Below are 44,091 nucleotides of genomic sequence, written 5' to 3' on the forward strand. Positions count from 1 at the left end.
ACTCCCCTAGCACTGATAGTAGCAAAATTCTTATGAGCCGAGGTTCGGCTCATAAGAGATTGTATTGGATTGAGGCCCGTTCGGCTTTCAGCCTCGGGTAAGGAAAATAGCTCCTGATTACTTTGTTTCTAGCAAGGACAACATTATATAATGTATAATCTTGCATATATATTGTATGTGTTTTTGTAATGGTCTATATTTGCATTCTTAAAATAATTAAACAATGATTAAGATTACTTTGCCCGATGGGTCAGTTAAAGAGTTTGTGCCGAATGTAACCCCTATGGATGTTGCTATAAGCATTAGCGAGGGATTTGCTAGAAATGTGATTTCGGCATCTTTTGATGGTGCAATTGTAGAAACCACAACTCCTTTGACAACGGATGGAAGTCTTATATTATATACGTGGAATGACGAAGGTGGCAAAAAAGCGTTCTGGCATTCTAGCTCGCACGTGATGGCCCAGGTCCTTGAAGAAATGTATCCTGGAATAAAACTGACTCTTGGGCCAGCGATCTCGAATGGATTTTACTATGACGTGGATTTTGAAGATCAAAAAATTACGGATGCTGATTTTAAAAAGATTGAGGATCGAGTTTTAGAAATTTCAAGAGAGAAGCACGAATTTAAATTGCGCTCTGTTTCGAAAGCCGAGGCATTAGAGACTTATAAAGATAATGTATACAAAACTGAATTGATTACGAATCTTGAAGATGGAACGATTACTTTTTGTGACCATTCTACTTTTACCGATTTGTGTCGTGGTGGACATATTCCTAATACCGGAATCATCAAAGCAATGAAAATCATGAGTGTTGCCGGTGCATACTGGCGCGGTGATGAAAAGAACAAGCAGCTGACTCGTGTTTATGGAATTTCGTTTCCGAAACAAAAAGATTTGACAGAATACCTGGAATTATTGGAAGAAGCGAAACGTCGTGACCACAGAAAACTTGGAAAAGAATTGGAATTGTTTGCCTTTTCGGCGAAAGTGGGTCAAGGGCTGCCTTTATGGCTGCCTAAAGGAGCTGCACTTCGCGATCGTTTGGAGCAATTTTTGAAAAAAGCACAGAAGAAAGCGGGTTACGAACAAGTGGTTACGCCACACATTGGACAGAAAGAATTATATGTTACTTCGGGTCATTATGCAAAATATGGCGCTGATAGCTTTCAGCCTATAAACACTCCAGCCGAAGGCGAAGAGTTTTTATTGAAACCCATGAACTGTCCACATCACTGTGAAATCTACAATGTAAGACCTTGGTCGTATAAAGATTTACCAAAACGTTATGCAGAATTTGGAACCGTTTATCGTTACGAACAAAGTGGCGAGTTACACGGCTTGACTCGTGTGCGTGGGTTTACTCAAGATGACGCTCATATTTTTTGTACTCCTGACCAACTGGATCAAGAGTTTAAAAATGTTATCGACTTGGTTTTGTATGTTTTTGGTTCTTTAGGATTCGAAAATTTTACGGCACAGATTTCGTTACGTGATCAAGAAAACAGAGAAAAATACATTGGTTCAGATGAGAATTGGGAGAAAGCAGAAAGTGCAATCATCAATGCTGCTGCTGATAAAGGTTTAAAAACAGTCATAGCTTATGGCGAAGCTGCTTTTTATGGTCCAAAGTTGGACTTTATGGTCAAAGATGCCTTGGGAAGACAATGGCAATTGGGAACCATTCAAGTAGATTACAACTTGCCCGAACGTTTCGAATTGACCTACAAAGGTTCTGACGATCAATTGCACACACCAGTAATGATTCACAGAGCTCCTTTTGGATCGATGGAGCGTTTTATTGCTATTCTAATTGAGCATACGGCAGGAAAATTCCCACTTTGGTTGATGCCAGAACAAGCTATTATTTTGTGTTTGAGCGAGAAATATGAAATATATGCGAAAAAAGTTTTAAATCTGCTAGAAAATCACGAAATTCGCGCCCTAATTGACAACAGAAATGAGTCAATTGGCAGAAAAATTAGAGATGCAGAGATGCAAAAAACCCCGTTTATGCTGATTGTAGGCGAGGAAGAAGAGAAAAACGGAACCCTATCTATACGTCGTCACGGACAAGAAGGAAAAGGGAATGTTAGCGTTACAGTTGAGGAATTTGCTGCAATTGTAAACGAAGAAATAGGCAAAACACTAAAAACATTTACAGTTTAACTTAAATTATAAAGCCATAGCAATAAGAAGCAATAGAGGTTATCAGCCTCGAGTAGAAAAAAAAGACGCCCATAGAATAAACAACCTAATACGTGGTGTGCAAGAAGTGAGACTTGTAGGTGAAAATATTGAGCCTGGAGTTTTTAAACTTTCGGAAGCGTTACGATTAGCAGACGAATTTGAACTAGATTTAGTTGAAATTTCTCCTAATGCAGAACCTCCAGTTTGTAAAATAATGGACTATAAAAAGTTCGTTTATATGCAAAAGAAACGGGAGAAAGAGCTTAAAGCAAAATCTACTCAAATTGTAGTAAAAGAAATTCGTTTTGGTCCTCAAACAGATGAGCACGATTATGAATTTAAAAGAAAAAATGCAGAAAAATTTCTAAAAGAAGGTTCAAAATTGAAAGCGTTTGTTTTTTTTAAAGGACGTTCCATTATATATAAAGACCAGGGGCAAATCTTGTTATTAAGATTAGCTACCGATCTTGAAGAATTTGGGAAAGTAGAAGCAATGCCCGTTCTCGAAGGAAAGAGAATGATTATGTTTATTGCTCCAAAGAAAAAGAAATAGTAATTAGGCAAAAGGCAAAAGGCAAAAGTTTTAAAACAATTGACTTATGGCTATGGCTTATCACTTGAAAATAAGTAAGTAAGAATAAATTAAAAAACTAGGAAAAAATGCCTAAAATGAAAACCAAATCTAGCGCCAAGAAACGATTTAAAGTTACTGGTACTGGAAAAATTAAAAGAAAGCATGCTTTCAAAAGTCACATTTTGACTAAAAAATCTAAAAAACGTAAATTAGCTTTGACACACTCAGCGCTAGTTCACAAAACAGATATGAAAAGCATCAAACAACAATTAAGAATTCTATAAGACTTCTTTAGGTTAAAACAATTTAAAATAACCTTGGAGTGGGCCATTAAGTACTTTCGATTCAATTCAAGTCGCCTTACTACAAAAAAACAGAAAAATTATGCCAAGATCAGTAAATTCAGTTGCTAAAAGAGCAAGAAGAAAAAAGATAATGAAGCAAGCCAAAGGTTTCTTTGGTCGTCGTAAAAACGTTTGGACAGTTGCGAAAAATGCGGTGGAGAAAGCAATGTGCTATGCTTACCGTGACAGAAAAGTGAATAAAAGAAATTTCCGTTCATTATGGATTCAACGTATTAACGCTGGAGCCAGATTAGAAGGAATGTCTTATTCAGAACTAATGGGGAAAATCAAAAAAAATAACATCGAATTGAACCGTAAAGTTCTTGCCGATTTAGCAATGAATCACCCAGTAGCTTTCAAAGCCATACTTAATAAAGTAAAATAAACGTTTTATCAACTCAATTTAAGATTACTTACTAAAGAGAAACCCAGTCGAAAGATTGGGTTTTTTGTTTTTAGGAGCACAGCATACCAGTTTACCAAAGCAGTAGTCCCGCTATTCATTTCAATCCACACCCAAAAACTTTGGATTTACATTACTATCGGGGCTAATTTATATCGTTTTGCTTATTTAACAACAAATTTTTATTGCATCAAAAAAATAGCATAAATAGCATAAATAGCATAAATAGTATAAATAACCCGTTGGGTGGAATTAAATTATTTGATTTTTAATATTTATTGGTCTGTCAAATACAAATTTATACTTAGAAAGTTAAAATTAAGTCCACCAAAATATTAAATTGCCAATTAAAAATATTAATTACGGAGTATATATTGTTATAGTCAAAACTTCAAAAGGAGATATTAGTAAAAAAATTGCAGTCAATTAACAAAAAAAAAACTTCCTCTAATGGAAGTTTTTTTGTTACAGACAAAAAATTAAAAATAGTATTTGGTTATTTTAAAGCTTCTTTCAAACCTTCAAAATCAAGTAAAACTTGGTCTCCGGAAATCAGATTTTTCAAGGCAAACTTCCCTTGGCTCATTTCTGCTTCGCCAACGATGACTGCATATGAAATTCCCCGTTTATCAGCATGTTGAAACTGTTTTCCCACTTTTGCATCATCAGGATATAATTCTACTTTTATCCCAAAACTACGCAGTTTTGTTATCGCCTTCATCGCATAAAAAGCTTCGTTTTCGCCATAATTAATAAACAATGCTTTTGAGGCTGAAGTTACTGCTTCTGGGAACAAACTCAGTTCTTCAATAACTAAATAAATTCGGTCCAAACCGAAAGAAATTCCAACACCGCTCACATTTGGCAAGCCGAAAATTCCGGTCAAATCATCATATCTTCCTCCGCCTCCAACGGAACCCATCGCAACTTGTTTTGGCGGAGCTACTTCAAAAATAGCACCCGTATAATAATTCAAACCACGAGCCAAAGTCACATCCAAATCTAAAATGGCGCTATTCAAACCCAGATTTACCACATTATCGCAAATAAAATGCAGTTCTTCCACTCCTTTCATTCCTTCTTCGGAAGCAACTAATAATGTAGAAAGTTGGTTGATTTTCTCCGAAATAGTTCCCGTAAAATTAAATAGCGGCTGCACTTTTTCGATAGCAGATTCCGAGATTCCTTTTTCTATCATTTCCTTTTTCACGCCATCCTCGCCTATTTTATCAAGTTTATCTAAGGCAATCGTAAAATCAATTAATTTATCTTTGGCTCCAATAACTTCGGCAATTCCAGAAAGAATTTTTCGGTTATTGATTTTAATTGTCACGCCTTCTAATCCTAATTCGCTAAAAACCGAATCGTACAATTGAACCAATTCCACTTCCTGCCACAAGGATTTTGAGCCCACAACATCGGCATCACACTGAAAAAACTCTCTAAAACGCCCTTTCTGCGGACGATCAGCGCGCCAAACCGGTTGGATTTGATACCGCTTAAACGGAAACTCAATTTCGTTTTGATGTTGCACCACATAACGCGCAAAAGGAACGGTTAGATCGTAGCGCAAAGCTTTCTCGGAGATACTTGATGTGAGTTTGTTACTTTCTTTATTTTGCAATAAAATAGTATCGGCTTTCGCCAAATAATCTCCCGAATTCAAAATCTTGAAAATCAATCGATCTCCTTCTTCTCCATATTTCCCCATCAGGGTTTCGGAGTTTTCGAACGAAGGAGTTTCTATAGGTTGAAAACCAAATTTTTCGAAATTGCTTTTGATAATCGATATGATATATTGACGTTTTGCCACCTCAGCTGGTGAAAAATCTCTTGTGCCTTTAGGAATACTTGGTTTTTGAGCCATTTTAATTAATTAGAAATTACGAATTAAGAATTTCAAAAAATAAAATCGATTTCTTCAAAATCGAAATTTGGAATTTGAAATTCGTAATTCTTTCTGCAAATATCTTATTTTTAAAATAAATATCCCATCTTCTAAAGCAAACTTGTAACAAAAATTGTAATTTCGTGTCAAATAGGCACTATGTTTAAATTATTCCGAGAAAACGTCCGCATTGCATTAGGCTCTATAAGAACGCAATTGTTGCGCACCATACTTACCGTATTGATAATCGCTATAGGAATAACGGCTTTGGTAGGGATTCTAACCGTAGTTTCGGCTTTGGAAAACACCATTTCGACAAAATTTGCATCAATGGGAGCTAATACATTCAACGTAAATCAGTACGGAAATGTCGTTCGGCGCCGTGGTGGTGAAGAACGGGTAATCATAAATCCTATCATTTCCTATCCCGAAGCAGTTAACTTCAAAAACAAATATAAGTTTCCGTTTACCGAAACTTCTGTTTCTTTTACGGCAACTACAAGGGCTGAAGTGAAATATGAAGCTACAAAAACGGATCCCGAAATCACAGTCTTAGGTGTCGATGAAAATTATATAACTAACTCCGGATTGGAAACAAATTCTGGGCGAAACTTTACTCCTTTTGATATCCAAAACAACACCTATACTTGCATAGTAGGTTCCGATTTTATGAAAGGATTGCTCAAAGACCTGAACCCAATCGACAAAATAATTTCTATTCGTGGAGCAAAATTCAAAGTAATCGGTGTGTTAAAAGAAAAAGGCTCCACCTTTGGTAATAGCCAGGATTTAAGGGTTTTAATTCCAATTCAAGTGGCGCGCTCCTTGTTTACCGCTCCCAATATAAATTATACCATAAGCATAATGGTTGCCCAAAAAGAAATGATAGATCAAGCTATTGATAATACCATTAATACGATGCGAAAAGTTCGCAAATTGAGTCCCGTTAACGATAATAATTTTGCAATTGTACGAAGTGATGACCTAATCAATAGGATTCTCAGTATTACACAATATCTTGGAATCGCTTCATGGATTATTGGCATCATCACTATTCTAGGGTCGTCTATCGCTTTAATGAATATTATGATTGTTTCGGTTACAGAACGGACAAGGGAAATTGGAGTTCGAAAAGCCCTTGGAGCAAAAAAATCAACCATCGCTTTCCAGTTTTTTATAGAAACCCTACTTATCGGCCAAATGGGAGGTTTTATTGGGATTATTTTCGGAATCCTAATAGGTTTTGTTATAGCAAGTGCAATGAGTTTTGCATTTGTAATTCCTTGGGGAGCAATTATGGCAGCGTTTATTACAAGTTTTATTGTTGCGGTAATTTCCGGTTTATATCCTGCAATTAAAGCTGCAAAATTGGATCCAATTGAAGCCCTGCGTTATGAGTAAAAAGGGTGCCGTTTAAAAACTCTTCTTGCTGAATACAGCCTTAATCATTCTGTCATTTCCATAAATATCTTTCCGTAGTTCGATGTCTTTAAAATTCATTTTTTTGAGTAAATCAACCGTTTCATTTCCTAAATACTGATTGATTTCGAAAAACAATTGACCTTCTTGAGATAAGTTTTTTTGTGCCAATGCCGCTATTTTTCTATAAAAAATAAGCGCATCCTCATCTTCAACAAACAGTGCCAAATGGGGCTCATTGTCCAAAACATTTTTTTTAATTTCTTTTTTTTCCAACTCTCGAACGTAAGGTGGATTAGAAACAATAACATCAAATTGCAAGTCTAATTCTTCGGTCTCCAAAATATTTTTTTGAATAAAAGTGACATTTACATCATTGATTATAGCATTTTTTTGGGCTGTAGCCAAAGCTTTTTCAGAAATGTCTATCGCAAAAACTTGAGTGTTTCGAATGTTTTTTGCCAAAGTAATGGCAATGCAACCACTTCCCGTTCCAATGTCAAGAATCCTTAAATTTTTGCCATTTTGTGGGACAACGCAATCGCTAATAATCCATTCTACTAATTCTTCTGTTTCAGGTCTTGGAATCAAAACAGCAGCATTCACCTGGAAATTTAAACCATAAAAACTGGTTTTTCCCAATAGATATTGAATTGGAATTTCTTGCTGCAAGTTTTCCAAAATCGAATCCCAAAGTTGCATTTCTTTATCAGAAAAAGTTAAATCAGGATTCAAAGCCAAGTCAATTCTTTTCAGCTGATGTTTCTCTTGCAGAATCAAATAGAAAAAACTCTCCGCTTCTCCATAACCATTAAGTAGCGAAAGTTTCTGAATAAATTCGGTCCTGTATTGTTTAATTTTCATTGGTTATTCTGGTTTTTATTAATTCACATTAAGAAAGTTAGTGAGCTAAATCCTTCAACATCCAAACCGGGCAAGAAACGTGACCAGTACTACCCATTGGTGAACTTATATATTCGAAACCTACTTTTTTATAGAGTTTTTGGGCATCATGCATAAAAGGCATTGTTTCGAGATAACATTTTTCGAAACCAAGTTCTCTAGCACTTTGCAAACATATTTCCATCATTTGACTTCCAATTCCCAATCCTCGAGTTTCTGGAAGAAAATACATTTTTTGCAATTCACAAATAGTTTCGACTTCGTTTTCGAGTGGCGCAACTCCTGCTCCTCCTATAATTTTGCCGTTGTTTTCGACTACAAAATATACCGATTTTGGCTTATTATATTCTTCAAACATTAAATCTAAATAAGGATCAGCATACGCAGTTCCTACTTTTGGAATATTCAATTCGTCAAAAATTGCTCTAATTAATTGCGCAACTGCATGATTATCTTTTTCCTCTATTTTTCTGATGATTGGATTTTCCATTTTTTGAAACACTTATTTTTTTTACAAAAATAGAAATTGTTTATTGTTATTTTTCAAAGTTTCTAAACTAAATCATAAACTCAAAAATGACTACTTTTGTAATTGTGAAAACATACGAAAAATATATGCTCCGTTGTATTGAATTGGCAAAAAATGGTTTGGGAACAACATATCCCAATCCGTTAGTTGGCAGCGTGATTGTGTATGACGGTAAAATTATTGGAGAGGGTTGGCATATAAAATCCGGCTCCCCACATGCCGAAGTTAACGCCGTAAATTCCGTAAAAGACAAATCCTTGTTAAGGAAATCGACTCTTTATGTGAGCCTGGAACCGTGTAGCCATTTTGGAAAAACACCTCCTTGTTGCGATTTAATTATAGAAAATGAGATTCCAAATGTCGTTATTGGAACCGTCGATCCCAATATAAAAGTGGCAGGAAAAGGCATCAGAAAATTAATTGAAGCCGGCAAAAAAGTAACTGTTGGCATTCTTGAAGACGAGTGTAAAGAATTAAACAAACGGTTTTTTACTTTTCACGAAAAGAAAAGACCCTATGTTATTTTGAAATGGGCTGAAAGTAAAGATGGGTTTATTGCCCCAATAAAAATACCTCGTAAAGAACGAAAACCAGTTTGGATAACAAATGAATTTTCACGACAGTTAGTTCATAAATGGCGAAGCGAAGAACAAGCCATTCTTGTGGGAACCAACACAATTGTTGACGACAATCCAAAATTAGACGTGAGAGATTGGGTAGGAAATAATCCGACAAGAATTGTTTTAGACCCCAATAATCGCATTCTGAAAGACAGTCATGTATTTGATAATCAAATAAAAACAATAATTTTTTCGAAATCAATTTCGTCTAGTACTAAAGAAAACATTATATTTGAGGGAATAAATTTCGAACAGAATGTAGCACAACAAATCCTGAAAATATTGTATAAGCGCCAAATTCAATCGGTAATTATTGAGGGTGGCAACCAAACTTTGCAAACTTTTATAGACGAAAACCTTTGGGATGAAGCCCGATTATTTATTGGAAACAAAAGCTTTGAATCAGGAATCAAAGCGCCAATTATAGCTTTAAAAAACATTGAAAAGCAATCGATTGCCAACGATGAACTTCTAATATCAAGAAACTATGATTAATACCATCATTTTTGATTTTGGCGATATTTTTATCAATTTAGATAAAAAAGCAACTGTTAATGCCTTAAAAAAACTTGGGTTGTCAGAATGGAATGAAGATATAAATCAATTAAATTTAGAATTTGAAACCGGAAAAATCTCCAGAAAAAACTTTCTGCTTGGCATTCAAAAACAGGTTCCTAACGCTTCTATTGACGAAATACTTGATGCTTGGAATGCAATTCTTCTCGACTTTCCTTTATATCGCTTGGAATTTTTACAGAAAATTTCAAAAAAATACCGTTTGTTTTTATTAAGTAACACCGATTCTATTCATATTGACAAATTCGAGCAAGAAAGCGGAATTTCATTTTACCGCGATTTTTACCAATGTTTCGAAAAAGTATATTTTTCATTTGAGATCGGGATGAGGAAACCTGATACGAAAATTTTTAACAGTCTTTTAAAAACGCATGAATTATTTGCCAAACGAACTTTATTTGTTGATGACAAAAAAGAAAATACAGATGCAGCTCATTCAATCGGAATGAATGTATGGAATTTGCAAGTTGGTAAGGAAGACGTCATTGATTTATTTTCCATAAAAGATTTTGAGCTATGAAAAATTCAATGGCAATTTCAAATTTCTATAAAATCTTAAAAAAAATTTGGTAGACACATACAAAACCATAGCATTTTCTTCTCCTGAAGTTCTATTTAAAGACAAAAACAGTAAATTTTTTGGCTATGCATTTCCCATTCAATCCGAAGCAGAAGTAAAACCCATAATCGACACATTACGCAAACAACACCCCAATGCCGGACACTATTGTTATGCGTATCAAATTGGCACAGAAACGATAACCTATAGAGCAAATGATGATGGTGAACCCAGTAATAGCTCAGGGATGCCTATTTATGGGCAAATACAGTCCTTTGCCGTTACTAATATATTAGTCGTGGTTGTGAGAGTTTTTGGTGGCACAAAATTAGGTGTTGGCGGATTGATTTCGGCTTACAAAACTTCGGCACTATTAACACTTGAAGCTTCTGAAATAATTAAAAAAACCATCAATATTCATTATCTTGTATCATTCGATTACAAGAATATTAATAAAATAATGCGAGTTATTAAGAAAAAAAACATGGAAATCGTTAACCAAAAAATGGAAATGAGTTGTGAAATAGAAATTCTTACTCGAAAAAAAAATGCCAAAATGATTTTCGACATTTTTAATTCGATGTTTGAAATTGAAATAAAACTAAAAGAATAAAACAAAAAAAGCTATTTCTATTATCATATCGACAAAGAATATTACATTATTCCACTTTATCTAAAATATCCAAAATATATTTTGGGGGAGCTATTGGTCTCCCAGTTTTCATGTCTACAAACACTAAAATAGAGTTCCCCGTTGTTAACAACTCATTCTTATCGTTGTATAGCTCATAGTCAAATTCAATCTTTATGGACGTCTTATTTTTTAATATCGTTTTTAGTGTCAAAAGCTCATCATAATGAGCGGGCTTTTTATAATTTATGGTTAAAGAAACTACAGGAAGCATAGTTCCATTTTCTTCCATCCATTTATAAGAAATCCCTCTGTTTCTAAGCCATTCGACTCTTCCAACTTCGAAATATTGAGCATAATTTCCATGATAAACTACACGCATTTGATCAGTTTCCGAATAGCGCACACGAATTTTAGTTAGATGATATTCCATTAATTATTGATTATAAAGTTTAAATACAAATTAGTTCCATACAACAATTTTTTATTAAATTTGTATGCATTTTATTTTTTTTTAGACAAATTTATTCACATATTTGTTACCCTGAAAAAGAATTGATAATTCAAGCCTTTTTTAATTTAGAAAATATTACCAACCCAAAAATAATTTAACCAATTTATGAACAAGACTGCTCAATCAGTATGGGAAAACTGTTTGTCTTTTATAAAAGACAACATTCAAGATCAAGCCTACAAAACTTGGTTTGAACCAATCAAATCAGTTGAACTTACCGATAATGCATTGTACATTCAAGTTCCTAGTAAGTTTTTCTACGAATGGCTAGAAGAACATTATGTTAAATTATTAAAAGTAGCATTGACCAAAGAACTCGGGAAAAATGCAAAGTTACTCTATAAAATTAAAATGGAAAACACTTATGGCAATAAACAACCATTTACTGAACAATTGCCTAGTGCTAATCGAGTGCCCATGAAACCACAAGATGTTGACGCCCCTTTTAAAAATTTAAATCCGGAATTAAGAAATCCTTTTGTAATTCCTGGAATTCGAAATTTAAAAATCGAATCCCAATTGAATGCAAATTATAGTTTTGACAATTTTCTCGAAGGCGATTCTAATAGATTAGCACGCTCGGCAGGTATGGCTGTAGCTAATAAACCTGGTGGAACTTCCTTTAATCCATTATTGATTTTTGGAGGTGTAGGTTTAGGAAAAACGCATTTGGCTCATGCAATCGGGGTTGAAATTAAAGATAAACACCCAGAAAAAACTGTTTTATATATTTCAGCAGAAATTTTCACACAACAATATATCGATTCGGTAAAGAAGAACAATCGAAATGATTTCATCCATTTTTACCAACTTATCGATGTATTAATCATTGATGATGTTCAATTTCTTTCTGGGAAATCAGGAACTCAAGACGTGTTTTTCCATATTTTTAACTATTTGCACCAAAATGGGAAACAGGTAATTCTGACTTCAGACAAAGCGCCTGTAGACATGCAAGATATAGAACAAAGATTATTATCTCGTTTTAAATGGGGGTTATCTGCAGAACTACACCAACCTGATTATGAAACCAGAATTTCTATCCTAAAAAATATTTTATATCGTGATGGTGTTGAGATTCCTGATGAAATTATCGAATATGTAGCCAGAAATATCAAATCGAATGTACGAGAACTTGAAGGCGCAATTATTTCCTTGATTGCACAATCTTCTTTTAATAAAAAAGAAATTAATCTAGAACTTGCAAAAAGCGTTGTTGAAAAATTCGTAAAAAATGTAAAAAGAGAAATTTCAATCGATTACATTCAAAAAATTGTTTCTGACTATTTTCAATTAGATTTAGAAACACTTCAATCCAAAACAAGAAAAAGACATATCGTTCAAGCGAGACAATTGGCCATGTTTTTTGCCAAGAAATTCACTAAAGCTTCACTGGCAAATATTGGTTCCCAAATAGGGGATCGGGATCATGCTACCGTACTTCACGCATGTAAAACCGTTGATAATTTGGTTGCAACCGACAAACAATTCAAGAAGTTTGTTGAAGATATCAATAAAAAATTAACGCTATAAACGCATTATGCCCCTAAAGATATTAATGGTTTGCTTGGGCAATATTTGTAGGTCACCATTAGCCGAAGGAATATTGGCATCAAAACTTCCTGCAGATAAATTCAACGTAGATTCTGCCGGAACAGGTTCTTGGCACATTGACCACCAGCCAGATGAACGTTCTATTGCCATTGCCAAAAAAAACAAAGTAGATATTTCTAATCAAAAAGGAAGACAATTCACCACTAGCGATTTTGATGCTTTTGACTACATATACGTTATGGATAATTCCAATTATTGGGATGTTATACAACTAGTGGAAAATCAAGAACAAACGGAAAAAGTGAAACTCATCTTGAATGAATTATTTCCCAATGAAAATATGGATGTACCAGACCCTTATTTTGGCATGCCAAACGGATTCGACTCTGTTTATAAAATGCTCGATAAGGCATGTGACATAATTGCCGAAAAACTTATTGAAAAACACTGTTAAATCATTTGTCTCTTAATATTCAAAATAGAGACTTCCTAATTTGACCTTCCAAGAATAAAAGCAACTTGAATGAAACCAACTAATTTTCCAGGAAAACTATACTTAATACCAACCACTTTAGGAGAAGGAGATCCTATGGATGTTTTACCCCAAACCGTGAAAAGAACAATTGATTTCATTGATGATTACATTGTAGAGAATGAAAAAACGGCTAGAAAATTCATAAAAAGCATTCAACCAGAGAAAATTCAAGCCACACTTAGACTAAGTGCTTTAAATAAATACACTGAAGTTTCTGAACACGACAAGATGCTACAACCTTGTTTAGAAGGAAAAAATATAGGTTTAATGAGTGAAGCGGGTTGCCCCGGAGTTGCTGATCCTGGCGCTGTCATTGTAAAATTGGCTCACGAAAAAGGAATCCAAGTAGTTCCATTAGTTGGTCCATCCTCCATTTTATTGGCGATTATGGCTTCTGGAATGAACGGGCAAAGTTTTGCATTTAATGGATACATTCCAATTGACAAAGCCGAAAAAAAGACAGCCCTAAAAAATTTGGAAAAATTATCCCAAGATAAAAACCAATCGCAACTTTTTATTGAAACCCCTTATAGAAATAATAAAATGCTCGAGGATATTCTTCAAGCCTTGAATCCGTCAACCTATCTTTGTGTTGCAACAGACATCACTCTGCCAACTGAATTCATAAAAACAATGAGAGCATCGGAATGGAAAAAAATAAAAGTTGATTTACACAATCGTCCTACCATTTTTATTATCCATAAAATGTAAAAAAAACCACGCAAAATTGCGTGGCTCTATTTATATCTCAAATATGTCTATTTAACTTTAGCATTAATATTAGCGACTATGAACGAAGTATCATAACCCCCAAATGATCTCATATAACTCCTAATCGAAGTTCCATAAGCATCTCTATAATATCTTTCTCCATTATTTCTGAGGTATTTTTTAACTGATCCAGCTCCTCCTAAATGGGCCGCAGCCAAAATCCCTGATTCAGTAATCAAAATCCCATTCATTATTATTCCTTCATATCTTTCGATTTCATATTTTAGTTTCCATTTATTTTTTGCCAAAAGAGCCACAAAGGCTTTTTCTTGCATTTTAGGGCTATTCAAAAATAATATACTATCGTGGATACCAACAGACTTTAAGGTTTCAATACCAAACTGGTATTTACCCATATAACCCAAAGAATTTGTTTTTTTGTATTTACCCTGAGATTCCTTCAAACCAATTGCTTCTTTGTAACCAACAAAGAATTTCCCTGTAAAAGGAACACTTAAATCAGTATCATCATTTTGTTTTTGGGATGGGAATAAGTAGTTTGCTTCTTCCGTTTCATTGGCAAGAAACCATTGGTTAGTATCTAAATCAAAGGGTTTAAAACCCGAGCTTAAAAAAGCAATAATAATAGTCAAACTTGTATAAAAAGACCATTTCTTTATCATAAATTGTTTTTCTTCAAACGCTGTCCCGTATTGAAATTTCTACGAGGCAAATATACAAAAAAATTAATAATACTGAAAATCAGTACATTAAACTTTTTTAAAAATACAATATAGAAAATTTGAATCCTCCGTGAGGCGAGTACTCAACCGTTGGAGCTGGAATTTTTAAAGTATTTAAAATCGAGAAAATAGTCTTCAAAAAATGGAATTTTTGTCTCAATTTTTGTAAAATCTACGTCCAAACTCAGGTAAAATTGTCTGGATCTTTCTGGTTTTTCGGTTAAAAATGGTGGATTATTCCCACCATTTCCCGAAATCATTCCATCCGCTCCATAACCCAACGCGAGATTGAGCCATATGGGTATTTTGGAATCTTTGTAAAATGAATGTAAATTGGCAGAAAGCCAATACGTTTGCCCGTTATAATCTTTTAGAATTTGTTCCGTAATTGAACTCCCCAACACCCCAGGTCTCAAAGCGGGATATTGAGTTGTATGAAAAGAGAACTTGGGCGTGATGCGTTGTTCGTTCCAAATTAATTCTTGCGAAACATACAAGGCTGTTCCGGTTGCATTCGCGTCAACGTCACCCATTGACGCTCCCCATTGGGATGAATAGCCATCCATAACTTCAACGGCGGTCAAAAACACAAATTTCAAGCCGGCTCCGTATACCAACTGCGTTTTGGTATCGGCTCCACTCCACTGCAACAATGCTGCGCCAGCTCTAGCCAAGGTGATACGATGAATAAAGATGGTCCACTTTATCCATTTGCATCCACTCTGAATTGTTATTTATAAAATGAAAATTGGATCTGGGATAGTCAGCATACCAAAGTTGGTTCATGCAAATCAAAGCGGCAGATCCCAATACTGCCTCGGAAACGAATACGGTATTGGTTCTTTTATTATTTAAAGTATCGGAAAGTGTAAAGAAATTGGCGAATGAACTTTGTGCAATAGCCGTTTGGAAAACTACCAAAAAAAGAAACTAATGGAGCTTTTTGAATTTCAAAATTATCTTTTTACGCCTTGACTGTTAATCCAATCAGAATATTTCTTGGCATTTTTTGTATGTTCTTTGAAAGTGGCGGCAAATTCGTGATAACCAAAACGATCTACGCTTGCGCAAAAATAAATAAAATTATTGTTTTCAGGATTCAAAACTGCTTCCAAAGCTGTAATGTCGGGCATCGCAATTGGACCTGGAGGAAGCCCAATGTTGACATAAGTATTGTATGGCGAAGTCATCGTCAAATCGTTATAAAACACCCTTTTAATCACTTGATTAAAATCATTTGCTTTCTTTTTAATAGCAAAAATAACCGTGGGATCGGCCTGAAGCGGCATTCCTTGTCGCAAGCGATTCAAGTAAACCCCGGCAATTCTTGGTCTTTCGTCCTTTTTAACTGATTCCTTGTGTACGATTGAAGCCAAAATTGTTGCCTCAATCGGAGTTAATCCTTGTTTAACTGCTTTTTCAGTACGCTCTTTGTTCCAGAAATTGCGGTATTCTTTAATCATTTTATCTCGGAATTTTTCAGCAGATGTGTTCCAATAAGTTTCATAGGTATTGGGAATAAACATTGCCAAAACATTCTCATCAGTAAAACCATTGTCTATTAGAAAAATAGAATCTTTAAACGATGTCAGCAATGAAATGCTGTCAGCTTCAATTTGAGAACCAACTCTACCCGCAAGATTCTCTAATCTTTCTTGATTGTTGAAAGCTAATTTTACAGGAATATTACTTCTCATAGCTTTGACCAATTCGTAATTATTCATTCCTTTGAAGAATAAAAAACGCCCCGGTTTTACGTTTTCTGGATAGCTTCTTTTATCTGCAACCATTTCAAAACGACTCCTATTCTCTACAAAAGGTTCTATTATTTTCTTGACATCTTCATAGCTGGAACCTGTTGGCACATAAACATAGACTTCATTTTCAGAAAATTTAGTGTTTATAGAAAAAATTTGTTGTGACAAAATAAATCCGTAAATCAGTAAAACAGCTATTAAAATGACTGATCCAATTGTTATTATTTTCTTTAAGTTCAAAACTATAATTTTTAAAATTGATTAATTATTAATTGAAAAATGGCTTCGTCTTTATAAACTCCATTTACCAAATTCCAATCTTTTTTTGTGCCAATAATTTGAAAGCCAAATTTAGTAAAAAGAGCGATACTGGCTTTGTTTTCTGTGCCAATATTTGCATACAATTGATGCACATTTAAATGATGAAAAGCATACTGAATCAAAAGTTCTAAAGCTTCGGAACCAATGCTCTGGTTTCTGTTTTCGTTTCCTTGAATGACAATGCCAACACCCGCCCTATTGTTCTTTGGATCAAAATCGAATAAATCGATTAATCCAATGGCTGGAAAATCCTGGTCTTGGCAAATCGCCAATCGCAATTGCTTGGCTTCATAGATGTCCTGTTGGGCATTTTCGAGATATTGTTTTACCAAAAAACGGCTGTAAGGCGTTTGTGTATTGCTCACTTCCCAAATGCTTTGGTCATTTTCCATCGCATAAACGAACTCCAAATCATTGGGTTCGAGTGCTCGAATGTAGATGTTATCGCCTTTTAATGTGATCATTTTAATAAATTACGAATTTGAAATTACGAATTACGAATTGACTTCTGTATAGAACCAATTATTTTTAATAGTTCTTCAACATCCTTCAATAAATTATCTGACTGTTCAATTGTTAAATAATCAGAATCTCTCAAAAGTCTAATCCAATATTTTGATTCTCTAGTTTCTTTATACGATATTGTAATCTTGGCGAAAAAGTCTGCTTTTGATTGACCCCCGATAGCCTCTTCAATATTTGCACCAATGGAAGTTCCACACCTTAACAATTGTTTAGATAAAACAAATTCTTTTTTTTCTTGAATCAAATATTTATAAACTTTTATTATCCTCAAAGTGAAATCATAACTTTTAGATTGAACTACATTTTCTGATTTAATAATTCGTAATTGCTAATTCGTAATTATGTTTATCTCTCCTTTAAACACAAATTCCGCTGGTCCTTTCAAGAAAACATTGGTAAACTGCCCGTCCTTTTCATCAAAGGAAACTTCTAATTTTCCACCTTCCACGTTCAAATGTATGGAGGTAGCTTTAGTTTTTCCTGTTGTATTCATGGCGATGGCCGCAGCAGTTGCTCCCGTTCCGCAGGAAAGCGTTTCGCCTTCCACGCCTCTTTCGTAAGTGCGAATTGAAAAAGTATCCGCGTTAATCTGTTTTACAAAATTGATATTACTTCCTTCTTTTCCATATAATTCTCCGTATCTGATTTTTGCTCCATTTTCTTTAATATTATAATTTTCTAAATCTTCTACCAATTGCACATGATGTGGCGAACCTGTATTTAGAAAGACATAATCTTCCGCAATCTTCACTGTAGCAACATCAATCATTTGAAGGGAAACTTGTCCGTTTTCGGAAATTGTGGCGTGATGTAAACCATCGGTTGCAATAAAAGTACAGCTATTTTCAATAATGTTCAGTCTTTTGGCGAAAGCCACTAAACAACGACCGCCATTACCACACATCGAACTTTGATTTCCATCTGAATTATAATAAACCATTTTAAAATCGGTAGTTTCATCATTTTCCAACAAGATAAGACCGTCTCCGCCTATTCCGAAACGCCTGTCGCACAAATGCGCAATAAGTTGGAGGTCATCTTTTGGAAAAAACCCCGAACGATTGTCAATAATTACAAAATCGTTTCCCGTTCCTTGGTATTTGTAAAATTCTATTTGCATTTAATTATATTGTGTTGCACAAAAGTACAACTATTAATGATACGTTAAAGATTGTTAAACGAGCGTTAAAGTATTTTTTTGAAATAGTATAATTTATAATTTTACGTTATAATTTCTTAAATGAGAACATAATTATGAAATGAGCATTCATAAAATGGCGTGTCTAAACCTATTGAAATATGCGAATTACATATTCCATAAAAAACAAATATTAAATACATATGAAACAATTCTCAAACCTATTTTTAGTATCATTACTAAGCGGAGCCACAACACTTGGTGCTTATAAATTGTTATTTGATAACAATGGTTATTTTTCAAAAAACAAAAACGCAATCGTAACTTTAGCTTCCAATTCGTATGGAAAACAAGTGGGATTATCGGCAGATAATGTCGATTTTACCGAAGCTGCCGAAAAAACAATCCACACGGTGGTTCACGTGAAAAATGTTTCGCGTAAAACTATTTCAAATCCAATTTTAGAATATTTTTATGGTTACAAAGGGAATCAACAACAGGAGCAAATCGGGACGGGTTCTGGCGTAATTATTTCGGAAGATGGCTATATCGTGACCAATAATCACGTAATAAAAGACGCGACAGAAATTGAAATTACACTGAACAACAAGAAATCGTACACCGCAAAACTCATTGGAACCGATTCTAAAATGGATATTGCCTTGCTAAAAATTGATGCCGGAGAAAAATTACCTTATACTACTTTTGCCAATTCTGATTCGGTGAAAATTGGCGAATGGGCTCTAGCAGTTGGGAATCCATATAATCTAACTTCGACTGTAACTGCGGGAATTATTTCGGCGAAAGCCAGAAACTTGGACTCAACCGGAATTCAATCCTTCATTCAAACTGATGCTGCCGTAAATCCAGGAAATAGTGGTGGTGCTTTGGTCAATACCCGTGGCGAATTGATAGGCATCAACACCATGATTTCATCTCCAACTGGGAGTTACACAGGTTATTCTTTTGCGATTCCATCAAATAATGCCCGAAAAATAATTGAGGATTTAATGGAATTTGGAAACGTACAAAGAGGCGTTTTAGGCGTTGAGGGAGGCGAACTTAACGCCTTGGCATCCAAAGAATTAGGTGTTTCTGAAACAGAAGGATTTTACATTAAAAAAGTTTCCAAAAATTCAGGTGCCGAAAAAGGAGGATTAGAAAAAGGGGATATTATTATAAAACTAGACGGCCAAAACATTGCCACTTTTGCTGATCTTTCGGGCTATATCAATACCAAAAGACCAAATGATAAAGTGGAAGTTACTTTTATCAGAGACGGGAAAAACAAGATTGCTCCTGTAGTTTTGAGTAAAAACGAGTTTTTTAGCACTGAATTCAAAGGCTTGGAATTAGAAAATATTGATGCTGTCGACAAAAACAAATTCCATTTGGATTATGGTGTAAAAATTAAATCCATCACAAATGAAAACTTAAAACAATATCAGGAAGAACTTTTAGGAAATATTATCATTAGTATTGATAACATGAAAGTAAAAGATCTGGAAACGGTTTCTAAAATTTTTAACAACAAAGAGGAAAACCAAAGTATCCGAATGGAAATGATCAACAAAAAAGGGCAACTCATTCAAATAATAATCTAATATTTAAAACCAAAAAAACTAGAGCCATCTTGCACAATCAAGATGGCTTTTTTTATTATAAAAATAATTACGCAATCGTTTTCGTGAAAGAGTATTAAATGATACTTTTGCACCAAATTTAAAAACTACATTTAATCCTTTTCAAATATGAAGAATACCATTTTATACGAAAAAGAAGTTTCCTCTCAAACCTCAAGACGAAGAGCTGGTGTAGAATTTATCAAAATCATAAGTGATCTGTGGTACGACAAATCGATTGAAATGGTTTTGTTCCGGAACCAATTAATTGATAGAAATGTGAGTGAAATAATCAACTTGCACGAGTATGCCCGAGAATTTGTGGGCAAGCCAATTTCGATTTTTGATTCTGTTGAAATTGCAAAAGCCATTTTTTCAATGAATTTGCCACCTTCAAAATTAGACATTGGCAAACTGACTTATGAATACCATTTGGAAAATGACAATTACCCGAATGCCAAATATTTTGTAATTGATAAATTAAAAAATGCCAAAAAAGCAGAAGAAATTCAGCCCAAGGATGTAGTGCTTTATGGTTTTGGTAGAATTGGACGATTACTAGCCAGAGAATTGGCATCAAAAATGGGGAAAGGAAACCAATTGCGATTGAGAGCTATCGTCACTCGGGATAAAAATGATTCCGTTTCATTGGAAAAAAGAGCTTCTTTGTTGCGTTACGATTCTGTTCACGGCGATTTTCAAGGTTCCGTAATTGCGGATCACAAAAACAATGCATTGATTATCAACGAAACAACCGTTCATATCATTACTGCAAATGGACCCGAAGAAATAGATTACACCAAATACGACATTGATAACGCACTGGTCATTGACAATACGGGAGCATTTACTACCAAAGAAGCATTGGCAAGACATTTTACTTCAAAAGGAGTTGAGAAAGTATTGCTTACCGCTCCTGGAAAAGGAGTTCCCAATATTGTTTATGGCGTAAACCACGATGAATATGATCCTGATGAAATTAATATTTTTTCGGCGGCATCGTGTACCACCAATGCCATAACACCAATTCTAAAAGTCGTAGAAGACACTTTAGAAGTTGTAAAAGGACATTTGGAAACCATTCACGCCTATACCAATGACCAAAACTTAGTCGATAATATGCATAAAAAATACCGTCGAGGAAGAGCTGCAGCCTTGAATATGGTAATCACCGAAACTGGTGCGGGGACAGCCGTGGCTAAAGCATTGCCCTCACTTACAGGTAAATTGACTTCCAATGCGATTCGGGTTCCGGTTCCTAATGGTTCCTTGGTTGTTTTAAGTCTAGAGGTGGCCAATAAAACCTCGGTTGCCGAGGTGAATGCCATTATGAAAAAATATGCGCTAGAAGGAGAATTGGTCGAACAAATTAAATATTCCTTGAATAACGAGTTGGTTTCTTCGGATATCATTGGCACTTCGGCACCAGCAATTTATGACAGTAACGCGACCATTGTTTCCAATGACGGCAAGAATATTGTGTTGTACATTTGGTACGACAACGAATACGGCTACAGTCATCAAGTGATTCGGTTGGCAAAATATATTGCCAAAGTAAGACGTTTTACCTATTACTAGATTGCATACAATATCAAATTCTATTTAAACAGAATATCCGTTTCGCTAATTTGAGACGGATTTTTTCATGCCGTTTAAATAGGTAAAACAGTGGTGCTTTTCACTTCCGAAATAATAAAAAAGCTGCTAATTAAGGAAACTCCTGGTAATACGGATAATTTCTTTTGGTGAAAAGTATGGTAACTTTCCATATCTGGTAAGACGATTTTGAGCATATAATCAAAACTTCCTGAAATAAAATTACATTCGACCACTTCGGGCAAATTCAAAATAGATTGATTAAATCCTTCCGAAACTTCAAAAGTTTGTTTAACGAGAGTGACTTGGCAATACACCATAAGGTTCTTACCTAATTTCTTCTTGTTTAAAATCGAAACATATTTTTCGATAATACCTTCTTTTTCCAAACGTTTCACGCGGTCATGCACCGGCGTGAGCGAAAGATTTATCTTGTTGGCAATATCCTTCAATGTCATGTGGGCATCAACTTGAAGAAGACGTAGAATTTTTTTGTCGGTTTCGTCCAAAATCATAGTTCAAATAGGATTAAATGAGTATTATTCAAAGATAAAAATCAGATTTTTTTTCGTTTCGGAATAAAAAAAGATTATTATTTAGAAAACTTTTATGTAAAAATATAAAATAAAATGAAAATTTTCTTAATTTAACAGTATATAACATAATAATTTCTTTCTATAGTACATTTGTCTATCATTATTTCACTAACAATTAAACTTACTATTATGATAATTGGAATCCCAATAGAAATTAAGAACAATGAAAACCGAGTTGGAATGACTCCCGCTGGTGTTACCGAATTTATAAACCACGGACATCAAGTATTTGTTCAACAAGGCGCAGGAGAAAATAGTGGTTTTAGCGACGAAGCTTATACTGATGCTGGAGCAGGTTTACTACCAACAATTGAAGCCGTTTATGCCATTGCCGAAATGATTATCAAGGTAAAAGAACCAATAGCCTCTGAATATCCTTTGATTAAAAAAGATCAACTCTTATTTACTTATTTCCATTTTGCATCATCAGAGCCTTTAACACATGCAATGATAGAAAGTAAAGCTATTTGTTTGGCATATGAAACCGTAGAAAGAACAGATCGCAGTTTGCCATTATTAATTCCCATGTCAGAAGTGGCCGGAAGAATGTCTATTCAGGAAGGTGCAAAATATTTAGAAAAACCGCTAAAAGGAAAAGGGATTCTTCTAGGAGGTGTTCCTGGAGTTCCTCCAGCAAAAGTGGTAGTATTAGGCGGAGGAATCGTGGGAAGTCAAGCGGCAAAAATGGCAGCTGGACTTGGTGCTCAAGTTACCATTATTGATGTGAGCTTACCTCGTTTACGTTATTTAACAGAGATAATGCCTGCAAATGTTACTACCCTAATGTCTAACCATTATAATATTTGCGAATCCATTTCAAAAGCCGATTTAGTTATTGGAGCAGTTTTAATCCCAGGAGCAAAAGCACCCCATTTAGTTACTCGTGACATGTTGAAATTGATGAGTCCAGGAACTGTAGTGGTTGATGTTGCCGTTGACCAAGGAGGCTGTATTGCAACCTGCGTCCCTACAACTCATGAAAATCCAACTTTTATAATTGATGATATTGTTCATTATTGCGTGGCCAATATGCCAGGTGCAGTTCCTTATACTTCAACTCTTGCTTTGACAAACGCAACTATACCTTATGCATTGCAATTGGCAAATAAAGGATGGAAAAGAGCTTGTTCTGAAAATGAAGAATTGAAAAAAGGACTAAATATCGCCAATGGTAAAATTGTTTATAAAGGGGTTTCCGATGCTTGGGGATTGCCGTTTTATGAAGTAGAAGCCTTTTTATAAGATAAATTTAAAAAAAAAATGCAACTTTAAAGTTGCATTTTTTTTTAATTAGAAAAATTATTTCCTGATTTTTTATGTAATTTGAAACATTTTACACTTTATGTTTTAATAAATGTATTAAATAATCGCCATAACCTGATTTGATCAAAGGAGTAGCCAAAATTTCTAGTTGCGCACTACTGATAAACCCTTGGCGCCAAGCAATTTCTTCAATACAACCCACTTTTAACCCTTGACGTTCTTCAATTACTTGAACAAATTGACCCGCTTGCATGAGACTATTAAAAGTTCCCGTGTCTAACCAGGCCGTCCCCCTATTTAAAATACCCACTTTTAAAATTCCTTTTTCTAGGTAAACCTTGTTCACATCCGTGATTTCATATTCCCCTCTGGCACTTGGCCTGATATTTTTGGCAATTTCCACAACCGAATTATCGTAGAAATACAGTCCTGGAACAGCATAATTAGATTTCGGTTCTACTGGTTTTTCTTCGATAGACAATGCCTTAAAATTTTCGTCAAATTCAACCACGCCATAACGTTCGGGGTCCGAAACGTGATAGGCAAAAACAACCCCTCCGGTTGGATTGGTGTTGGACTGTAACAATTCGTCCATGTTCGCTCCAAAGAAAATATTATCCCCCAAAACCAGGGCAACACTGTCATTGCCTATAAATTCCTCACCAATTACGAAAGCTTGCGCCAATCCATTTGGAACAACTTGTTCGGCATAACTAAATTGGCAACCGATAGCCGATCCATCTCCCAACAACTTTTTGAAATTAGGCAAATCATGGGGAGTCGAAATAATTAATATTTCATTGATTCCAGCCATCATCAAGGTGGACAATGGATAATAAATCATGGGTTTGTCATATACCGGCATCATTTGTTTGCTCATCGCTAATGTCAATGGGTGCAAACGAGTGCCAGATCCACCGGCTAAAATTATTCCTTTCATTTTTTTAGGTGTTTTCGGTTGTCAGTTGTCGGTTGTCGGTTGTCAGCATAAACGGAGAACGGATAACAGATAACAGACAACTCATTTTATAATCTCTTCAACATTCTTTCAAGACTTACTCTATAATCAACCGCTCCTATTCCATAAACCGCTTTAATCTTTGATTTATTCAATAAAGAATAAGCAGGTCTTTCGGCTGGCGTGGGATAACTTGATGCCGGAATTCCTTTTATCTCGCAGGATTTTTGCGCCATTTCCTTGATGTCGGAAGCAAAATCAAACCAACTGATTTCACCGGCATTCGAATAATGATAAATACCCGGTTCCCATTTGCCGCTGTCCAGGATGGTTAAAATAACTTCGGCTAAATCGGCCGCATAAGTCGGTGATCCCACCTGGTCGTTGACCACATTCAAACTCTCTCTTTCCGACATTAAGCGCAACATCGTTTTCACGAAATTGTTTCCAAACTCGGAGTAAACCCATGCCGTACGGATGATAATACTTTCCGGACAATTTGTTAAACAGGCTGTTTCACCGGCTAATTTCGTAACCCCATAAACACTTTTTGGATTCGGGACATCCTCTTCTTTATAAGCTACAGGCGAACTGCCGTCAAAAACATAATCGGTGGAAACATGCACTAGTTTTATCCCTGAATCGTGACACAAGCTGGCCAAAGTGGCGATGGCAAGATGATTGATGGCATCAGCCGTTTCGGGGTCATTTTCTGCTTTATCTACAGCCGTGTAAGCCGCACAATTAATAACAATATCAGGCTGTATAACCTTAAAATTACTTATAATTTCTGTTGCTTTATCCAATGGAAAATCTTCAATATCTGTAAAAATAAAATCGAAATTGGGATAATTTGCCGCAAGTTCTTTTATTTCCGAACCCAATTGCCCGTTGGCTCCTGTTACTAATATTTTTTTCATATTATTCAAATGACCAATCTATTTCGTTAAAACTGGGCAGTATCAAATCTTTTTCGGAAACGATAATCTCCTCTGGATTTAATTGCCAATCAATTGCCAAAGTAGGATCATCATATCGGATGCCTCTTTCACTTCCTTTATGATACAATTGGTCTACTTTATAAAGTACAGAAGCCGTTTCGCTTAATACCGAAAAACCGTGAGCAAATCCAGGAGGCACCATCAATTGTTTTTTGTTCTCCCCACTTAAAACCACACTCACATGTTGTCCATATGTATCTGAATTTTTGCGTAAATCGACCGCTACATCTAAAATTTCTCCTTCTAAAACACGGACTAACTTGGCTTGTGCAAATGGATTAATTTGTAAATGCAAGCCTCGAATAACCCCACGCTTTGAGAATGATTGGTTGTCTTGAATGAATTGATATTCGATTCCGTTTTTATTAAATTTAGCTTGATTATGCCCTTCAAAAAAAAATCCGCGGGAGTCTTTATGAATAATTGGCGTAATAATTACTAAATCTTTAATGGCTGTTTTTTCTATTTTCATAGTGTTTTAAAAAAATATTAACCCTCTTAATTATATTATTTGATCTTTTTAAAAATAGTAAAAATCTCCTTTTGAGTTCTTGTTTAGTTAAAAAAATAATTATTCTCTTGTTTTTTGAATCCAATCTTCCGAACTACAACCCCTCGAACCACCAAATAAAATAGGGACAAAACCAATAAAATTCCTAATGTTGCAAATAACGACAAACTACCTTTTACATCCAAATAGATAATAAGTATGTTTATCAACAACTGTAATGTTGCATAAATAATAGAGATTCCCACTTGAGAATACCCACATTCATTGGCCAAATACTGGTACAAATGAGAACGGTGGGCTTCAAATATATTCTCTCTTTTTCCAATCCTGTAAATAATAGTAAAGATAGCATCAATACCGTAAACGGAAAAGAAAAGAATATAGCCAATTTGCTCCGTTTCAACAATGGTTTTTATCATAAAATAGCCTAAAAACAACCCCATACTGACACTTCCTACATCACCCGCAAAAGTCTTAGCCTTGGTCCTTATATTAAAAAACCCAAAGACCATACAGGAGATTCCCATTACTGTCAATAAGGGTATACTCGATGCATTGACCGGTAAATAGGAGAAACATAGAATCGCCGAAAGGGCGTACAATACAGTTATTCCATTAATACCATCCATAAAATTAAAGGCATTAATCCAGCCAACTGCAACAACTAGCACCAAAGGCAATGCCCAGAATGGGTCATCAAAAAGATTCAATTCATGAGCTATCAATAATACGGCAATAACATGGAAACCAAAACGTGTCTTTCGACTAATCGGTTTTATATCGTCTACAAAACTAATAGTTGCCACTAGTAGTATTGTCCAAGTTACTGTCCCGCTTATATAGCCTAAAAAAAAGGCTAAAAGTATGGCAATTGGAAAAATGATTCCACCTCCTCTGATGGTAATTCTGGAATGGGAGGAACGTTGATTGGGTGAGTCTATAATTTTGTACCGCTTCGCTATTTTGAAATAGAGGAGTTCTAATAAAAACAATACAATAGTAACTATTATAAATTTCATAATAAATTGATTTTATACTATTATAAACTTTGAGTTAAAGCATAAATTGCTTCTTTATAATGCCCGGTAATAATTTTTTCATCAAAGATCTCAATTGCTCTTTTTCTTGCATTGTGCCCCATTTCCATTCTTTCCTTAACAGGCAGCAAGAACATTTTTTCCATCTTATCAGCCAAATCTTTACTATTCCGAACCTCACATAAAAACCCAGTTTCAGTATCTATTACTACATCTCGACACCCAGGAACATTAGTAGTAACAATTGGCAAGCCCATACTTGAAGCTTCAATTAATACTTTTGACAGCCCTTCTCTATAAGAAGGCAAGACTACACAATTTACATCCTTCACAACCTCTTCAACCCGATCCGTTTGTCCCAAATAAATAATTGTTTCACTATTGATCCATTTAGCTAAAGTCTCTTTAGTAATTGCCGTAGCATTATTTTCGTATAAAGGCCCTAAAATATTAAATTTAATTTTTGGGTATTTTATTTTTAATAATTCTGCTGCCTCAAAATATTCCCTTATTCCTTTATCGTAAAGTAATCTCCCAATAAATAAAAAATTAAAATCTATTCTTTCTTCTTTTGCGTCATTAGGAATAAATCTTAACGTATCTACACCTGAACCTTGAATTATTTGCGCTTTTGTTTTTTCTATTAATTTATTTTCCAAAAACAAATTCAAATCATCCTTATTTTGAAAAAATATTTTAGAAGCTTTTCTTTGAGAAAATCGATACAATAATTTCGCGATTTGAGTAGAGAATTTTCTTTTAATAAAAAGCGTACCCAATCCTGATATGTTATTAACGACCGGAATATTTAGCATACCGGCAGCTATTGTACCATATATATTTGGCTTAATGGCATTGTGACAAATGATATCAGGACTTATCTTTTTATAAATCTTATAATAGTGGTAGATAATTTTTAGATCCTCAAACGGATTTGTTGTGTTGTTGTTTAAATTAATTGCTGTAAAATGAAACCCTTGTTCTTTTAGTTTTTCTGAGTATTCATCTGGAAAGGCAACAGTATAAATTTCATGCCCGTCATCTTGTAAAGATTTTAATAGTTTCAATCGGAAATTAAAAATACTCCAGGCTATGTTTGATGAAAAAATAATTTTCATAACCGTTTGTTTTGTTTTTTTAAAATTTTATATAAACTGTCCAACTTACTCGGAATTTTATGTGTTTTTTTCATGGTCAAAATAAACAATTTGATGTAAGGAATAAAAAAGTAATGGTAAGAACATTGCACGCATACGGCTGGCTAAACCCAAATTAAAAATATAGGTGGCAATAATTAACAATATACAACATCCCGACAACAAAGCAAGTTTTACATCTTTCTCAATATTGATTTTCATTTTTTTTGTAAACAAATTAATTAAAATAAAAACAAAAACAAACAATACTATGCAGTTTTCAAAAGAAATAACATATTGGTAATTCGTCTTTGCATCATAAAATAAAGGCCTAAATAAGAGCAGCCAAATTCGTTCCAGATAAGAAGTCTCAATTAAACTAATACCACTTCCACCGTGACTAGCAAAATCATTAACTTCATAGAATTTTTTTGAAATACTATCAAAAGTCAAAGTTTTTATATGAGTGAAAAACATTAATATGGGAACTAAAATAGACATTATTACCAATGACAAAATCGACAACTTTATTTTGATGCTTTTTAGAATATTCTTTTGAGTAAGAAGATAAATAACAAAAGCCCCTATAATCGCTAAAAAAACATGAGGCCTTAGAAGTATGAATGCTATTAAAACAATAAGGTGAGAAAAATGTACTTTAGATTTATTTTTAAATTCAAATAATAAATAAGTCAAAAAAAAGAAAATTAAAGCATCTTTTCCAAGAAAACTAGTCCAATAATGTAATGATGGCATCAAAAAAAGCAATTGTATTATTGGAATTCTTTTAAAGGAAACTATACCTTTTCTATTATATCCTGATATCTGATTAAAATACCACAAAAAGCATTGATAACTCATTGCCGAGAAGAGTAAAAAAAGAACAAACAATGATACCCCAGCGTGAACTAACGGATAAATTAAAAAGGACATAAACGAGGTTCCTAATCCAAATAGTGAAATCCACGAATCAGCATTTAAAGCCCGTTTATAAAAAGAAAAGGCATCATATTCAGGAAAAGCAAGTGTGTTACTATAAGCAAAGCCCATTGCAGAAAAATGGACAATTAAAAGCACTATTAAAAGTAACTTCTGAACCCCTACTTGCCTTACATAATAAGAATTCGTGATATATAAAATATAAATTATTAAAAATAATAACAAGATGGTATTAGTCATTAAATTTTTGGTTTATTTATTTTAAATACATTTTTTTATACCATAATTGAAAACAATAAAATGTCCAAACTCTAAAAGCATTGTCTATTTTACTTTCTAAATGATTGTAGACTAGTTTTGAAATAATTTCATAATTAAATATGTTTTGCTCTTCAATAAATTTTTTGTCAATATAAGTTAGCAATTCTTCTTTAAGAACACCTCGTAACCAGTCTCCAACAGGCACTCCAAAACCTTGTTTCGATTTTCTTAAAAAATCTTTAGGAAAATACTGTTTGAAGGATTCCTTGAGCAAGTGCTTTTTATCCCAGTTGTATATCAAATAACTTTCCGGCAAACTATTGGTAAAACCCCACAACTCTTTGTTAAGAAATGGCGACCTACATTCTAATGAAGTCATCATAGCAGAACGGTCTACTTTTACTAATAGATCTCCTTCCAGACTCAAAATCCGATCTATGTTTCTGAAATCCGTAAGTGATTTATTCTTTAATCCGATTGATTTTTTATAATAGCCCAGTGGGTCAATTATATAATTATTAAAATTAAAAATCTCTTTTCGCTCGTTTTCTAAAAAGGCAAGTGAAATAATATCATAATAAAAATCACCTTCAAAATCTACCGCTTTCATAAATCTTTTCGCTTTAAACAGCAAGCCGCGCTGATCGTCTTTTGAATGCAAGAGATTGTTTAATACATTATAAGAAAAGTTATGAACGGGTTTTGGAATACATTGGGTGTAATAATGATTCAGCCTTCCCATATAATATTTGTTGTAACCACCATAAACTTCATCACCACCATCTCCTGTAAGCGCAACTGAAACAAACTTTTTAGTTTTACTGGCCACTAAATAGGTGGGCAAAGCTGATGAATCTGCATAAGGTTCGTCAAAATTTAATATGATATTGCTTATACTCTGAGCCAAATCATTTTCGGTCAATATAAACTCATGATGATTGCTGTTTATGATTTTGGCAATGGTACGGGATTTATCCGTTTCATCGAATGATTTTTTATCGAATCCCACCGAGAATGTTTCTATTTTTTTATCGGATTGATGGGCTAAACATAAAGAAACTATGGAGGAATCTACACCGCCTGAAAGAAATGTACCAATTGGAACGTCAGATATTGAACGACTTTCAACACTTTTATGCACTAGATCATGATTTATTTTCGCTGCCTCCTTCTTACTTAAATTAGAATAGTCGGAAACTATGTTTTGTTTAATTTCCTGAATTGTGAAATTAAAATTATAGCAATTAAATTCTAAATAATGATTAGCTTCCAGTTTTAAAATAGATTCATAAATCGTGAAGGGTGCCGGAATATAGGTTAACTGAAAATACAAGTTTAATCCTTGCTTGGAAATTTCAGGTTTATAAGGCAAAACCTTCATCAGCGATTTTAGTTCAGAACACCAATAAAAATTATCGTTATTCAAAGTATAGTATAGTGGTTTTTCCCCAAAAAAATCACGGGCAAGAAATACTTTATTTATGATTTTATCATAAATACTAAAAGCAAACATCCCGTCGAGCATAGCAAATGATTGAACTCCATATTTTTCATACAAAGCAATAATTACCTCGGTATCGGAATTGGTTTTAAAATTATAATCGCATAAATGTTCTTGTCTTAATAATTTGTAATTATAAATTTCACCATTAAAAACAATTATTTTCTGATTATCAGCAGAAAAAATAGGTTGTTTCCCTGTTGATAAATCTATAATTGACAGTCGGCGCATTGCCATTCCTATCGAAAAATCTTGGAGACTTTCAGTAAAAAACCCATCTTGGTCAGGACCACGATGGATAATCTCATGATTCATTTTATCTAGAATACCATCAATGATTTTTGCTTCTTTATAGCTTTTTGATACGAATCCGTTTATTCCGCACATACATTATATAAGTTTTTTATAATACCTTCTTTATGACAAACAAAATAATTGAAGGAACTCATAAAACAGAGCAGCCCATTTTATTCCTCTTGAAATTTTATTTAAATCGGTTAAAAACTGCAATATAAGCCTCCCTATTCGCTTCTACAGTATAATATTTTGCATAATCTACATAATTTTCTTTCCCTACTTCTCTAAAATAATCCTGATTATGATACACTTTTTCAAAAGCATTAACCCAATCTTCTATCGTAATGGCATAAAGATTTTTTTGGCTCCTGTTAATTTTAACATTTGCTTCAAGTGGTGTAGCTATGGTGGGCAAAGAACATCCCATATATTGTATTAATTTAAAACCACATTTTCCTTGATTGAAAGGTGTGTTCTCTAAAGGCATTATTCCTAAGTCAAATTTATGTATTTCTTCTATTTCGGTTTTAGAATCCCAATTGATGAAGTTTACGTTCAAATTAGCAAATTTCCTTTGTTCATTTGAATCAAACCCAATTAAGTTTAACTGAAATTTTAGTTTTTTGCTTAGTTCCTCAAATGCGGGTATAAGTTTTATAACATTAAAACTTGTAGCTCTTGAACCTATCCAGCCTATTGTAAAAATAGTATTGGTTTTGGTTTCCGTTTTTTGAGTATACACTTCTTTAGGTATTGATGTAGGTATTTCAATAACATTAGTGTTAAGCCTACTTATATAAGTTGTCAAATAGGGACTCCCACTCACCACAAAGTTGGCGTTTTTTATAACATGATCAATTTTATTAAAGAGAAATAATTTAATAAAAAAATTATTAGAGGTGTTATAATTATGAAAAATGGCGTCATCATAATCAACAATATATTTTATTTTGAATAGTTTGAGTAGATTCTCAAAAACAGCAGGAAAGTAGGTAAACAATTCATATTCTATATAGATTAAATCATATTTATAAATTTGAAATAATTTAAAAGTCCTTCTTAAATAATAATATAGCGTATATACTGTTTTTTGTACTTTATTATAGGTAAAAAAATGGGAGCCAAACAAAGGAGCAACAACAACTTCAATTCCGGCTTTTTCATAAGAATTTAAATATTGATATACTCTATACCTGCTGCTGGGTCCGAGTTCGTTGTACTTGGGCAAAAATAAAATTTTCATAGTTTCATTAAATAAAAAATAAACCCTGCCAGATTCCCTTTGTAATCATCTTAATTTTTTCCCTTTTCAATTTTTCAAAAAAAAGAATACTTGCTATCGTTTTACCAAATGACAAAACATCTCTTAGGACAAAAAGAGGGAAGACAAAAAAATACTTTTTATATATATAAATTTTATTGCGAGCATAATAAAATCTTCGCAAAGGAGAATGATTGGTACAAATTATGGGCATTCCCAGAAAATAATGAATTTTACTTTCTCCTAAATGATGACACAATACACTCTGCTGGGATTGTATGATTTTGAATCCTTTTTTCTGAAGTCGTAGACATAACTCAAAATCGACATAATCAATAAACATTTTAGAATCAAATCCTCCAACTGATGTCAGAATGTTAACATTGCAGAGACATCCTGAAGTTATAGCTGTAAATATTTCGACATATTCTTCAGATACCGTTACAAAATGACGGCTATTCATGTCTTTTAAACTTGGGCAAACTATAGCTGTTTTGCCATTTTTGAAGCCTAAAAGCAACTTTTGTATCGTGGCACTTTCAAAAAAAGAATCCTGATCCATGGTCAAAACATAATTAAAATGATGTTCCTGAGCATAAAAAAGAGCCTGATTTAATGCATCAGCGATACCAAGATTTGAACTATTGCTCAGTACTTTTATAGTATCACTTTCCAAACGAAACAATTCTGAAATTGTTTTAGATCCATTATCAACAATAATAACGGCATCTACAGAATCAATAAAAGAAATTATATTTTTATTTAATAAATTTAAATCTGGATTATAGGTTATAATTACCCCTAGAATTTTCTTCATTTTGAATTAGAGTTTTTATAAGAACTTGATTGCAACAACTGCTAAAAGCTTTATGTGAATCCTTATTTATTAGTTTTATATTAAGTAAATAAAAAACTAACAAAAGGTCAAAAGATTATTTTACCAAGTAGTTAACTGGGAACGTTTTTAAAAAAATATTTAAAAAACAGTACAATCGAAATCAAATAGATCCAAGTGGGCAATAAAGACAAATATTGTTCCTGAAAGAAAGACATAAATAGGGGGTACAACATAATGGAATATAGAAAAGTATAAATAAATTTATGTTCATTAATTGCCTTTAAATAAAAAAAAGTATGTAAAATTGCCATACTAAAAATGATAAATATCATAAATATAAGTCCGAAATCTTGAAAATAAATTTTATAAATAGTATAAACATTAGTGTCAAATGGAATTGAAGCGTATTGATCTACCAAATCACTTGGTTTGTTTTCCACTATACCCATTTTGTATAACATACTATAAAAAAATCGAAAGGAATTTTCTCCATAAGTATTTGAATATTTAGTATGAATAAACGAGTCAAAAGCACTTAGACCACCAATAAAATACTGCATAAAACTTTCAAAAATACCAGAAATATTTTCTTTTAAATTATTTTCAGCTGACCCTCCTTTATTTAGTAAAATACCAATTGTTGAAAATAATAATAAAACACTTGATATACCATAAACCAGATGTTTCTTTTTTAATTTTTTAAAAACAATGAGTACCCCAAAAATCAAACAGAGATAAAGAATAAAAAAAGTTCTGCCTGTTGAGAAAACACAAAAGACTAATAAAATAAAAGCGGAGAGAAATAATTTAAGTTTATTGTTTTTATTGTAAACATATTGATAGCTTTGAAGAAAGAAACTAACATAAGCAAAATTTAAACCATATTTAGAAAAGCCAACATCCTGTTCTTGTACAGAAGAATTTCGTAATCCCGCAAATAAACTATCATATATAATATATTCAATAGCCAATTCGTAACTTTTTATTATAAAAATAGGTAAGAAGATCAATGTTATAATAATGAGGATTATATCTATTTTGTTACTAATTTCAAAATAAAAATTTTCTCCTAAATTAACATTTTCAAAGTTAAATTTCAATATAGTAGCCAAACCACCCAATGTAAATGTCATAACACCTATAGTGTAAATAAGTAAAGACAGAAAGGATAATTCATATACTAGTATCAATTTAAATGTAACACATAAAAAATGAAAAAAAACAACGACAAACCAAACCAGACTATATAAGAATGGCGGATATCCTACTGTTTCATTAATATAATAATTAAACAAGACATTGAGCCAAATAATGAATAAAAAAACTATGTACCACATATTTTCTTTTTATTTCTATAACTAATATAAAACACACTTAACAATAAATAGACTAGTGCACTCACAAATGTAGTGTAAGATGCAAATACTATTCCGTATTTAGGAATAAAAATAATATTCAATAACAAGTTAACCAACAAAGCTATGATGCTAAAAAGAAGCATTGTTTTAGTTCTTAATTCTAATTCTAAAGGCTTATGGACTAAGACAGCCAATTGCCAAATAAATGCTCCAAATATAATTGGCATAATTAGCTCCAATGACTGATCAGTAATAATAATACCAACTATTTTTTCAAGAAAAAAACCTTTCAAAAAGAACGCTGTGAATGCAATTATAATAAAGATAAGAGCTTCTAATAGAATTAATTTTTTTAAAAATTGCATAGCCTCTTTTTTATTCCCAGAATTATATTTTTGTGAAATAATAGGGAATCCAGCCACTAAAATTGGGGCGTAGAGAAGTGACACTCCCTTATATAATAAATCGTAAATAGCAGAATAGGTCCCTAATTCTTTATCCGTCAGGTAATAATCAATAATATATCTATCGGAAACATTCAATATAGAGGATATGGTAAACCAAAAAGCTAAAGGCCAGCCATAGTGTAATAGATAATTGTTTTGTTTAAAAAACGCCTTAAAATAATTTTTGTTAAACCTCTTTATAAATAAATTAACGGAAATTTTAAAAAATTTAAAATCTATCCGAAGCAGAAAAAAAAAGGATATTAAATAGCTAATAAAAAAACTCGAAATTAATTTTAGTAAACTTGATGTTTGATAAAACACATAGTTAAAAAACAACACCATCGATACAAAAATTAAAATCCTAATAAAATCAAAATAAAAGGTTTTTCGAGCATTGAATTTCGATTGATAAAAAACTATTGACAAAGCAACAAAACTACCCAAAAACATGGTTATGGTGCCTAAAATAGGGATTAAAACTCCGTTTTCCATCAGTGATAAAATACTAAAACAAATAAAATTTAATGGAAAAAGAACAATAAAATATAATTGAAAAATGGTAAATTTAAAATTGGTGCTATAATCATTAAATCGCAAAACACACTGATTAAGCCACCCTCCACCAAATGAAATCAATATTAAAATTACATTCTGAACCAATGAAAACCTGCCATAACTTTCAATTCCGTAATATTTAACAATTAGTGGGATTGTAATAAAGCTAATAATACCGCTAGATATTAAACCTAAAAAATAAATCGAAAAATTGTTTAAAAATAATTGGTTTGATTTGAACATTCTATATTTGTAGGTCATCTAACTAAGAAAACTTTATTTAGAAAGAGTAATTGAATTAAAAAAATGTAATAATAGTGATACTAAACTCAAGTCAGGATTAAAACGAAACCCTATATATTATGAATTTACAAAAATGTTTTTTTCACTATCAAAAGTATAACCAATAAAAGGCCGGATAAAAATCCTCCATAAACAATACCTTGTGCCTTTCCAAATTTATCTTTCTTCAAAGGCAAAATAGGCCTGTCAATGACTTGAATTAATGGAGTTTCTCTTCTAAGAGTAATTTTGGCTAATTCTGATTGTTTGACTAATTCTATAAGTATGGCAGTATTCGCCTGGACATCAACCTGTTTTCGAGACGATGGTACTTTTCGAACATTAAGTGAAGGATTCAAACTAAAATTATTATCGTTAGCTAAAGCCACACCCGAGATAGCATTATTTAATTCGCCACGAATAGAATCGGTTTGCCTGGCTAAAATTGCCATATTAATTCTAGCCTTTTTGCTTTTAGTAGTAATATAAAATTGTCCGACTTGGGTAGCTAGAGCTTCACAAAAATACTTCGCAAATAGTTCATCGTTTGAAATCATATCTATGCTAATCACTGGAATTTTCTTGTCCTTTTGTCCAACAGATAATTTATTTTTAAATAAATCCGCATAGATTACTCCTAAAATACTATCGTGAACTCTTGTGAAATGCTTGCGACTAGAGTTAGGTAAAAATTGAATGCTTATTAGTTTTGGTTTTTTTTCCCAACTTTTACGCCATTTTGCATTTTGAATATACATCTCAGCTAAAGAAATCGTTTTATTATCCACTGTAACTGGAGTCAACAACGTTTGTTCTACCATTTTACGAGATTTAAACAACTCGGTCAAATTAGATCCTGAAAAAATAGTGCCTCCACTTCCACCCAAATCAAATCCAAAAGAACTGGCCAAGCCTAAAACGCCGCTCAGTCCTCCTCCTGATTTTTCGTCTTCCACTACAAAAGATAAAGTAGCGGTATAAACAGGTTTATTTATAAGGGAAAAAGTCAAGCCAAATAGGGCGCCTATAAAGCCCGCCAATAGAATAATTTTCCATTTCGATAAAAAATAAAAATACCATTCTTTTGCTTTTTCTATCAATTTTTTTAACGATATTTCGTCTTTCTTTATTGGTTCTTTTGTTAGCATTAGGTAATCCGTTTTTGGTTATACTTTATTTATTACTATCTGAAATCTATAATATGAAACCCGATAATCCCTATTTAAACGCGGTCACAATCAACAAAGCGAGACTTGTCATCACACTGCCTATACTTACCCATTCGCCCGTAGTCATTTTTTTGGTGTCCGGTTTTTCAGGCACCACAATTTGGGAACCAGGTAAAACCTTAGGATAATACCTGATAAACAAAAAACTGTTGGCAACTGCTGCTTTACCATTAGGATAAATAATGTAGGCTTTTTTCTTCCAGCCTTTGGAATCCAGGCCTCCAACAGCATCTATATAATAACCAAATCCTTTGCCTTTATCATAAGGAATCTCTGAGGTCAAGAGCACATTACCCGCAACCTTTACGCTTTCATTGAAGGTAGAAACTTCAATTTCATCTCCTGCCAATAGGGTGACATTATTATTGTCACTAGGGTCCTTGATAATTTTTCTCCACTCCACCGGTATGGTTGCAAATTTTAAATCTTCCTTCAGTTTCTTGGCCAATTTTTTTTGAATAGTGTCATTTTTACCTAGATTCAAGTCAATATTTTCTAGATCCTCTATCTGCTTGGACTTTATCAGACGCTTGATTTTCACCCCGTCCAAATCTGCAATAGAAGTCAGTCCACCCGCTCTTTGGATGATGTCATATATTTTTTCCTGCTTATTGGCCAAAACATATTTTCCAGAATAATTCACAGCCCCAGTTATAGATACCATCTCTGGTTTAATGTATACCGCCATTTTACGGATATTGATCACATCATAAGGCTCCAACTCAAAGTTTTTTATTTGCTCATTACTACCTGCAGCAATCTCCAAATTAAATAATTTTGCTTTTTTAGTACTACTGTCGTCTATTTCTTCCGCCTGGATCATTCGGGCAATTTCTACCCTTTTAGATGCAGAACCTGTTAGTCCTCCAGCTTCAATCAATAAATCATTCAATGTTAAATTCTCATGATAATTATATTCTCCAGGATTTTTGATTTCACCATCAATCGTTATTTTGTATTCCTCTTCAAAATCTAAAATAGAATATATAGTAACAATATCTTCTTTATTCAAAACAACATCAGAATCTAGTTCTCCAGATAAAGCTTTCTTAAGGTTAACTTTAACTATTTCCGTGGTCAAATCTGATTTTAATCGCACAATTCGAGCGCGATTGGTATAAGCATCTTCTTTTAATCCCTCTGCTTGAGCAACTAAATTTGAAATACGCATTCCTTCATAAAAAGAATAAGTGTTGGGTCTAAAAACGGCTCCATTAATCACTATGCGATTTTGAAATCGATTTAAAATTTTGGAAACTCGATACACATCGCCGGCAAGCGGTTTGTAACTAGTGTATTCCGAAGATGGTATGTCTTTTACCTTAAAATCCTTACCTGTTTTTTGTAAAACATTAACCGATGATGTATAGGCAAAATCGTTGAATCCTGAAGCGAATGCCAACAAGTCCTTAAAAGTTTCTGCTTCTTTCATCTCGAAAATACCGGGACGCTTTACTTGTCCTACCACAGTAACTCTCCGTGTATAGGCTGGAATCCGAATTACATCATTGTCCTTCAAACCTATATTATCAGACTGGTTCCCATTGACCAAAAAATTATAAATATCAATATTCCTAAACACTTTATTATTTCTCAACAACTCTATGTTTCTGTAACTTCCGTTTTTTCCGGGACCACCTCCTAAGAATAAAGCATTAAATACGGTGGCCAAGGATGAAACCGAATAATTTCCAGGCTGTTTGCTGCCAATAAGAGTTACCCTAATAGTTCGAATGCGGCTCAAACTTACTCCTACTTGCGATTGTCCTGAATTTACGGTGCTGTACACTCTTGCCATAGCCGCTTTTATTTTTTGGGTGGCGGCTTCAATTGTCATTCCAGAAACCGGAATTTGACCAACATATTGAATGGTTACTTTTCCTTCTACCGTTACTGGAATGCTAGCGGTAAATTCTTGTGTGCCATAAACACTTACTAGTAATTCGTCTCCAGGTCCCAAAATATAGTTCAAGGGAGTGGCTATTTTTAGATTAGGCTCAAAGTTCAAAGTGGGATTATCAAACAAGTCCGATCCAAAAATAAGTGCGTTTATGGTGTCCTTTACCTTCTTGTTAACGATTTTTTCTTGTTTTCGGGTGATTTCTCCATCGTCTGCTTTTACATCCCCTTTTTTCGAAAGTTCTGGAGCAGAAGCAGTTGTAACCCCTAATCGAGTTCGTAGTTTGTCAAACTCGGTGGCCGACATTCCTTTGGCTATTGCCATTGGTTCTACTTGGTCCAGAGTGGTATTGTTGCTTTGCAATTGGGATTTTATTTTAGCAATATCACTGTCCGATAAATAGTCCACTTTCAGCGTGCTCAAATCAGTGCCTTTCAATAAATCTTGTGCTACTAAAGTTCCCGACTGTAAAAGGGCTAGTAAAAGTAACATGGTAGTAATTATTTTTCTCATAATGATAAGGTAATTAAAATTTAAAAAACGCAATATAAGGGTAATTATTGTTAAAAAAAGGCTTTAAGAAACCTAAACCCACAATTTCTCATGGCTTCGCCACAGTGACTCCCATATAGGAACCACCAAAAAATCAACTTGGACAAATTTATAGTAAATAAAAGGGATTTTGGCACAATTATTTATAGAATATAACACTTAAAAAAATCTAAAAATAATCGAATTTTTATCTTCTATTACACTAAAAAAAGCTACTTGAGCGAAAAAAAATTGCATTCCGCTATTTATTTGTATATTTAATATCGAATACGGAAAATCAAACCCTCTTTTTGTCCACTCTAAGCATACAGCCCAAAGATTCTAAAATTAAAACATAATGATTTTGTTTTACTTCTTGAATGGTGGCCAACTGATTTATAAATGGCCCTGATTCCAGCACAATTTCATCGCCTTTTTTCCATGTATCCAAAGAAACTTCAAAATGGTCCGGTGCCGAAAGCCAATTTTGTATTGTTTCAATTTCTGAATGCTTCACCACTGCCGGTTTTCCCAACCAAAACAAATACCGCACAGCTCCAGTAACTTCAAATACGCTATTGCGATCTTTTTCCTCAACTTGGACAAAAATATAGGAATTAAACAAGGGAACGCTTATTGTTTTTTTTCGGTCAGACCACTGACTGGTCTTAGTAATCAAAGGACAATACGTAAGCACTCCAATCTCGTTCAATCGCTCCGCTACTTTTTTTTCCCACTTGGGCTTGGTGTACACTACATACCAATTCATAGTTTCTTCTGTTTTCTGCTTTCTGTTCTCGGTTTTCTGTTTTCTGTTATTGTCTATTTTAAACGATGGAATATCTATTTTAAAATAACTTTTAATTGCCCTTTTTTTATCATTAAATGGTAGGTTAACGTATCGTAACCGACAACCGACAACCGATAACTGTTCTACAAATACTGCTTTTCGTAATACTTCTGATAATTCCCCGAAGTCACGTTGTTAAGCCAATTCTGGTTATTCAAATACCAATCAATCGTAATTTCCAATCCTTGTTCGAAAGTGACGGAGGGTTTCCAACCTAATTCGCTGTTTATTTTTGTGGCATCAATGGCATAGCGCAAATCGTGACCCGGACGATCTTTCACGTAAGTAATCAATTTTGCCGATTCTCCAGCGGTTCTGCCCAATTTGGCATCCATAATTTGGCACAACACCTTAACCAAATCGATATTTTTCCATTCGTTAAAACCACCAATATTATAGGTTTCCTGGTTCTGCCCTTGATGAAAAACCAAATCAATCGCCACGGCATGATCTTTTACGAACAGCCAATCGCGTGTATAATTCCCATCACCATAGACAGGTAACGGTTTGTTGTTGATAATATTATTGATGAATAACGGAATTAGCTTTTCCGGAAAATGGTTAGGCCCATAATTATTGGAACAATTGGTCAGCACATAAGGCAAATCATAGGTTTCGCCATAGGCTCTCACAAAATGGTCGGAACTTGCTTTAGAAGCAGAATAAGGAGAATTCGGGTCATAAGCAGTGGTTTCGGTAAACAAGCCTTCTGCTCCCAAGGAACCATAAACCTCATCCGTACTTACGTGATAAAAACGTTTTCCTTCTGTTTTGTTTGCCCATTGTTTCCTTGCGGCATTAAGCAAATTAACCGTTCCAATAACATTTGTTTTTACGAATGCCATCGGATCTTCGATGGAACGATCCACATGCGATTCCGCAGCCAAATGGATTACCCCGTCAAACTGATGCTCCTGAAACAAAGTGACTATAAAAGCTTCATCGGTAATATCGCCTTTCACGAAAGTATAATTTGATTCTTTTTCAATGTCTATTATATTTTCCAGATTCCCGGCATACGTTAGCGCATCCAAATTAAAGATTTGGTATTCCGGATATTTCTGGACAAAACGTCGTACCACATGAGACCCTATAAATCCAGCGCCACCCGTGATTAATATTTTTTTCATTCAAATAGTATTTATTATTAAAATCAATTTTGATTCGTTGTTCTCATTATTCTATACTCTTTGCAAAACCGATAACAGACAACCGACAACTCTTAAAGCCTCCCGTCAACCCCATCTCCCAAAACCCCTTTCACATCATACAGAATACTGGTTGCACTTCTTAGAGAATCAATATCCAATTCCAAAAATTCCTTGTGCGCCACACCTAAAACAATAGCATCGAAAGTAACAGTCGGCAGCTTATTTGTAGTTGTCAAACCATATTCATGAAAAACCTCGACTGGATTTGCCCAAGGATCATATATCGCTACTTGAATCCCGTAATCTTCCAAAGCGGATATCACATCAACAATTTTTGTGTTTCGAACGTCAGGACAGTTTTCCTTAAAGGTGATGCCCATCATCAAAAGCTTTGCGCCGTTAATGGTCACCTCTTTTTTGATCATTAACTTCACTACTTGCGAAGCTACATATTCTCCCATGCTGTCATTCAAACGACGTCCTGCCAATATTATTTCAGGATGATACCCTTTTTCTTGTGCTTTTTGTGCTAAATAATAAGGATCCACACCAATGCAGTGTCCGCCAACCAATCCAGGTTTGAAAGGAAGAAAGTTCCATTTGGTTCCCGCAGCTTCCAATACGGCGTGGGTATCAATTTCCAATATATTGAATATTTTAGCCAATTCGTTGACAAAGGCAATATTGATGTCGCGTTGTGAATTTTCTATAACCTTGGCGGCTTCGGCCACTTTTATCGAAGGTGCCAAATGCGTTCCCGCAGTGATCACCGATAAGTACAATTGGTTTACTTTCTGTCCAATTTCTGGAGTGGAACCCGAAGTTACTTTCAAAATCTTGTCTACCGTATGTTCCTTGTCACCGGGATTGATTCTTTCAGGGGAGTAGCCCGCAAAAAAATCAACATTGAATTGCAAACCCGAAATTTTTTCCAAAACCGGCACACATTCCTCCTCGGTCACGCCGGGATAAACGGTGGATTCATAGATGACAATGTCTCCCTTTTTTAGCACTTTACCAACGGTTTCACTGGACTTGTACAAGGGAGTTAGATCAGGACGGTTGTTTATATCCACTGGCGTTGGAACCGTAACGATGAAATAATTACAGTCGGCTATTTCCTCAAGAACCGACGTACAATACAAACCAATGTTATTTCCTGGTGTTTCGAGTAATACTTTTTTAAGCGTGTCGGTGCCAATTTCGAGTGTGCTGTCATTCCCTTGTTTTAACGCGTTAATTCTGGATTGATTAATGTCAAATCCTACAACGGGATATTGTGTGGCAAATAATCGTGCCAAAGGTAAACCCACGTATCCCAAGCCAATAACGGCAATTTTTATGTCGGTATTCAATTTCTAAAGTGTTTTGGTTTTCAAAACTGAAAGCCTGGTTATTTATTGTTGTTTTTATAAAATTCTGTCAGTCCGTGTGAAGCCAAATCATGGCGCCGTCAGTTCGAGTATCCCACTTTTTAGCGTGGTGTATCGAGAACCTTGTTACGATCCAATAGCCTGATATACAAATCCAATGGCTTCTAATTCCGACTTGTCTAATATATTCCTGCCATCGAAAATAAAAGCTGGTTTTTGCATTCCGTCATATATTCGTTGCCAGTCATAGTGAATAAATACGTCCCACTCGGTGAGCACGGCGATGGCGTGTGCGTTTTGGCAGGCTTCATAAGGGTCGTCAAAGGAAGTGACTCCATTGGCATTTTTTTCAGATTTTCTGGCCTCCAAATAATCCAAGTCGGCCAATACTTTTTTCCGGGATACTTTAGGATCGTACACCGCAATTTGTGCTTGCTCATTTAATAAATCATTGGCTACATAGATAGCCGCAGATTCTCTGGTGTCGTTAGTGTCTTTTTTGAAAGCCCAACCCAGAAACGCAATCTTCTTGTCGGCAACGGTATTGTAAAGGGTTTGCACAATTTTATTGGAAAACCGTTTTTTTTGATGGTCGTTCATGATAATTACCTGTTCCCAATAATCGGCCACCTCGTTCAATCCGTAGGATTTGGCAATGTAAACCAGATTCAAAATGTCTTTTTGAAAACAAGAACCTCCAAAACCAACAGAGGCTTTTAAAAACTTGGGGCCAATTCGACTGTCCATACCTATGGCTTTCGCCACCTCATTGATGTTGGCGCCCGTTTTTTCACAAAGTTCTGTCAGGGCATTTATCGATGATATTCTTTGGGCTAAGAAAGCATTTGCGGTCAGTTTCGACAATTCGGAAGACCACACATTGGTGGTCAATATTTTTTCAGGAGCAACCCAATTCAAATAGACATCCACCAAGGCTTGGATGGCTTTTTGCCCTTCCGGGGATTCGTCTCCACCAATCAATATGCGGTCAGGATTCCATAAATCCTGCACTGCAGTTCCTTCGGCAAGAAATTCAGGATTCGAAAGAATCTGGAACTGCACATGATTGCCAGTATTATCCAAAATACTCTTGATGGCCTCGGCAGTGCGCACCGGTAAAGTCGATTTCTCTACCACGATTTTGTCGTCTTTGGCAATTTT

At 34.1% G+C, this 44,091-nt stretch carries 43 protein-coding genes; 14 read left to right on the forward strand and 29 right to left on the reverse strand.

Going from position 1 to position 44,091, the window contains the following annotated elements; translation table 11 throughout:
* Positions 1-223 precede the first annotated feature (223 nt).
* The 4 genes from thrS (at position 224) to rplT (ending at position 3,494) form a co-directional block, all read left to right on the forward strand.
* Positions 224-2,170 (forward strand): threonine--tRNA ligase, encoded by a 1,947-nt coding sequence (gene thrS / locus AABM59_RS03370; protein ID WP_338407565.1) that lies wholly within the window; start codon positions 224-226, stop codon positions 2,168-2,170.
* A gap of 22 nt (positions 2,171-2,192) precedes the next feature.
* Positions 2,193-2,744, forward strand: a complete 552-nt coding sequence (gene infC, locus AABM59_RS03375; RefSeq protein ID WP_143392053.1) for a translation initiation factor IF-3 — start codon at positions 2,193-2,195, stop codon at positions 2,742-2,744.
* Between the two features lie 107 nt (positions 2,745-2,851).
* Positions 2,852-3,049: a 50S ribosomal protein L35 gene (gene rpmI, locus AABM59_RS03380; protein WP_338407566.1), complete on the forward strand. Its 198-nt coding sequence runs from the start codon at positions 2,852-2,854 to the stop codon at positions 3,047-3,049.
* Positions 3,050-3,149: 100 nt separating this feature from the next.
* Positions 3,150-3,494, forward strand: a complete 345-nt coding sequence (rplT, locus tag AABM59_RS03385; protein ID WP_132007375.1) for a 50S ribosomal protein L20 — start codon at positions 3,150-3,152, stop codon at positions 3,492-3,494.
* Between the two features lie 514 nt (positions 3,495-4,008).
* On the opposite strand, the gene hisS is transcribed toward rplT, so the two are convergent.
* Positions 4,009-5,379, reverse strand: a complete 1,371-nt coding sequence (gene hisS / locus AABM59_RS03390) for a histidine--tRNA ligase (RefSeq protein WP_338407567.1) — start codon at positions 5,377-5,379, stop codon at positions 4,009-4,011.
* 180 nt (positions 5,380-5,559) lie between these two features.
* On the opposite strand from hisS, the gene AABM59_RS03395 reads away from it, so the two are divergent.
* Positions 5,560-6,801: an ABC transporter permease gene (locus AABM59_RS03395; protein WP_338407568.1), complete on the forward strand. Its 1,242-nt coding sequence runs from the start codon at positions 5,560-5,562 to the stop codon at positions 6,799-6,801.
* Positions 6,802-6,813: 12 nt separating this feature from the next.
* On the opposite strand, the gene prmC is transcribed toward AABM59_RS03395, so the two are convergent.
* Positions 6,814-7,683 carry a peptide chain release factor N(5)-glutamine methyltransferase gene (prmC, locus tag AABM59_RS03400; protein WP_338407569.1) on the reverse strand — a complete coding sequence of 290 codons (870 nt, stop codon included), beginning with the start codon at positions 7,681-7,683 and terminating at the stop codon, positions 6,814-6,816.
* Between the two features lie 37 nt (positions 7,684-7,720).
* A complete protein-coding gene (locus tag AABM59_RS03405) occupies positions 7,721-8,212 on the reverse strand; it encodes a GNAT family N-acetyltransferase (protein WP_338407570.1) in 492 nt (163 codons plus the stop codon).
* A gap of 104 nt (positions 8,213-8,316) precedes the next feature.
* Between AABM59_RS03405 and ribD the strand changes: the two genes are divergently transcribed.
* Genes ribD through AABM59_RS03420 form a run of 3 tightly spaced genes read left to right on the forward strand, consistent with a single transcriptional unit; the run spans position 8,317 to position 10,619 of the window.
* Positions 8,317-9,366 carry a bifunctional diaminohydroxyphosphoribosylaminopyrimidine deaminase/5-amino-6-(5-phosphoribosylamino)uracil reductase RibD gene (gene ribD, locus AABM59_RS03410; protein ID WP_338407604.1) on the forward strand — a complete coding sequence of 350 codons (1,050 nt, stop codon included), beginning with the start codon at positions 8,317-8,319 and terminating at the stop codon, positions 9,364-9,366.
* A complete protein-coding gene (locus AABM59_RS03415) occupies positions 9,359-9,967 on the forward strand; it encodes an HAD family phosphatase (protein ID WP_338407571.1) in 609 nt (202 codons plus the stop codon). Before ribD ends, AABM59_RS03415 begins: the two co-directional genes overlap by 8 nt.
* Before the next feature lie 46 nt (positions 9,968-10,013).
* A complete protein-coding gene (locus AABM59_RS03420; protein WP_338407572.1) occupies positions 10,014-10,619 on the forward strand; it encodes a YigZ family protein in 606 nt (201 codons plus the stop codon).
* 46 nt (positions 10,620-10,665) lie between these two features.
* On the opposite strand, the gene AABM59_RS03425 is transcribed toward AABM59_RS03420, so the two are convergent.
* A complete protein-coding gene (locus tag AABM59_RS03425; RefSeq protein ID WP_338407573.1) occupies positions 10,666-11,070 on the reverse strand; it encodes a thioesterase family protein in 405 nt (134 codons plus the stop codon).
* 186 nt (positions 11,071-11,256) lie between these two features.
* Between AABM59_RS03425 and dnaA the strand changes: the two genes are divergently transcribed.
* The 3 genes from dnaA (at position 11,257) to AABM59_RS03440 (ending at position 13,951) form a co-directional block, all read left to right on the forward strand.
* On the forward strand, positions 11,257-12,684 hold the full coding sequence (dnaA, locus tag AABM59_RS03430) for a chromosomal replication initiator protein DnaA (RefSeq protein WP_338407574.1): 1,428 nt from the start codon (positions 11,257-11,259) through the stop codon (positions 12,682-12,684).
* A 7-nt stretch (positions 12,685-12,691) separates the two neighbouring features.
* Entirely contained in the window at positions 12,692-13,159 is a 468-nt protein-coding gene (locus tag AABM59_RS03435; RefSeq protein WP_338407575.1) for a low molecular weight protein-tyrosine-phosphatase, read from the forward strand.
* A gap of 69 nt (positions 13,160-13,228) precedes the next feature.
* Positions 13,229-13,951 (forward strand): SAM-dependent methyltransferase, encoded by a 723-nt coding sequence (locus tag AABM59_RS03440; RefSeq protein WP_338407576.1) that lies wholly within the window; start codon positions 13,229-13,231, stop codon positions 13,949-13,951.
* A gap of 47 nt (positions 13,952-13,998) precedes the next feature.
* Here the strand turns inward: AABM59_RS03440 and AABM59_RS03445 are convergent, their stop codons facing one another.
* The 7 genes from AABM59_RS03445 to dapF all read right to left on the reverse strand — a co-directional run bounded on the left by AABM59_RS03445 (position 13,999) and on the right by dapF (position 18,417).
* Positions 13,999-14,634: a peptidoglycan-binding protein LysM gene (locus AABM59_RS03445; protein WP_338407577.1), complete on the reverse strand. Its 636-nt coding sequence runs from the start codon at positions 14,632-14,634 to the stop codon at positions 13,999-14,001.
* 143 nt (positions 14,635-14,777) lie between these two features.
* On the reverse strand, positions 14,778-15,368 hold the full coding sequence (locus AABM59_RS03450) for a DUF2279 domain-containing protein (RefSeq protein WP_338407578.1): 591 nt from the start codon (positions 15,366-15,368) through the stop codon (positions 14,778-14,780).
* Positions 15,361-15,615: a hypothetical protein gene (locus AABM59_RS03455; RefSeq protein ID WP_338407579.1), complete on the reverse strand. Its 255-nt coding sequence runs from the start codon at positions 15,613-15,615 to the stop codon at positions 15,361-15,363. Before AABM59_RS03455 ends, AABM59_RS03450 begins: the two co-directional genes overlap by 8 nt.
* A 35-nt stretch (positions 15,616-15,650) precedes the next feature.
* Positions 15,651-16,691 (reverse strand): endolytic transglycosylase MltG, encoded by a 1,041-nt coding sequence (gene mltG / locus AABM59_RS03460; protein ID WP_338407580.1) that lies wholly within the window; start codon positions 16,689-16,691, stop codon positions 15,651-15,653.
* Between the two features lie 11 nt (positions 16,692-16,702).
* A complete protein-coding gene (locus AABM59_RS03465; RefSeq protein WP_338407581.1) occupies positions 16,703-17,236 on the reverse strand; it encodes a GNAT family protein in 534 nt (177 codons plus the stop codon).
* 23 nt (positions 17,237-17,259) lie between these two features.
* Complete coding sequence (locus tag AABM59_RS03470; RefSeq protein ID WP_338407605.1) at positions 17,260-17,613, reverse strand: four helix bundle protein; 354 nt, start codon at positions 17,611-17,613, stop codon at positions 17,260-17,262.
* Between the two features lie 12 nt (positions 17,614-17,625).
* Positions 17,626-18,417, reverse strand: coding sequence for a diaminopimelate epimerase (gene dapF / locus AABM59_RS03475; RefSeq protein WP_338407582.1), 792 nt, complete (start codon positions 18,415-18,417; stop codon positions 17,626-17,628).
* Between the two features lie 221 nt (positions 18,418-18,638).
* Between dapF and AABM59_RS03480 the strand changes: the two genes are divergently transcribed.
* Both AABM59_RS03480 and AABM59_RS03485 read left to right on the forward strand, forming a co-directional pair.
* A complete protein-coding gene (locus AABM59_RS03480) occupies positions 18,639-20,039 on the forward strand; it encodes a trypsin-like peptidase domain-containing protein (RefSeq protein ID WP_338407583.1) in 1,401 nt (466 codons plus the stop codon).
* 147 nt (positions 20,040-20,186) lie between these two features.
* Positions 20,187-21,635: a glyceraldehyde-3-phosphate dehydrogenase gene (locus AABM59_RS03485; protein WP_338407584.1), complete on the forward strand. Its 1,449-nt coding sequence runs from the start codon at positions 20,187-20,189 to the stop codon at positions 21,633-21,635.
* A 74-nt stretch (positions 21,636-21,709) separates the two neighbouring features.
* Here the strand turns inward: AABM59_RS03485 and AABM59_RS03490 are convergent, their stop codons facing one another.
* Positions 21,710-22,168 (reverse strand): Lrp/AsnC family transcriptional regulator, encoded by a 459-nt coding sequence (locus AABM59_RS03490; RefSeq protein WP_338407585.1) that lies wholly within the window; start codon positions 22,166-22,168, stop codon positions 21,710-21,712.
* A gap of 210 nt (positions 22,169-22,378) precedes the next feature.
* Between AABM59_RS03490 and ald the strand changes: the two genes are divergently transcribed.
* Positions 22,379-23,491: an alanine dehydrogenase gene (gene ald / locus AABM59_RS03495; protein ID WP_338407586.1), complete on the forward strand. Its 1,113-nt coding sequence runs from the start codon at positions 22,379-22,381 to the stop codon at positions 23,489-23,491.
* 91 nt (positions 23,492-23,582) lie between these two features.
* Here the strand turns inward: ald and rfbA are convergent, their stop codons facing one another.
* The 17 genes from rfbA to AABM59_RS03580 form a co-directional block, all read right to left on the reverse strand.
* Positions 23,583-24,452: a glucose-1-phosphate thymidylyltransferase RfbA gene (rfbA, locus tag AABM59_RS03500; protein ID WP_338407587.1), complete on the reverse strand. Its 870-nt coding sequence runs from the start codon at positions 24,450-24,452 to the stop codon at positions 23,583-23,585.
* 86 nt (positions 24,453-24,538) lie between these two features.
* A complete protein-coding gene (gene rfbD / locus AABM59_RS03505; RefSeq protein WP_338407588.1) occupies positions 24,539-25,390 on the reverse strand; it encodes a dTDP-4-dehydrorhamnose reductase in 852 nt (283 codons plus the stop codon).
* A 1-nt stretch (position 25,391) separates the two neighbouring features.
* A complete protein-coding gene (rfbC, locus tag AABM59_RS03510) occupies positions 25,392-25,943 on the reverse strand; it encodes a dTDP-4-dehydrorhamnose 3,5-epimerase (RefSeq protein WP_338407589.1) in 552 nt (183 codons plus the stop codon).
* Between the two features lie 83 nt (positions 25,944-26,026).
* A complete protein-coding gene (locus AABM59_RS03515) occupies positions 26,027-27,001 on the reverse strand; it encodes a glycosyltransferase family 4 protein (RefSeq protein ID WP_338407590.1) in 975 nt (324 codons plus the stop codon).
* 20 nt (positions 27,002-27,021) lie between these two features.
* On the reverse strand, positions 27,022-28,137 hold the full coding sequence (locus tag AABM59_RS03520; RefSeq protein WP_338407591.1) for a glycosyltransferase family 4 protein: 1,116 nt from the start codon (positions 28,135-28,137) through the stop codon (positions 27,022-27,024).
* A gap of 57 nt (positions 28,138-28,194) precedes the next feature.
* Positions 28,195-29,334 (reverse strand): hypothetical protein, encoded by a 1,140-nt coding sequence (locus AABM59_RS03525; RefSeq protein WP_338407592.1) that lies wholly within the window; start codon positions 29,332-29,334, stop codon positions 28,195-28,197.
* 16 nt (positions 29,335-29,350) lie between these two features.
* Positions 29,351-31,243 carry an asparagine synthase (glutamine-hydrolyzing) gene (gene asnB / locus AABM59_RS03530; protein ID WP_338407593.1) on the reverse strand — a complete coding sequence of 631 codons (1,893 nt, stop codon included), beginning with the start codon at positions 31,241-31,243 and terminating at the stop codon, positions 29,351-29,353.
* Between the two features lie 97 nt (positions 31,244-31,340).
* Positions 31,341-32,396 (reverse strand): glycosyltransferase, encoded by a 1,056-nt coding sequence (locus AABM59_RS03535; RefSeq protein ID WP_338407594.1) that lies wholly within the window; start codon positions 32,394-32,396, stop codon positions 31,341-31,343.
* A gap of 7 nt (positions 32,397-32,403) precedes the next feature.
* The gene (locus AABM59_RS03540) at positions 32,404-33,231 is read right to left on the reverse strand and encodes a glycosyltransferase family 2 protein (RefSeq protein WP_338407595.1); all 828 of its coding nucleotides are present in this window, start codon (positions 33,229-33,231) and stop codon (positions 32,404-32,406) included.
* Positions 33,232-33,362: 131 nt separating this feature from the next.
* Positions 33,363-34,589, reverse strand: coding sequence for an O-antigen polymerase (locus tag AABM59_RS03545; RefSeq protein WP_338407596.1), 1,227 nt, complete (start codon positions 34,587-34,589; stop codon positions 33,363-33,365).
* Positions 34,577-35,857, reverse strand: coding sequence for an oligosaccharide flippase family protein (locus tag AABM59_RS03550; protein ID WP_338407597.1), 1,281 nt, complete (start codon positions 35,855-35,857; stop codon positions 34,577-34,579). Before AABM59_RS03550 ends, AABM59_RS03545 begins: the two co-directional genes overlap by 13 nt.
* Before the next feature lie 125 nt (positions 35,858-35,982).
* On the reverse strand, positions 35,983-36,996 hold the full coding sequence (locus AABM59_RS03555) for a lipopolysaccharide biosynthesis protein (protein WP_338407598.1): 1,014 nt from the start codon (positions 36,994-36,996) through the stop codon (positions 35,983-35,985).
* A gap of 118 nt (positions 36,997-37,114) precedes the next feature.
* Positions 37,115-39,538: an SLBB domain-containing protein gene (locus tag AABM59_RS03560; protein WP_338407599.1), complete on the reverse strand. Its 2,424-nt coding sequence runs from the start codon at positions 39,536-39,538 to the stop codon at positions 37,115-37,117.
* Positions 39,539-39,854: 316 nt separating this feature from the next.
* Entirely contained in the window at positions 39,855-40,325 is a 471-nt protein-coding gene (locus tag AABM59_RS03565; RefSeq protein WP_338407600.1) for a UpxY family transcription antiterminator, read from the reverse strand.
* A gap of 164 nt (positions 40,326-40,489) precedes the next feature.
* Complete coding sequence (gene rfbB, locus AABM59_RS03570) at positions 40,490-41,536, reverse strand: dTDP-glucose 4,6-dehydratase (protein ID WP_338407601.1); 1,047 nt, start codon at positions 41,534-41,536, stop codon at positions 40,490-40,492.
* A 92-nt stretch (positions 41,537-41,628) separates the two neighbouring features.
* Positions 41,629-42,912 carry a nucleotide sugar dehydrogenase gene (locus AABM59_RS03575; protein WP_338407602.1) on the reverse strand — a complete coding sequence of 428 codons (1,284 nt, stop codon included), beginning with the start codon at positions 42,910-42,912 and terminating at the stop codon, positions 41,629-41,631.
* A gap of 144 nt (positions 42,913-43,056) precedes the next feature.
* Positions 43,057-44,091, reverse strand: a 1,035-nt coding sequence (locus tag AABM59_RS03580; protein ID WP_338407603.1) for a nucleotide sugar dehydrogenase, incomplete at its 5' end; no start/stop codon positions are given.

Source organism: uncultured Flavobacterium sp., assembly GCF_963925185.1.
GTDB lineage: Bacteria > Bacteroidota > Bacteroidia > Flavobacteriales > Flavobacteriaceae > Flavobacterium.

Bases quoted from the DNA above. Each gene is read 5' to 3' on its own strand.
- thrS (WP_338407565.1), top strand. From the start codon at position 224: ATGATTAAGATTACTTTGCCCGATGGGTCAGTTAAAGAGTTTGTGCCG.
- rpmI (WP_338407566.1), top strand. From the start codon at position 2,852: ATGCCTAAAATGAAAACCAAATCTAGCGCCAAGAAACGATTTAAAGTT.
- rplT (WP_132007375.1), top strand. From the start codon at position 3,150: ATGCCAAGATCAGTAAATTCAGTTGCTAAAAGAGCAAGAAGAAAAAAG.
- hisS (WP_338407567.1), bottom strand. From the start codon at position 5,379: ATGGCTCAAAAACCAAGTATTCCTAAAGGCACAAGAGATTTTTCACCA.
- AABM59_RS03395 (WP_338407568.1), top strand. From the start codon at position 5,560: ATGTTTAAATTATTCCGAGAAAACGTCCGCATTGCATTAGGCTCTATA.
- prmC (WP_338407569.1), bottom strand. From the start codon at position 7,683: ATGAAAATTAAACAATACAGGACCGAATTTATTCAGAAACTTTCGCTA.
- AABM59_RS03405 (WP_338407570.1), bottom strand. From the start codon at position 8,212: ATGGAAAATCCAATCATCAGAAAAATAGAGGAAAAAGATAATCATGCA.
- AABM59_RS03415 (WP_338407571.1), top strand. From the start codon at position 9,359: ATGATTAATACCATCATTTTTGATTTTGGCGATATTTTTATCAATTTA.
- AABM59_RS03425 (WP_338407573.1), bottom strand. From the start codon at position 11,070: ATGGAATATCATCTAACTAAAATTCGTGTGCGCTATTCGGAAACTGAT.
- dnaA (WP_338407574.1), top strand. From the start codon at position 11,257: ATGAACAAGACTGCTCAATCAGTATGGGAAAACTGTTTGTCTTTTATA.
- AABM59_RS03435 (WP_338407575.1), top strand. From the start codon at position 12,692: ATGCCCCTAAAGATATTAATGGTTTGCTTGGGCAATATTTGTAGGTCA.
- AABM59_RS03440 (WP_338407576.1), top strand. From the start codon at position 13,229: ATGAAACCAACTAATTTTCCAGGAAAACTATACTTAATACCAACCACT.
- AABM59_RS03445 (WP_338407577.1), bottom strand. From the start codon at position 14,634: ATGATAAAGAAATGGTCTTTTTATACAAGTTTGACTATTATTATTGCT.
- AABM59_RS03465 (WP_338407581.1), bottom strand. From the start codon at position 17,236: ATGATCACATTAAAAGGCGATAACATCTACATTCGAGCACTCGAACCC.
- dapF (WP_338407582.1), bottom strand. From the start codon at position 18,417: ATGCAAATAGAATTTTACAAATACCAAGGAACGGGAAACGATTTTGTA.
- AABM59_RS03480 (WP_338407583.1), top strand. From the start codon at position 18,639: ATGAAACAATTCTCAAACCTATTTTTAGTATCATTACTAAGCGGAGCC.
- AABM59_RS03485 (WP_338407584.1), top strand. From the start codon at position 20,187: ATGAAGAATACCATTTTATACGAAAAAGAAGTTTCCTCTCAAACCTCA.
- AABM59_RS03490 (WP_338407585.1), bottom strand. From the start codon at position 22,168: ATGATTTTGGACGAAACCGACAAAAAAATTCTACGTCTTCTTCAAGTT.
- ald (WP_338407586.1), top strand. From the start codon at position 22,379: ATGATAATTGGAATCCCAATAGAAATTAAGAACAATGAAAACCGAGTT.
- rfbA (WP_338407587.1), bottom strand. From the start codon at position 24,452: ATGAAAGGAATAATTTTAGCCGGTGGATCTGGCACTCGTTTGCACCCA.
- rfbD (WP_338407588.1), bottom strand. From the start codon at position 25,390: ATGAAAAAAATATTAGTAACAGGAGCCAACGGGCAATTGGGTTCGGAA.
- rfbC (WP_338407589.1), bottom strand. From the start codon at position 25,943: ATGAAAATAGAAAAAACAGCCATTAAAGATTTAGTAATTATTACGCCA.
- AABM59_RS03515 (WP_338407590.1), bottom strand. From the start codon at position 27,001: ATGAAATTTATAATAGTTACTATTGTATTGTTTTTATTAGAACTCCTC.
- AABM59_RS03520 (WP_338407591.1), bottom strand. From the start codon at position 28,137: ATGAAAATTATTTTTTCATCAAACATAGCCTGGAGTATTTTTAATTTC.
- AABM59_RS03525 (WP_338407592.1), bottom strand. From the start codon at position 29,334: ATGACTAATACCATCTTGTTATTATTTTTAATAATTTATATTTTATAT.
- asnB (WP_338407593.1), bottom strand. From the start codon at position 31,243: ATGTGCGGAATAAACGGATTCGTATCAAAAAGCTATAAAGAAGCAAAA.
- AABM59_RS03535 (WP_338407594.1), bottom strand. From the start codon at position 32,396: ATGAAAATTTTATTTTTGCCCAAGTACAACGAACTCGGACCCAGCAGC.
- AABM59_RS03540 (WP_338407595.1), bottom strand. From the start codon at position 33,231: ATGAAGAAAATTCTAGGGGTAATTATAACCTATAATCCAGATTTAAAT.
- AABM59_RS03545 (WP_338407596.1), bottom strand. From the start codon at position 34,589: ATGTGGTACATAGTTTTTTTATTCATTATTTGGCTCAATGTCTTGTTT.
- AABM59_RS03550 (WP_338407597.1), bottom strand. From the start codon at position 35,857: ATGTTCAAATCAAACCAATTATTTTTAAACAATTTTTCGATTTATTTT.
- AABM59_RS03560 (WP_338407599.1), bottom strand. From the start codon at position 39,538: ATGAGAAAAATAATTACTACCATGTTACTTTTACTAGCCCTTTTACAG.
- AABM59_RS03565 (WP_338407600.1), bottom strand. From the start codon at position 40,325: ATGAATTGGTATGTAGTGTACACCAAGCCCAAGTGGGAAAAAAAAGTA.
- rfbB (WP_338407601.1), bottom strand. From the start codon at position 41,536: ATGAAAAAAATATTAATCACGGGTGGCGCTGGATTTATAGGGTCTCAT.